55 protein-coding genes and 1 pseudogene (1 of these 56 only partly in view) are annotated in these 57,671 nt (G+C 36.7%); 18 read left to right on the plus strand and 38 right to left on the minus strand.

Features of this window, described 5'->3' with window-relative positions:
- Together LAU42_RS10815 and LAU42_RS12030 are read right to left on the minus strand one after the other, a co-directional pair.
- Positions 1 to 4,516, minus strand: the 5' portion of a protein-coding gene (locus LAU42_RS10815) for an SdrD B-like domain-containing protein (protein WP_224183558.1). 4,250 nt of this gene lie to the left of the window's left edge; only the first 4,516 of its 8,766 coding nucleotides appear in the window; its start codon is at positions 4,514 to 4,516; the stop codon falls past the left edge of the window.
- A gap of 235 nt (positions 4,517 to 4,751) precedes the next feature.
- Entirely contained in the window at positions 4,752 to 7,088 is a 2,337-nt protein-coding gene (locus LAU42_RS12030; RefSeq protein ID WP_224184804.1) for an SdrD B-like domain-containing protein, read from the minus strand.
- 199 nt (positions 7,089 to 7,287) lie between these two features.
- Between LAU42_RS12030 and LAU42_RS12035 the strand changes: the two genes are divergently transcribed.
- Complete coding sequence (locus tag LAU42_RS12035; RefSeq protein ID WP_478337327.1) at positions 7,288 to 8,409, plus strand: hypothetical protein; 1,122 nt, start codon at positions 7,288 to 7,290, stop codon at positions 8,407 to 8,409.
- On the opposite strand, the pseudogene LAU42_RS12040 reads toward LAU42_RS12035, so the two are convergent.
- From LAU42_RS12040 to LAU42_RS10845, 4 genes and pseudogenes are all read right to left on the minus strand, one after another.
- Positions 8,409 to 10,343, minus strand: a pseudogene (locus LAU42_RS12040) (fibrinogen-binding adhesin SdrG C-terminal domain-containing protein); the annotation flags it as partial. The gene LAU42_RS12035 and the pseudogene LAU42_RS12040 overlap by 1 nt on opposite strands.
- A gap of 46 nt (positions 10,344 to 10,389) precedes the next feature.
- Positions 10,390 to 10,950, minus strand: coding sequence for an NADPH-dependent FMN reductase (locus LAU42_RS10835; protein WP_224183559.1), 561 nt, complete (start codon positions 10,948 to 10,950; stop codon positions 10,390 to 10,392).
- 129 nt (positions 10,951 to 11,079) lie between these two features.
- Positions 11,080 to 12,510, minus strand: coding sequence for an EVE domain-containing protein (locus LAU42_RS10840; RefSeq protein ID WP_224183560.1), 1,431 nt, complete (start codon positions 12,508 to 12,510; stop codon positions 11,080 to 11,082).
- 111 nt (positions 12,511 to 12,621) lie between these two features.
- Positions 12,622 to 13,581 (minus strand): YeiH family protein, encoded by a 960-nt coding sequence (locus LAU42_RS10845; protein WP_224183561.1) that lies wholly within the window; start codon positions 13,579 to 13,581, stop codon positions 12,622 to 12,624.
- Between the two features lie 135 nt (positions 13,582 to 13,716).
- On the opposite strand from LAU42_RS10845, the gene LAU42_RS10850 reads away from it, so the two are divergent.
- Positions 13,717 to 14,334 (plus strand): thermonuclease family protein, encoded by a 618-nt coding sequence (locus tag LAU42_RS10850; RefSeq protein WP_224183562.1) that lies wholly within the window; start codon positions 13,717 to 13,719, stop codon positions 14,332 to 14,334.
- Between the two features lie 66 nt (positions 14,335 to 14,400).
- Here LAU42_RS10850 and LAU42_RS10855 read toward each other — a convergent pair whose 3' ends face one another.
- A complete protein-coding gene (locus LAU42_RS10855) occupies positions 14,401 to 15,435 on the minus strand; it encodes a LysM peptidoglycan-binding domain-containing protein (protein WP_224183563.1) in 1,035 nt (344 codons plus the stop codon).
- Positions 15,436 to 15,865: 430 nt separating this feature from the next.
- On the opposite strand from LAU42_RS10855, the gene trhA reads away from it, so the two are divergent.
- Entirely contained in the window at positions 15,866 to 16,534 is a 669-nt protein-coding gene (trhA, locus tag LAU42_RS10860) for a PAQR family membrane homeostasis protein TrhA (RefSeq protein ID WP_224183564.1), read from the plus strand.
- 35 nt (positions 16,535 to 16,569) lie between these two features.
- On the opposite strand, the gene LAU42_RS10865 is transcribed toward trhA, so the two are convergent.
- The 3 genes from LAU42_RS10865 to LAU42_RS10875 all read right to left on the minus strand — a co-directional run bounded on the left by LAU42_RS10865 (position 16,570) and on the right by LAU42_RS10875 (position 18,865).
- Positions 16,570 to 17,118 (minus strand): hypothetical protein, encoded by a 549-nt coding sequence (locus LAU42_RS10865; protein ID WP_224183565.1) that lies wholly within the window; start codon positions 17,116 to 17,118, stop codon positions 16,570 to 16,572.
- 463 nt (positions 17,119 to 17,581) lie between these two features.
- Positions 17,582 to 17,758, minus strand: a complete 177-nt coding sequence (locus LAU42_RS10870; protein WP_224183566.1) for a hypothetical protein — start codon at positions 17,756 to 17,758, stop codon at positions 17,582 to 17,584.
- 102 nt (positions 17,759 to 17,860) lie between these two features.
- Positions 17,861 to 18,865 carry a hypothetical protein gene (locus LAU42_RS10875; protein WP_224183567.1) on the minus strand — a complete coding sequence of 335 codons (1,005 nt, stop codon included), beginning with the start codon at positions 18,863 to 18,865 and terminating at the stop codon, positions 17,861 to 17,863.
- 226 nt (positions 18,866 to 19,091) lie between these two features.
- Between LAU42_RS10875 and nrdD the strand changes: the two genes are divergently transcribed.
- Complete coding sequence (gene nrdD, locus LAU42_RS10880) at positions 19,092 to 20,927, plus strand: anaerobic ribonucleoside-triphosphate reductase (RefSeq protein WP_224184806.1); 1,836 nt, start codon at positions 19,092 to 19,094, stop codon at positions 20,925 to 20,927.
- The gene (nrdG, locus tag LAU42_RS10885; RefSeq protein ID WP_224183568.1) at positions 20,924 to 21,406 is read left to right on the plus strand and encodes an anaerobic ribonucleoside-triphosphate reductase activating protein; all 483 of its coding nucleotides are present in this window, start codon (positions 20,924 to 20,926) and stop codon (positions 21,404 to 21,406) included. Before nrdD ends, nrdG begins: the two co-directional genes overlap by 4 nt.
- A 23-nt stretch (positions 21,407 to 21,429) precedes the next feature.
- Here nrdG and LAU42_RS10890 read toward each other — a convergent pair whose 3' ends face one another.
- Genes LAU42_RS10890 through LAU42_RS10900 form a run of 3 tightly spaced genes read right to left on the minus strand, consistent with a single transcriptional unit; the run spans position 21,430 to position 23,676 of the window.
- Positions 21,430 to 22,161 (minus strand): class I SAM-dependent methyltransferase, encoded by a 732-nt coding sequence (locus LAU42_RS10890; RefSeq protein ID WP_224183569.1) that lies wholly within the window; start codon positions 22,159 to 22,161, stop codon positions 21,430 to 21,432.
- A 13-nt stretch (positions 22,162 to 22,174) separates the two neighbouring features.
- The gene (locus LAU42_RS10895) at positions 22,175 to 22,951 is read right to left on the minus strand and encodes an alpha/beta fold hydrolase (RefSeq protein WP_224183570.1); all 777 of its coding nucleotides are present in this window, start codon (positions 22,949 to 22,951) and stop codon (positions 22,175 to 22,177) included.
- Positions 22,952 to 22,962: 11 nt separating this feature from the next.
- The gene (locus LAU42_RS10900; protein ID WP_224183571.1) at positions 22,963 to 23,676 is read right to left on the minus strand and encodes a hypothetical protein; all 714 of its coding nucleotides are present in this window, start codon (positions 23,674 to 23,676) and stop codon (positions 22,963 to 22,965) included.
- Positions 23,677 to 23,756: 80 nt separating this feature from the next.
- On the opposite strand from LAU42_RS10900, the gene LAU42_RS10905 reads away from it, so the two are divergent.
- The gene (locus tag LAU42_RS10905) at positions 23,757 to 24,302 is read left to right on the plus strand and encodes an NUDIX hydrolase (protein WP_224183572.1); all 546 of its coding nucleotides are present in this window, start codon (positions 23,757 to 23,759) and stop codon (positions 24,300 to 24,302) included.
- On the opposite strand, the gene LAU42_RS10910 is transcribed toward LAU42_RS10905, so the two are convergent.
- The 12 genes from LAU42_RS10910 to pta form a co-directional block, all read right to left on the minus strand.
- Positions 24,255 to 25,199: a FecCD family ABC transporter permease gene (locus tag LAU42_RS10910; protein ID WP_224183573.1), complete on the minus strand. Its 945-nt coding sequence runs from the start codon at positions 25,197 to 25,199 to the stop codon at positions 24,255 to 24,257. The two genes, LAU42_RS10905 and LAU42_RS10910, sit on opposite strands and share 48 nt — an antisense overlap.
- Positions 25,186 to 26,031 (minus strand): heme/hemin ABC transporter substrate-binding protein, encoded by an 846-nt coding sequence (locus LAU42_RS10915; RefSeq protein WP_224183574.1) that lies wholly within the window; start codon positions 26,029 to 26,031, stop codon positions 25,186 to 25,188. The genes LAU42_RS10910 and LAU42_RS10915 overlap by 14 nt, the downstream gene beginning before the upstream one ends.
- A 66-nt stretch (positions 26,032 to 26,097) precedes the next feature.
- Positions 26,098 to 27,753: an arginine--tRNA ligase gene (gene argS / locus LAU42_RS10920; RefSeq protein WP_224183575.1), complete on the minus strand. Its 1,656-nt coding sequence runs from the start codon at positions 27,751 to 27,753 to the stop codon at positions 26,098 to 26,100.
- A complete protein-coding gene (locus LAU42_RS10925; RefSeq protein ID WP_224183576.1) occupies positions 27,753 to 28,160 on the minus strand; it encodes a YwiB family protein in 408 nt (135 codons plus the stop codon). Before LAU42_RS10925 ends, argS begins: the two co-directional genes overlap by 1 nt.
- 181 nt (positions 28,161 to 28,341) lie before the next feature.
- On the minus strand, positions 28,342 to 28,842 hold the full coding sequence (locus LAU42_RS10930; protein ID WP_224183577.1) for a YwhD family protein: 501 nt from the start codon (positions 28,840 to 28,842) through the stop codon (positions 28,342 to 28,344).
- An 11-nt stretch (positions 28,843 to 28,853) separates the two neighbouring features.
- Positions 28,854 to 30,149, minus strand: coding sequence for an HD domain-containing protein (locus LAU42_RS10935; protein WP_224183578.1), 1,296 nt, complete (start codon positions 30,147 to 30,149; stop codon positions 28,854 to 28,856).
- A gap of 117 nt (positions 30,150 to 30,266) precedes the next feature.
- Positions 30,267 to 30,740, minus strand: coding sequence for a GNAT family N-acetyltransferase (locus LAU42_RS10940; protein ID WP_224183579.1), 474 nt, complete (start codon positions 30,738 to 30,740; stop codon positions 30,267 to 30,269).
- 76 nt (positions 30,741 to 30,816) lie between these two features.
- Positions 30,817 to 31,932 (minus strand): GNAT family N-acetyltransferase, encoded by a 1,116-nt coding sequence (locus LAU42_RS10945; protein ID WP_224183580.1) that lies wholly within the window; start codon positions 31,930 to 31,932, stop codon positions 30,817 to 30,819.
- A gap of 10 nt (positions 31,933 to 31,942) precedes the next feature.
- Complete coding sequence (locus LAU42_RS10950) at positions 31,943 to 33,055, minus strand: ATP-grasp domain-containing protein (RefSeq protein WP_224183581.1); 1,113 nt, start codon at positions 33,053 to 33,055, stop codon at positions 31,943 to 31,945.
- A gap of 161 nt (positions 33,056 to 33,216) precedes the next feature.
- A complete protein-coding gene (locus LAU42_RS10955) occupies positions 33,217 to 33,546 on the minus strand; it encodes a YuzB family protein (protein WP_086039284.1) in 330 nt (109 codons plus the stop codon).
- 5 nt (positions 33,547 to 33,551) lie between these two features.
- Positions 33,552 to 34,376: a lipoate--protein ligase family protein gene (locus tag LAU42_RS10960; RefSeq protein ID WP_224183582.1), complete on the minus strand. Its 825-nt coding sequence runs from the start codon at positions 34,374 to 34,376 to the stop codon at positions 33,552 to 33,554.
- Positions 34,376 to 35,365 (minus strand): phosphate acetyltransferase, encoded by a 990-nt coding sequence (pta, locus tag LAU42_RS10965; protein ID WP_224183583.1) that lies wholly within the window; start codon positions 35,363 to 35,365, stop codon positions 34,376 to 34,378. Before pta ends, LAU42_RS10960 begins: the two co-directional genes overlap by 1 nt.
- 151 nt (positions 35,366 to 35,516) lie before the next feature.
- Between pta and hemQ the strand changes: the two genes are divergently transcribed.
- A complete protein-coding gene (hemQ, locus tag LAU42_RS10970) occupies positions 35,517 to 36,266 on the plus strand; it encodes a hydrogen peroxide-dependent heme synthase (RefSeq protein WP_224183584.1) in 750 nt (249 codons plus the stop codon).
- A gap of 54 nt (positions 36,267 to 36,320) precedes the next feature.
- On the opposite strand, the gene LAU42_RS10975 is transcribed toward hemQ, so the two are convergent.
- The 4 genes from LAU42_RS10975 to LAU42_RS10990 form a co-directional block, all read right to left on the minus strand.
- On the minus strand, positions 36,321 to 37,361 hold the full coding sequence (locus tag LAU42_RS10975; protein ID WP_224183585.1) for a ferrated catecholamine ABC transporter substrate-binding lipoprotein SstD: 1,041 nt from the start codon (positions 37,359 to 37,361) through the stop codon (positions 36,321 to 36,323).
- Positions 37,362 to 37,453: 92 nt separating this feature from the next.
- A complete protein-coding gene (locus LAU42_RS10980) occupies positions 37,454 to 38,260 on the minus strand; it encodes an iron ABC transporter ATP-binding protein (RefSeq protein WP_120785946.1) in 807 nt (268 codons plus the stop codon).
- Positions 38,253 to 39,206, minus strand: a complete 954-nt coding sequence (locus LAU42_RS10985) for an iron chelate uptake ABC transporter family permease subunit (RefSeq protein ID WP_224183586.1) — start codon at positions 39,204 to 39,206, stop codon at positions 38,253 to 38,255. Before LAU42_RS10985 ends, LAU42_RS10980 begins: the two co-directional genes overlap by 8 nt.
- The gene (locus LAU42_RS10990; protein ID WP_224183587.1) at positions 39,199 to 40,152 is read right to left on the minus strand and encodes an ABC transporter permease; all 954 of its coding nucleotides are present in this window, start codon (positions 40,150 to 40,152) and stop codon (positions 39,199 to 39,201) included. Before LAU42_RS10990 ends, LAU42_RS10985 begins: the two co-directional genes overlap by 8 nt.
- Before the next feature lie 192 nt (positions 40,153 to 40,344).
- Here LAU42_RS10990 and LAU42_RS10995 point away from each other — a divergent pair, with 192 nt between their 5' ends.
- A complete protein-coding gene (locus LAU42_RS10995) occupies positions 40,345 to 41,694 on the plus strand; it encodes an APC family permease (RefSeq protein ID WP_224183588.1) in 1,350 nt (449 codons plus the stop codon).
- Between the two features lie 191 nt (positions 41,695 to 41,885).
- On the opposite strand, the gene LAU42_RS11000 is transcribed toward LAU42_RS10995, so the two are convergent.
- The 3 genes from LAU42_RS11000 to LAU42_RS11010 are packed head-to-tail and all read right to left on the minus strand — an operon-like array spanning position 41,886 to position 43,249.
- Positions 41,886 to 42,248 carry a DUF423 domain-containing protein gene (locus LAU42_RS11000; protein WP_224183589.1) on the minus strand — a complete coding sequence of 121 codons (363 nt, stop codon included), beginning with the start codon at positions 42,246 to 42,248 and terminating at the stop codon, positions 41,886 to 41,888.
- A 48-nt stretch (positions 42,249 to 42,296) separates the two neighbouring features.
- Positions 42,297 to 42,593 carry a DUF5327 family protein gene (locus LAU42_RS11005; protein ID WP_224183590.1) on the minus strand — a complete coding sequence of 99 codons (297 nt, stop codon included), beginning with the start codon at positions 42,591 to 42,593 and terminating at the stop codon, positions 42,297 to 42,299.
- Positions 42,590 to 43,249 (minus strand): uracil-DNA glycosylase, encoded by a 660-nt coding sequence (locus LAU42_RS11010; protein WP_224183591.1) that lies wholly within the window; start codon positions 43,247 to 43,249, stop codon positions 42,590 to 42,592. The genes LAU42_RS11005 and LAU42_RS11010 overlap by 4 nt, the downstream gene beginning before the upstream one ends.
- A 94-nt stretch (positions 43,250 to 43,343) precedes the next feature.
- On the opposite strand from LAU42_RS11010, the gene thiD reads away from it, so the two are divergent.
- The 5 genes from thiD (at position 43,344) to LAU42_RS11035 (ending at position 46,766) form a co-directional block, all read left to right on the plus strand.
- Entirely contained in the window at positions 43,344 to 44,174 is an 831-nt protein-coding gene (thiD, locus tag LAU42_RS11015) for a bifunctional hydroxymethylpyrimidine kinase/phosphomethylpyrimidine kinase (protein ID WP_224183592.1), read from the plus strand.
- Positions 44,175 to 44,286: 112 nt separating this feature from the next.
- Positions 44,287 to 44,643, plus strand: a complete 357-nt coding sequence (locus LAU42_RS11020) for a YojF family protein (protein ID WP_224183593.1) — start codon at positions 44,287 to 44,289, stop codon at positions 44,641 to 44,643.
- Between the two features lie 11 nt (positions 44,644 to 44,654).
- Positions 44,655 to 45,314: a bacillithiol biosynthesis deacetylase BshB2 gene (bshB2, locus tag LAU42_RS11025; protein WP_224183594.1), complete on the plus strand. Its 660-nt coding sequence runs from the start codon at positions 44,655 to 44,657 to the stop codon at positions 45,312 to 45,314.
- 16 nt (positions 45,315 to 45,330) lie between these two features.
- Entirely contained in the window at positions 45,331 to 46,209 is an 879-nt protein-coding gene (folE2, locus tag LAU42_RS11030) for a GTP cyclohydrolase FolE2 (protein WP_224183595.1), read from the plus strand.
- A complete protein-coding gene (locus LAU42_RS11035; protein ID WP_224183596.1) occupies positions 46,209 to 46,766 on the plus strand; it encodes a sugar O-acetyltransferase in 558 nt (185 codons plus the stop codon). The genes folE2 and LAU42_RS11035 overlap by 1 nt, the downstream gene beginning before the upstream one ends.
- Before the next feature lie 32 nt (positions 46,767 to 46,798).
- On the opposite strand, the gene LAU42_RS11040 is transcribed toward LAU42_RS11035, so the two are convergent.
- On the minus strand, positions 46,799 to 47,668 hold the full coding sequence (locus LAU42_RS11040) for an HAD family hydrolase (RefSeq protein WP_224183597.1): 870 nt from the start codon (positions 47,666 to 47,668) through the stop codon (positions 46,799 to 46,801).
- A 54-nt stretch (positions 47,669 to 47,722) separates the two neighbouring features.
- Positions 47,723 to 48,217, minus strand: a complete 495-nt coding sequence (gene tadA, locus LAU42_RS11045; protein ID WP_224183598.1) for a tRNA adenosine(34) deaminase TadA — start codon at positions 48,215 to 48,217, stop codon at positions 47,723 to 47,725.
- Between the two features lie 72 nt (positions 48,218 to 48,289).
- On the opposite strand from tadA, the gene LAU42_RS11050 reads away from it, so the two are divergent.
- Together LAU42_RS11050 and LAU42_RS11055 are read left to right on the plus strand one after the other, a co-directional pair.
- Positions 48,290 to 48,889: a deoxynucleoside kinase gene (locus tag LAU42_RS11050; RefSeq protein WP_224183599.1), complete on the plus strand. Its 600-nt coding sequence runs from the start codon at positions 48,290 to 48,292 to the stop codon at positions 48,887 to 48,889.
- The gene (locus LAU42_RS11055; protein WP_224184807.1) at positions 48,886 to 49,548 is read left to right on the plus strand and encodes a deoxynucleoside kinase; all 663 of its coding nucleotides are present in this window, start codon (positions 48,886 to 48,888) and stop codon (positions 49,546 to 49,548) included. Before LAU42_RS11050 ends, LAU42_RS11055 begins: the two co-directional genes overlap by 4 nt.
- Positions 49,549 to 49,577: 29 nt before the next feature.
- On the opposite strand, the gene LAU42_RS11060 is transcribed toward LAU42_RS11055, so the two are convergent.
- The 4 genes from LAU42_RS11060 to LAU42_RS11075 form a co-directional block, all read right to left on the minus strand.
- On the minus strand, positions 49,578 to 50,264 hold the full coding sequence (locus LAU42_RS11060) for an HAD family hydrolase (protein ID WP_224183600.1): 687 nt from the start codon (positions 50,262 to 50,264) through the stop codon (positions 49,578 to 49,580).
- A gap of 97 nt (positions 50,265 to 50,361) precedes the next feature.
- Positions 50,362 to 51,429: a branched-chain amino acid aminotransferase gene (locus tag LAU42_RS11065; RefSeq protein WP_224183601.1), complete on the minus strand. Its 1,068-nt coding sequence runs from the start codon at positions 51,427 to 51,429 to the stop codon at positions 50,362 to 50,364.
- Between the two features lie 189 nt (positions 51,430 to 51,618).
- Complete coding sequence (locus LAU42_RS11070; protein WP_224183602.1) at positions 51,619 to 52,572, minus strand: L-threonine 3-dehydrogenase; 954 nt, start codon at positions 52,570 to 52,572, stop codon at positions 51,619 to 51,621.
- A gap of 205 nt (positions 52,573 to 52,777) precedes the next feature.
- On the minus strand, positions 52,778 to 53,968 hold the full coding sequence (locus tag LAU42_RS11075; RefSeq protein WP_224183603.1) for a glycine C-acetyltransferase: 1,191 nt from the start codon (positions 53,966 to 53,968) through the stop codon (positions 52,778 to 52,780).
- Positions 53,969 to 54,127: 159 nt separating this feature from the next.
- Between LAU42_RS11075 and LAU42_RS11080 the strand changes: the two genes are divergently transcribed.
- From LAU42_RS11080 to LAU42_RS11090, 3 genes are read left to right on the plus strand one after another with little or no spacing between them, the layout of a single operon-like run.
- Positions 54,128 to 55,315: an amidohydrolase gene (locus LAU42_RS11080; RefSeq protein WP_224183604.1), complete on the plus strand. Its 1,188-nt coding sequence runs from the start codon at positions 54,128 to 54,130 to the stop codon at positions 55,313 to 55,315.
- Positions 55,281 to 56,459: an amidohydrolase gene (locus LAU42_RS11085; protein ID WP_224183605.1), complete on the plus strand. Its 1,179-nt coding sequence runs from the start codon at positions 55,281 to 55,283 to the stop codon at positions 56,457 to 56,459. The genes LAU42_RS11080 and LAU42_RS11085 overlap by 35 nt, the downstream gene beginning before the upstream one ends.
- Entirely contained in the window at positions 56,459 to 57,637 is a 1,179-nt protein-coding gene (locus LAU42_RS11090; RefSeq protein ID WP_224183606.1) for a M20 metallopeptidase family protein, read from the plus strand. The genes LAU42_RS11085 and LAU42_RS11090 overlap by 1 nt, the downstream gene beginning before the upstream one ends.
- The last annotated feature ends 34 nt before the right edge of the window (positions 57,638 to 57,671 follow it).

Raw genomic sequence — 57,671 nt, forward strand, 5'->3', positions numbered from 1 at the left:
CTGAATCACTGATCGAGTCTGAAATTGAATCATTTACTGAATCACTGATCGAGTCTGAAATTGAATCGTTGATTGAGTCGCTGATTGAATCCGAAATTGAGTCATTTACTGAGTCGCTGATTGAATCCGAAATTGAGTCATTAACTGAGTCGCTGATTGAATCCGAAATTGAATCATTTACTGAGTCACTGATCGAATCGGAAATTGAATCATTTACTGAGTCACTGATCGAATCTGAAATTGAATCATTTACTGAATCACTGATCGAGTCTGAAATTGAATCGTTAACTGAATCACTGATTGAATCAGAAATTGAGTCATTTACTGAGTCACTGATCGAATCCGAAATTGAATCGTTAACTGAATCACTGATTGAATCCGAAATTGAGTCATTTACTGAATCACTGATCGAGTCTGAAATTGAATCGTTAACTGAATCACTGATTGAATCGGAAATTGAGTCATTTACTGAGTCACTAATCGAGTCTGAAATTGAATCGTTAACTGAATCACTGATCGAGTCTGAAATTGAATCGTTGATTGAGTCGCTGATTGAATCTGAGATTGAGTCATTTACTGAATCACTGATCGAGTCTGAAATTGAATCGTTAACTGAATCACTGATCGAGTCTGAAATTGAATCATTTACTGAATCACTGATCGAGTCCGAAATTGAATCGTTGATTGAGTCGCTGATTGAATCCGAAATTGAGTCATTTACTGAGTCGCTGATTGAATCCGAAATTGAATCGTTAACTGAATCACTGATCGAGTCTGAAATTGAATCATTTACTGAATCACTGATCGAGTCTGAAATTGAATCATTTACTGAGTCACTGATCGAATCTGAAATTGAGTCATTTACTGAATCACTGATCGAGTCTGAAATTGAATCGTTGATTGAGTCGCTGATCGAGTCTGAAATTGAATCGTTAACTGAATCACTGATCGAGTCTGAAATTGAATCATTTACTGAATCACTGATCGAGTCTGAAATTGAATCGTTGATTGAGTCGCTGATTGAATCCGAAATTGAGTCATTTACTGAGTCGCTGATTGAATCCGAAATTGAATCATTTACTGAGTCACTGATCGAATCTGAAATTGAATCATTTACTGAGTCACTGATCGAATCTGAAATTGAGTCATTTACTGAATCACTGATCGAGTCTGAAATTGAATCGTTAACTGAATCACTGATTGAATCAGAAATTGAGTCATTTACTGAGTCACTGATCGAATCCGAAATTGAATCGTTAACTGAATCACTGATTGAATCCGAAATTGAGTCATTTACTGAATCACTGATCGAGTCTGAAATTGAATCGTTAACTGAATCACTGATTGAATCGGAAATTGAGTCATTTACTGAGTCACTAATCGAGTCTGAAATTGAATCGTTAACTGAATCACTGATCGAGTCTGAAATTGAATCGTTGATTGAGTCGCTGATTGAATCTGAGATTGAGTCATTTACTGAATCACTGATCGAGTCTGAAATTGAATCGTTAACTGAATCACTGATTGAATCTGAAATCGAGTCATTTACTGAATCACTGATCGAATCTGAAATTGAATCGTTAACTGAATCACTGATCGAGTCTGAAATTGAATCGTTAACTGAATCACTGATTGAATCAGAAATTGAGTCATTTACTGAGTCACTGATTGAATCAGAAATTGAATCGTTAACTGAATCACTGATTGAATCAGAAATTGAGTCATTTACTGAATCACTGATCGAGTCTGAAATTGAATCGTTAACTGAATCACTGATCGAGTCTGAAATTGAGTCGCTGATTGAATCTGAGATTGAGTCATTGATTGAGTCGCTGATTGAATCTGAAATTGAGTCATTTACTGAATCACTGATTGAATCAGAAATTGAGTCATTTACTGAATCACTGATCGAATCCGAAATTGAGTCATTTACTGAGTCACTGATTGAATCAGAAATTGAGTCATTTACTGAGTCACTGATCGAATCGGAAATTGAATCGTTGATTGAGTCGCTGATTGAATCTGAGATTGAATCGTTAACTGAATCACTGATCGAGTCTGAAATTGAATCGTTGATTGAGTCGCTGATCGAGTCAGAGATTGAGTCATTGATTGAGTCGCTGATTGAATCCGAAATTGAATCATTAACTGAATCACTGATCGAATCCGAAATTGAGTCATTTACTGAATCACTGATCGAGTCTGAAATTGAATCGTTGATTGAGTCGCTGATCGAGTCAGAGATTGAGTCATTGATTGAGTCGCTGATTGAATCCGAAATTGAATCATTAACTGAATCACTGATCGAATCCGAAATTGAATCGTTAACTGAATCACTAATCGAATCCGAAATTGAGTCATTTACTGAATCACTGATCGAGTCTGAAATTGAATCGTTGATTGAGTCGCTGATTACTGGATCCAAATAAAATCCTGTATCTATCGTCATATTGTCTGCACCATTTATTGTGACTGTGACTGTAGCTCCATCTGAGTCTAGTTTATCGTCTCCTATATTTTGTTTCGTAGGAATATAGCCTTCAGGTGTTTCAAATGTGATTTCGTATGTTTCTCCATCTAACAATCCATCAAATTCATAATATCCATTTACATCAGTATAAATCGATTTACTTGTACCATCCGAAAAAGTTATCGTTACTAATACATTTTCAAATGGACTTTCATCCGGGCTCGTCCCTTGTATCCCATCTTTATCTACATCTTTCCATACATAGTTTCCAACTTTATATGTAGGAACTATACCTCCACCTGTTGACGTCCCGCTCGTCGTTTTCAAACCATTTACTACAGTTGCTGTTGTTGTATACCCATATTGATCTGTACTAGTCATTACTCCACTTATTTTTATAGGATCAGTACTAGTTGAATCATATTTAGAAACCACTCTTATTAAATATGTATCTCCATATAGATGTCCAAAATTTATCGTCGCCGAATCGTTACCATATGTAATAGGCATCGACACTTTCGTAAACTTAGAATAATCTGTTATCCTCATACTTTGAGGTAGAGGCACATTAGATGGTACTTTATACACTTCGATTATTGATGAAGAATTAATATAATTGCTTCCCTCAATTCTAGTATTAACATCCCATCCATATAAAGTAACGCTAGAATAATAGGCATAATAGTCCATTGGATTTACATATATAATCTCTTCAATCGTATTATTTAATTTATCACGATAATTTAGCATCCCAGAAATGTTCGATGAACTATTAATTTTAGTTGTATTCGAATAATTAACACTTATCTGTTTAGAAATAGATTGACCTGCAAAGTTAACTTCCGCTAGCACATTAGCATTGTTAGGTACTGTTTCTCTATCTATTAGAGAAAGGATACTCATAGATGCATTCACATTTACAAATTTATCCACATAATCCGTGAATGTATAGGTAATTGTTTTAGTAGTTTTGTCATACTTGGCAGTCGCAATTACTTGACCTGTGGCATCAGTAAGGTTAGCAGGTACAAACGTTTTAATATTTAAATCATCAGGTGCGACATTTTTTCCATAAGTATATGTAAATGTGTCTCCCGCTTTAGCATCATCAGAAATATCAAACGTCACTTCATGAACTAATGGTTCCATAACAAAGGGATCAATTATACCGTCATTTTTTACAGCTTCATAATACTTATTCGAAGTGATAGAAATCAATCCATTTGAAGTTGTTGCAGCTAAATTTCTTAGTGATGTTGTATCAATTCCTGCCAATGTCAAACTTCTCATCATTGAAGTATTACTTGTTAATGATGCGGGTGTCGCTAAAGCCTGATTATTCTCCATTTCATTAGCTGCTACTTGTAACAATGCAGCTATTATTTGATCTTCTGTGATATCCCCACCACTCATATCGAGTTGTTGAACTGTAGCATTTACTAGCTTTGATTCTATACCTGCATCAGTTAGCGCAGTTGATATTACTTCTGTTTTTTCTTCTTCTGTTGATACCTTTTCTAATTGATTAATTGTAGAATCCATATTTAACTTAGAATTCTTTGTACTTTGCTCTTCATAGTTATTCGTTTCTGTTGTTGGTACCTCTGTTGTTGGTACCTCTGTTGTTGGCGCTTCTGTTGTTGGCGCTTCTGTTGTTGGCACTTCTGTTGTTGGTGCTTCTGTTGTTGGTGCTTCTGTTGTTGGCGCTTCTGTTGTTGGCACTTCTGTTGTTGGTGCTTCTGTTGTTGGCACTTCTGTTGTTGGTGCTTCTGTTGTTGGTACTTCTGTTGTTGGTACTTCTGTTGTTGGTACTTCTGTTGTTGGTACTTCTGTTGTTGGTACCTCTGTTGTCGGCGATGTGTCAGGCTTATCTGTTGTATTTAATGTCTGTCTTGTTTCTTCTGCCTGCACTTCTGCTGGATTTCCTAAAAACAATAAACTTCCTATCAATATTGAAGAAGTACCTACAGTAAATTTTCTTATTGAATATTTATTCAATTTGTTGGAAATGAAGTTGTATCTTTTATTATTTGTAGTTTTTCTCATATTCGCCCCCGAATTAATATAAATTTTATATTGCAAACAATTTAAGCATAATATAAATATAAATTATTTCATTTGTTTTAAAAAGCGACATTTTTCCAGTAAATGTCCACCTTTATTATATATCATATGTATTTACTTTGTTATTATTGAGTTTCATCCTATATTATACATTTATTTAACATAAAAAAATAGAGGAGCGAATATTAAATTCGTTCCTCTATTTTTAATGTTTTTATTATTTCATTTCATTCTCTTGATTTTCTTCACGACGTTTTCTGAATAGTAATAATCCTCCTAAGCCTGCAAACGCAGTAGCTAATAATCCATTATTATTACTTTCACCTGTATCAGGAAGTTGCTGTACTTCTTCTCCTGATGTTGCTTTACTTACTTTTTCAGGTTTAGAATTGTTAACTTCATTTTGTGACGTTAGAATTTCTTTCGAATGACTAGTAGTTGTTTCTTCTTGAATTTCTGGAGTAATTAATCCAGGAAGAGTTTCTTCATCTACTCCTGGTTCAGATGGAGTGTCAACAATATCATTTCTTACAAAACCTGAATCGATTGTGTAATCATTTTCAGTTAAGTGAACTTTTACGCTCGTTCCATCTGAATCTAATGTACTATCTCCAACATTAACTTTCGTTGGATCCATTCCTGCTGGTGTTTCGAATGTTACAACGTAATCTCCTGGCTCTAATCCTGTAAAGATGTAGTTACCATTTGCGTCTGTTGTTGTCGTTACTGTTGTGCCATCTGGTTTCGTTAATGTTACTTTAACACCTTCGATTCCTGATTCATACGCATCCTGGATACCGTCCTTATCTTCGTCGAACCATACTTTATCGCCTAATTCTAAGTTACCTTGTGGTTTTGGTGTTGGTACTACTTGTGTTTTAACGAATCCACTATCAATCGTCATGTTGTCCGCGTCTTTAATTGTTACTTTTACGCTTGTTCCATCTGAATCAAGTGCGTCGTCTCCAACGTTTACTTTCGTTGAATCCATTCCTGCTGGTGTTTCGAATGTTACAACGTAGTCGCCATTCGGTAAGTCTGTGAAGATGTAGTTACCGTTTGCGTCTGTTGTCGTCGTTACTGTTGTGCCGTCTGGTTTCGTTAATGTTACTGTAACACCTTCGATTCCTGATTCATTCGCATCCTGGATACCGTCTTTATCTTCGTCGAACCATACTTTGTCTCCTAGATCATATACAGGTGTTTCTTTGATGAAACCACTGTCGACTGTTGGATCATCCTTACCGTCAACGTTTACCGTTACTTTCGTTCCATCTGAATCCTTCGTATCATCGCCAACATTCTCTGTAGTTGGGATATAACCATCTGGTGTCTTAAATTCAATCGTGCTTTCTCCATTTGGTACGTTCGGGAATTCATAGTATCCGTTCTCATCTGTTACAACTGTTTCTGTTGTTCCATCTGGATACGTGATTATTACTTCCACACCTGGAATTCCTGGTTCACCTTCGTCTTGAACACCATCATGGTTTGTATCTTCCCATACTGTGTCGCCGACTTTAACTTTGATGAAGCCGCTGTCGATTGTCATGTCATCTGCGTCCTGAATTGTTACGTTCACGACTTGACCATCTGAATCTAACGCATCATCACCTGTATTTATAACTGTCGGGCCATTGTAACCGTCTGGTGTTTCGAACGTTACAACGTAATCACCATTTGGTAGGTCTTCAAAGATATAGTTACCGTTCGCGTCTGTTGTTGTCGTTACTGTTGTACCATCTGGTTTCGTTAATGTTACTGTAACACCTTCAATTCCTGATTCATTCGCATCCTGGATACCGTCTTTATCTTCGTCGAACCATACTTTGTCTCCTAGATCATATACAGGTGTTTCTTTGATGAAACCACTGTCGATTGTCGGATCATCCTTACCGTCAACGTTTACCGTTACCTTCGTTCCATCTGAATCCTTCGTATCATCGCCAACATTCTCTGTTGTTGGGATATAACCATCTGGTGTCTTGAATTCAATCGTGCTTTCTCCGTTTGGTACGTTCGGGAATTCATAGTATCCGTTTTCATCTGTTACAACTGTTTCTGTTGTTCCATCTGGATACGTGATTGTTACTTCCACACCTGGAATTCCTGGTTCACCTTCGTCTTGAACACCGTCTTTATTTGTATCTTCCCATACTGTGTCTCCAACCTTAACTTTGATGAAGCCGCTGTCGATTGTCATATCATCTGCGTCCTGAATTGTTACGTTTACAACTTGACCATCTGAATCTAATGCGTCATCACCTGTGTTGACTACTGTTGGACCGTTATAGCCGTCCGGTGTTTCGAACGTTACAACGTAATCACCATTTGGTAGGTCTTCAAAGATATAGTTACCGTTCGCGTCTGTTGTTGTCGTTACTGTTGTGCCGTCTGGTTTCGTTAATGTTACTGTAACACCTTCAATTCCTGATTCATTCGCATCCTGGATACCGTCTTTATCTGCATCATACCAGACTTTATCTCCTAGATCATATAATACTTCACTTGGTGTAGTTGAATCAGATAATGAATCACTGCTTGAGTCACTCATTGAATCTGAGATTGAGTCGCTGCTTGAGTCACTCACTGAATCTGAAATTGAATCGCTGCTTGAATCACTCACTGAATCTGAGATTGAATCGCTGCTTGAATCACTCACTGAATCTGAGATTGAATCGCTGCTTGAATCACTCACTGAATCTGAGATTGAATCGCTGCTTGAGTCACTCACTGAATCTGAGATTGAATCGCTGCTTGAATCACTCACTGAATCTGAGATTGAATCGCTGCTTGAATCACTCACTGAATCTGAGATTGAATCGCTGCTTGAATCACTCACTGAATCTGAAATTGAATCGCTGCTTGAATCACTCACTGAATCTGAAATTGAATCGCTACTTGAATCACTCACTGAATCTGAGATTGAATCGTTTACCGAATCACTTAATGAGTCTGAGATCGAGTCATTTACTGAGTCGCTTAATGAGTCTGAGATTGAGTCATTTACTGAGTCGCTTAATGAATCTGAAATCGAGTCATTTACTGAGTCGCTTAATGAGTCTGAGATTGAATCATTTGCTGAATCACTTAATGAATCTGAGATTGAATCATTTACTGAATCACTTAATGAATCTGAGATTGAATCATTTACTGAATCACTTAATGAATCTGAGATTGAGTCATTTACTGAGTCGCTTAATGAGTCTGAGATTGAGTCATTTACTGAATCGCTTAGTGAATCTGAAATCGAGTCATTTGCTGAATTACTTAATGAATCTGAGATTGAGTCATTTACTGAGTCACTTAGTGAGTCTGAGATTGAGTCATTTACTGAGTCGCTTAATGAGTCTGAGATTGAATCATTTACTGAATCACTTAATGAATCTGAGATTGAATCATTTACTGAATCACTTAATGAATCAGAGATTGAGTCATTTACTGAGTCGCTTAATGAGTCTGAAATTGAATCATTTACTGAGTCACTTAATGAGTCTGAAGTTGAGTCATTTACTGAGTCACTTAATGAATCTGAGATTGAATCATTTACTGAGTCACTTAATGAGTCTGAAATTGAGTCATTTACTGAGTCACTTAATGAATCTGAGATTGAATCATTTACTGAGTCACTTAATGAGTCTGAAATTGAGTCATTTACTGAGTCACTTAATGAATCTGAGATTGAATCGTTTACAGAATCACTTAATGAGTCTGAAGTTGAGTCATTTACTGAGTCACTTAATGAATCTGAGATTGAATCGTTTACAGATTCAGATAGTGAATTACTAATAGAATCACTTATTGACTCCGATAGTGATAAATCCCCTTCACCAATCGCTTGCCCTTCAGCTGTAATGAAGTTATTATCCCAATAGTATTCAGAAGGATTTGCGTTATAATAATCCGTATTTCGTTCAATTACACGCGTAAGTACTGGTTGATCTTCTGTTATATCATACTGACCATCAACTAATATTACAAACGATTTGTATTCTGTATCATTACCAAAGTTAACTGTTAGCGTTCCATCTGAATTCATGAATATTGATCCACTATTATAGTAGTTAGTTGTTACATCAACGAAGTTAGAACTTGTTGGATTAACATAATAACTATCATTTAATTGAGTGGCATCATTAACTGCTAATATTTTTAACTTAGTAACATCCATACCAATTAAAGTACTACTAAGTGCAGGATCTCCCCAATCACCTTGTAAAGTTACCGTAGTGTTGTATAAAGGTTTCTCTAATGGGTTAACATAAATCGTTTGCTGATATGTCCCTTTACCTGATTCATCTAACGTTGCATCTGTAATTATTGATGTAACATTTGCGCCACTTGTACCTGTCTGCCCTTGATATGGCGAAGCATAGTCAAAAGTAATGTTACTTGTAGTCGTCTCACCTGCAACATTCATCGTTACTGGTAACGTCGTAACATTCGGTACTTGGTCTCTATCTGTGAATAATGGTATAGACCAGTTTGCTGTTACGTTATTATGTGTATCGACATAGTCTGTGAATGTATATACTATTTTCTTCGTAACTAAGTCATAAGTACCGGTAGCAATAACCTCTCCTGTCGGACTTTTAATATCCGAAACAGGCATAACGTTGTTGTTCCATGCATAGTCAATGTCACCGTCTGCTGTTAACTGATTTGGAACTTGAATTGTAAATGTATTACCAGCAACAACTGCATCATCAATTTTTAAATCTGCCGAGAAATCTGTATAACCACTATTGTTAGGATCAAATGTTGTATTACCAAAAGTTAAATTAGATGCTGTAACTAAACTGTTTACTGTACCATCTGCATCTAAGTTCTTAAGTAACACACCATCAAGTAAATTTGAATTTGATGAAAAGCTTACGCTGTTCATCATCGTGTTGTTTGTTGTTGTATTAACAGGTGTTGCTACAACTGTATTTGCATTTTGTTCGTTCGCAACTGCTGCTAATAATGCTGCTAATACTTCTTGATCTGTTAAGTTTGCATAATCCAGATTTAATGAATCTAAGTTTGTTTTTGCAGCCTCAGCTGTTGTTCCAGTTGCTTCAGCAATATATGTCGTAAGTAGCGCTTCACGTTCCTGTATAGTTGTTGCTTGTTCAACATTCGTAACCGCTTCTTTAACTGTAAGTTCTAAAACCGGTGTTTCATTTTCTGTTGTTGGCGCTTCTGTTGTTGGTGCTTCCGTCGTCGGTGCTTCTGTTGTCGGCGCTTCTGTTGTCGGTGCTTCTGTTGTTGGCGCTTCTGTTGTTGGCGCTTCTGTTGTTGGTGCTTCTGTTGTTGGTGCTTCTGTTGTTGGTACTTCCGTCGTCGGCGCTTCTGTTGTTAGTGCTTCTGTTGTTGGTGCTTCTGTTGTTGGTGCTTCTGTTGTTGGTGCTTCTGTTGTTGGTGCTTCTGTTGTTGGCGCTTCTGTTGTTGGCGCTTCTGTTGTTGGTGCTTCTGTTGTCGGCGCTTCTGTTGTTGGTGGTGCTGTTGACTTTTCAGTAGTCGTTACTGATTGAGTCGTTTCTTCAGCTTGAGCATCTGCTGGATTACCTAAAAATAATAAAGATCCAATTAAGATAGAAGTAGTTCCTACCGTAAACTTTCTAATTGAGTATTTGTTTAATTTATTTGCGATAAAGTCATAGCGTTTGTTTTTATTACGTTTTTTCATTTGTTTCCTCCAATATTTCATTATTACGTGATGTAGTAGTGAAAATATAAAATTTGTATACCAACTATATACCGGATAGAAATTTATAAAAATCGACAAAAATAAATTAGTTTTCGACATTTTATTGTGCTTAAACATAAAAAAATACCGATGTAAAAATTTACATCGGTATCTTTTAATTCAATTATTCTTCTATATAACTTATGAATGATGCAATAAATTCATCGAAGTTCTGCTGCTGTTCACTATCCAGAACTAAATCACCTGTTCCCCATGCCTCTACAGGGATTCGAATTCCCAAACCTTCATGGTCCATCGGATTCATACGTGTATAAGCTAACAATTCATTTAAGTTTTTACGCACAAACTTACCATATGTCGAATTTGCAGCACTCGCTACGGTCGCTTTTTTGCCATTAATGACTGTCGGTTCCTGCGTTCCTTCTTGAGATTCCGGACGTGATAACCAGTCAATCAAGTTTTTCAGACGCGCTGGATAAGACCCATTATATTCAGGCGATACAAAAACAAATGCATCATATAATTTTACTGTATTTCTTAAATTAATAACCGCTTCTACTGTAGGGTACTCATTATTTTGACTTAATAATGGCACATCGTTATAGTCTAACAATGCACTTTCATAACCTTTCTCGCCAAATGATTTAACAAATAAGTTTGATAGTTGCGTGTTAAATGATCCTTGTCTATCCGATCCTGATATTACTAATATTTTCTTTGTCATTTTCTTCCTCCAACTTGTATCATTCACAAGGCGTAATACCCATATAATAAATATACCACCTTAGTCGATATAATTATTATATCAACTTATTTAATTAAATCAACAACGATGCTTATTATAATATTTAAATTAATATTTGTAAAACTTCGTACAATCTACAATATCATCCGAATATTTATTTTTATATTCTTCAATCGACAAATGCGTAATACCGATTATCATTATATTCTCCGAAACTTCAAAAGTAGCATCACTTCCAACAGGCCCTATCGTCGCTCTTTTTTGTTCTTCTAATACAGGTAGTGATATTGTATTTCCTTGTGCTGCATATACAAGAGGTTTTAATTGTTCTACTGTTAAATGTTCAAAATTCTCTATCATTAACGTATCTGATATATCACTCGCTAATATTTCAGTAATAATTCCTCTATGATAAATATAATTTTCCGATTCTTTAACATAGTCGCCGTACAAATTCATTATACGCCATGAATCATTCGCAACATAAGCCCTTACTGCATTTCTATCTAATTTCATAAATTTAATTGCCGTTTCCAGTCCATTGTATTGCTTCGGCAAACTAAATATGTGCAATAACTTCTGCTCTGATGCTTTACTTTGTACGTGCGGTATTTGATTAACCACCTGTGTCGGCTTTGTTGCATTTAACTTCTTCTCATATGCCACTTTCCTAGCACTATACTGTGCCGCTTCTATTACTTCATTAATTGAAGGTGCATTTTGTACAACGGGTGTATCTGTAGGTTCAAGCATTGCATTATATTGATTTTTAGTTATTTCAGTGACAGATTCATTCCACTTCTCATCCAGGAAGTATTGTGCGCGTAACATCAATTCGCGATCCAGCTCATATATTGTTCGCGGTTTGATATCTTCAATATATTTAATAATGACTGCTGTCGTATCTGTACGTCCTGGCATCGGCTTATTTGAATGTTTTTCTTTCACTACTTCTGCAATTCCATATATACCACGTTCCGGATTTGTTTTATATATAATCACTTTATCTTCCGGCTGCATTTCCGTGTAATGTTTATAGCCAAGGCGATGCATTCCGTTTACATTACTCACGTATATTGTATATTCTGTATCCGGTTCAAAATCAATTTCTTCTTTCATGAGGAAATAACGATTGATTTTCTCTTTATACTGACCAACGTTAATAATTTTTTCGTAATCTTCCTGTGATATCGGATTTAGGAGTTGTTCTTTCATCCCGTAAATTGTTTCTTTTAACTTCTCATCTCTTACTAAATAATCTTTCGTATAGGCAGCAAGCTTCGTATCATATTTGAAATGTATTTTAATTTGGCCACGCTTCGGTTCTTCAACTTTTAATACTTCTCCTGCACCGAGCAGTCCAATTTTATTCTGTACTTGATAGAAGAGTACACGATCTCCTGCCGTTGCACGTTTAAATGCCTGATATCCTTCATTAGGATTAAAGTGCACTGTCGAATCAAAAACAGACACTTGCCCCATCAAATCTTCAAAATGATTAAATCTATTATATCCACAATTCAACCAGAAATAACTCACACGATTTCCTCCCACAATTCATTTATATTATTTCGCTTCGCTTTTTTTAAATAACACTGCGATGAGTGCCAGTAATATTGAAAATGATAACTTTTTCTTCATTATTGTCACCTACCATATTTGTAAGACTTTTTGCATAATTAAACTTATCATAATAACAACCATCCAAGTTACAGCTCCGAGCGCGATAGGTTTGCTGCCTATCTTGAAAAATTTAGGCAAGTTTACACTGAGTCCAATTCCTGCAAGTGCTGTACACATAAGAAAGTTCGATAACACTTTAATCGCTTTAACCGCTTCTTGAGGAACCGGAACGATACTTGCAAACACACTCGCTAAAAAGAAGTACAGTATAAACCACGGAAAAACTTGTTTTATATTGAAGTCATCCTTACTTGACTGCAATGCGACTAAAATAAGGCAAATCGGCACGATCATTAATGCGCGGACGAGCTTTACAATTGTTGCAGTATCACCTGCTGATGTACTGTAGGCATAGCCTGCAGCAACGACACTGCTCGTATCATTAATTGCTGTACCTGCAAAGTATCCAAATCCCGTGTCACTGAAGTGCAGCAAATGTCCTAACGGCGGAAAGATAAATACTGCAATAATATTAAATAGGAATATCGTCGTTATTGAAAAAGCAATCTCTTCGTCTTTCGCTTTAATGATTGGACTTGCTGCAGCAATTGCTGATCCCCCGCATATTGCTGTACCGACCCCGATTAATGTTTTAATACGTGTATTGACACCGAGATAACTGCCTAGTGTGTAACTCACTAACAACGCGGCTACGATACTAGTAATGATAAGCGGGAATGAAGATATTCCTAATTGCACTGCAGATTTAAAACTTAATGTAAAACCCATCAGTATAATGGCATATTGCAATAGTTTCTTACCACTAAACTTAATTCCCGCATTATATAGTTCAGTATTCATAGTATTTCCAACAATTATTCCAATCAATACACTCACGACCATACTTCCGACAATCGGAGCAAAAATCCCAATACACGTTGCGGCAATTGCGATAGAAATACATAATACGATTCCTCTTAATTTCAAATTTCCGCCTCCAGACACTGATTGAGTCTATTATATCGAACAACTCGCCATATCTAAAGCAACATTTTAAATTTTAAATTGCATACGAACATACGTTTGTGTATAATGAAAGGATATTGTTATAAATGAGGGTTTATGTTGAAGATTTTATTATTATTTTTTACTTTAAATTTAGCTATACCATATAATGATATGCCTAAAATTCCCGTCACTTACAATCATGCAATTGACGGAGATACTATTTCGGTCAAAGTAAATAATCGTACTAAAACTGTTCGTTTATTACTGATTGATACGCCAGAATCAAAAAAGCCGAATACACCGGTGCAACCTTATGCAATTGAGGCCGCACGTTACACAGAATCGCTCGTTAAAACGTGTGACTTAAGCATCCAATATGATTCAAAAGGAAAAACCGATAAATATGGTCGTGACCTCGTCTATTTATATTGTGGTAATACTATGGTAAATGAACAGCTCGTTCGCCAAGGTTACGCACGTGTTGGGTATATATATCAGCAGAAAGACCATTTAGATCGATTATTGCAGGCAGAACGTATCGCAAAGTCTGAAAAGTTAAAAATATGGTCGATTGACGGCTTTGTAAATCGCGATGGTGAAGGATTTAACACAACAAAAGAAGCGCAGCAAAAAGAATCAGATATTATGGAGATGATTCGAGAATCTCTTCATCGTATATTAGATGCAGCAATTGATGGGTTAATTAAAGGCATTAAATCTGTCTTTTCATAAAATAAAACCGATGATTACACTAAGTAGTCATCGGTTTTATTACATGAAGTTTCATTATTACATTTATTAATGAATAAATACGTATCTTGATAATTGCCATTGATTTAAAGTACGATATCCAATTACACCAGGTGCAGTTGCGTAGTTCATCTCTGAAACAAGAACTGTTCCGTCTGCATTAACACGTTCAACAAATGCAACATGTCCATAGTAACCATCAGATGTTTGTGCAATCGCACCGTAAGCAGGTGTTCTGTTTACTGTATAACCGTCTTTAATCGCACCATTCGCCCAGTTACGTGCATGCCACCAATACGTTGAAATCCCTTTACCAATTGCAGCACGCTTGTTAAATACATGCCATGTACATTGGCCTAAATCATAAAGGTTCGAGTGATAAAAAACAGGAGAAACATTATTTGTTACTACTGTAGTAACTGGTGAACGTGAAACGTTTGTCTGTACTTGTGTAGTCGTTTGTGTTGTACCAGCTTTAACTGTTAATCTTTGGTTCGGATAAATAATATCAGATGTCAATCCATTCCAAGATTTTAGTTGAGCAACTGTAATACCATATCGATTTGCAATTAACGATAAATACTCGCCTGACTGAACGGTATGAACAGAAGTACTTCTATTGCCGCTATTTGGTACAGTCGTTACTCTTGATGGTGCACTTACAGTTGTACCAGATACTTTTAAACGCTGGCCAGGGAAAATTAAATAACCATTTAAGTTATTCAAACGCATAATTTCGTTTACGGACGTGTTATAACGATTTGCGATTAATGATAAACTATCCCCCGCTACTACCTTATATGTACTTCCTGATTGCGATGCCGGGCGATTATTTGATTGAACAACTACAGGTCTAGTATTGCTCGCTGAACCAGATATCTTTAATGATTGATTCGGGAAAATCAAGTTTGAAGATAAGTTATTTAACGACTTTAGTTGCGCAACTGAAATATTGTATTGATTTGCGATTGACCAAAGCGATTCTCCAGCGCTAACTTTATGTTCCGCTGCGTCTGCCTGATAAGAATATGCAGTAGCAGCTGCAGTAGCTGTCGTAGCTGCAAAGAGTAATTTCTTCTTCATACGCGTCCTCCATTGATATTAATGTTTATAAAATATGATAGTTACATTATTACATAAAAAACATGCTTGTTATATTACAATTTGCTATCAATTTTATTATTTTAAACTTTTTTATGCTTTTTCTGATATTCACGATTTATTTGATAAATCTATTGATACATCACCTTTTACCTATATCTAACTTAAATATCCCGCATATTCCTTTATAATTTCACTTTACAAAAAAACAACAATATTTACACATCATAAAAGCTTATACACATTGATATAAAAGCTTTCCAAACATTTTTTTACAAATTTCTTTTTAAAATTGTTTTTTTGTAATATTTCTGAAACATTTCAGCATGATTCATTAATATATCACTTCATATTAAGTAATAAAATTATAATCATGTTATAATTGTAACTACTAATTATTAAGGATGGTTATATGAAACCTACAGCACCTAAATACAATTTTAGTGATATTAAGCAACTTAAGTTTGGTGAAGAAATCGGTAATTCTGTTTCACACGGGGTTCCTGCTTTATTAATATTAATCTCACTGCCTTATTTCGCAGTTAAATCGTATATTCAGCATGATGCCATGTTCTCATTTGGTATCAGCGTATTTTTAATCAGCATATTTTTAATGTTTATTTCATCTGCAATTTATCATTTAATGCCACCTAAATCTATTCACAAATTTGTAATGCGCATTATAGACCACGCTATGATTTACATCGCTATTGCCGGTACATATACACCTGTAGCACTCAATTTAGTTGGTGGATCACTTGGCATTTCTATTATGATAATTCAATGGACAATTACAATTGCTGGAATTATTTACAAATCTACAGCGAAGCATGTAAATCCAAAAGTAAGCCTCGCACTCTATTTAATTATGGGATGGCTAGGTGTGATCCTCTTCCCTTCATTAATTACTAAAGCTAGCGTAACGTTTATACTATTAATAATTGCTGGTGGATTGATGTATACAATCGGTGCATGGTTTTATGCCCAGAAAAATAGACACTATTTCCATATGATTTGGCATTTTTTTATAATATTAGGTGCGCTCTGTCACTTTATCGCATTGTTATATTTCATTAAATAAAAGAAGCTGCGAATAATTACGCAGCTTCTTTTATTTTATTCACCGACAAGCATGCCTGTCTGTTTATAAACTTTGAATGTTTGAATTAAATATTTAGTGTTCTTGTCCATCGCCTTCACTTTAAAGTAAGGTCCACTAGCATCTTCCTCATCATTACCCGCAACAAGTATTACCTCATAATTTGGATTTTCTTTCGTGAGACGCTCCATATGATTGCTTCGTACCATTTCGATTGCAATATTAACATCATTCACTTGTTTTTTGTCTGTACTACCATCATGTCGTTCTGCTGGTTGCTCTGTTGTATTATCTTTAACTTCTTGTTTTACTTCTTCAGTTTTTGACTCAGTAGTACTCGGCTCTTGTACTGGCGCTTGATCAGACTCTTGGTTAACCGATTGAGATTCTGTAGAAGGTTCCTGTTTTGGTTGCTGAACGATTTCTTGTTTGCTTTCTTTTTTCTTATTTACGTTATCTTCTTGCTTATGCGTCTCCGTTGACGACTTTGAAGTTTCTTTAACTTCTTGACCACATGCTACTAATAGTAAAACGACACAAAGCGATATATACTTAATAAACTTCATAATATTCCTCCATAAAATTTAATCTATATTGACACAATTATTTAATGTGATAATTATCACTTCTATATATTGTGCAATATTATATTTTTATATTAACGTATTATTTTTGCATATTACATGCTATATTCATATTAATAGTATAGGAGGTGCCTACATATAGAAGCTTTAAAAGATTATGAAATATTCGATCGTTATAGTAATAAATGGACTTGTTCCATTTATAAGAACACACTTTATAAAGAATCGCCTTCATTCATGAGATTACGATGTAGTGCACTCAATTACAACCGAATCATGGAAACGAATAATGACACTTATACATTACTCAGACTGCTACGGTATATAACGGTTTACTTAGACAAACTTCAATATATTAGTCATGATACTAATAGCCTGGTCGAAGTATCTCCATTACCGAAAGACTAAGACGCTTTTCGATTATCAATCGTAAAGCGCTTTTTATTTAAGCACCAAAAAAAAGCGAGCCGAATAACACTAATAATATAAAGTCAAAAACATGCCTAAACATGTTTTCTTTAAATGCATTACGATCTAAACTATCTAATAATCCTAATATTAATAATGCAGCAAATGAAAGCACTATAAATAAATTAAGATTTACTTGCATTACCAACTGCATAATTATCATGAATATAACAGTAATATTTAATATATTATATACACGATTCCAAACAGTCACATTTGTTTTATTCAATAACTTCTCCTCCTGTTACTTTATAGACTACTTTTTCTTTTTTCTTTTTTTCTTTTTTTGTTTCAGTTGCACCACTTTTCGTACTCTTTTCACTTCTTTCTTATTACCATTCAGCGACCATAAACGTGAATCCATCAATGCCGCTTCAATAAGTTTTCTAAGTATCGAATGATCTTGTATTTCTAAAAATCCATTTTTCTCAATATGTTCTATATGTTGGATGATGTAATTAGGTGTATTATTGGCACGTAACCCAAAGATTATTGTATTAACAATTAATTCAGCAGTATAAGTACCTTTATATTGTTCTGTCACAGCCGATGTCAAGAATTTTTTGAGACTATCTATAGCACTCGATGGCTCAACATAGTATGGATCATTATACTTAAAAAACGCCTCTTTCGTTGCTGGTTCATAATAACGATGATTATGCGTTAATTTTTTTAAGTCTATATTAATATCTGTAAGGTCTTTATGTTTAACACTGTTGTCAATAATAAGGTCCGCATACTCTGGTAGTAATTTTGTGATATCATCAGCAACTTCAAGCTCACTCATCTGAAATTGTTCGTATTTAACACCTAACTTACTTAATTGTTTCAAGCTCACAAATCCATATAAATTTAATGCGCTATGATAAAATTCAATACGCTTCATTTCTTCTATCATTTCCTCATGGCGCTCTATATAATTTTTAAAATGCGCTTTAACATCTTTAGGGATTACAAGATGTTCATCTGATTCTGGATAGAATAGGAACAATGTATCCGGAATATCACGATTAAAAGTTGTAACGTTACTTTCACCATTTGCAAGCTCAAAAAATACTAGCTTATAATCACTCGTTAAACACTTTAGTAATTTATTAAGTAATGTATCATCTGCAAAATATTCATCTTGTATTAATGCAATAAGCGCTTCTTTGTTTTTAGACGAGTATCCTTTTATTTCATAATTTCTGCAAATAGTTTTAAGCGATTCTTTAGACAATGATTCTAAGTACCATTCAAGTTTCTGAACTGTATGTTCCATATATACCTCCATGTGTTGTGTTCTTTTCATCTATATATGCAAACTTAATTAATTGTACCAAAGATTACACAATATATAAAATTTATATTTTTATCTCACGTAAAATTTTTTAATTTTTGACGAATTGTTGTATATATTGTGAAACTCAAAAAAACACTATATATAGTGTTATTATAGTTTACGTACACAACATATAGAAAATAGGAGTGTTAATATGTATAAATCTATAGAAAGTTTACAAGATGATCTTACGCATTTAATCAATGCATCAAGTGACGTCATACACGAGAATGCTAATAAAGATCCGAAACGCTTCACTACGATGCGTGACTTGACTGCTGGTACTGTCGCACGTAACATCGGATTAAATATGCTACCTGAGCATGTACGACGCGCACATAGAAACGGAGAGATTCACTTTCATGATTTGGATTATCATCCTTATCATCCGATGACAAACTGCTGCTTAATTGATGTAGCACATATGTTAAAAAATGGCTTCATTATCGGAAACGCACATGTTAAACCACCACAATCAATTCAAACAGCGGCCGCACAAATTAGCCAGATTATTGCGAATGTAAGCAGCAGCCAGTATGGTGGCTGTTCAATTGATCGCATCGATGAAGTGCTGAGTCGCTATGCACATCTTAATGCTTTGAAACATACACGCGATGCAGAACAATTCGTTTTACCACAATTACAAGAAGATTATGTTATGAGAATGACAGAAAAAGATATATATGATGCAATGCAATCACTGGAGTACGAAATCAATACTTTATATACAAGTAATGGCCAGACACCTTTTGTAACATTCGGATTCGGACTTGGTACGGATATATATGCTAAGATGATTCAGCGCGCAATACTCAATATTCGTATAGAAGGACTCGGCAAAGAGAAAGTAACTGCAATATTTCCTAAACTTGTATTCAGCATTAAAGATGGCGTCAATTTAAAATCAGCAGATCCGAATTACGACATTAAACAACTTGCACTGCAATGTTCATCAAAAAGGATGTACCCGGACATATTGAATTATAAGGCGCTAACCCAATTAATTGGTGACTTTAAAGTACCGATGGGCTGCCGTAGTTTCTTAAATTTATATGAAGAAGAAGGAAAGGCTGTTAATAGTGGTCGCTGTAATTTAGGTGTTACGACGTTGAATCTTCCAAGAATTGCTTTAGAAGCAAAGCATACAGAACAGTTCATGTCCTTATTAAAAGAGCGTTTAGAAATTGTTAAAGATGCATGTTTATATCGTATTCATCGCCTGAAAGATGCTACTCCTGAAAATGCACCGATACTTTATCAGCACGGTGCATTCAGTAAATCACTCTGTCCAGATGATGATATTATGCAACTTTTCACACAAAGACGAGCAACGATAAGTATCGGATATATCGGACTATATGAAGTCGGTACGGTTTTATTCCATCCGAACTGGGAAGCAGATGAGGTGGCTTTATCCTTTATAGAAAACGTATTGATAACGATGAAACAGTATGCAGCACAATTAACAAAGCAGTATAACATACAGTTCAGTATATATGGTACGCCAAGCGAATCACTCACACATCGTTTCTGCACTTTAGATTACGAAAAGTTCGGAGAGATTGAACATGTAACGGATAAAGGATATTACACGAACTCCTTCCACTACGATACGAGAAAGAAAGTTACTCCTTTTGAAAAGCTGACATTCGAACAGCGCTTTGCAAAACATTCATTAGGCGGCTTCATTCATTATTGTGAATATCCTGACTTAAAACATAATTTAAAAGCACTTGAGACAGTATGGGATTATTCATACGATAAAGTCGGATACTTAGGAACGAACTTACCGATTGATAAATGTTTTGAGTGTGGATTTGAAGGAGAATTCAATGCTACTGAACATGGTTTTATGTGTCCACAATGCCATAATACGAATCCTGAGACGACAGATGTGATTAAACGTACATGCGGTTACTTAGGTCAACCATTGAAACGACCGATGATTAAAGGACGCCATAAAGAAATACAATCTCGCGTTAAACATATGGATGCATTATGAGCAACATCGCAAAGATAATGCCAGCCTCTATGGTTGATGGTGAAGGTGTGCGCGTCAGCGTATATATTTCAGGGTGCAGCTTTCACTGTCCCGGTTGTTACAATGCAAGTATATGGGATTTTAATAAAGGGACACCTTGCTCCGATGTGCTTATACAGGAAATTATGACGCTGCTCGATCACGACTATATACAGGGACTTTCCATACTTGGTGGAGAACCATTGCAGAATATTGAACTCACACGACAACTCGTACGCGCAGTACGTGAAAATTTTGGACACCGTAAAGATATATGGCTCTGGTCCGGCTATATGATTGAATGGATATTACACTCTCCATATGCACAGCTGTTAGACGAAATCGATGTCCTTATCGATGGTCCTTTTGTACAGTCACTATACAGACATCACTTGAAATTTAGAGGGTCATTAAATCAGAGAATACATTATTTAACGAAAAAAGGAGCCCCGTTTGAATGACATTCGAACGAGGCTTTGTTTTATTACTTTCTTCTAGCTGATATGATTAACATCATCGGTCGACGTAGTTCATGCTTCATCTCTGGATCCTCTTCAGTCATACGTTCAGATGGTTCCGGTTCCTCAATGCCTTTTATAACAAAGTTGTTATCAATGAGCACGCTTAAGTAATGCGATAACGTACGGTGGTATTTACGAACTTCCTCCCCTAAGAAATTCGTTTCACGTTCACCTTCCTTATAATAGTTATCGACCGGCCAGTGCAATTTATTCCCCGCTTCATCATACACCCATTCTTCTGAACCTTCCGCTGTGTATACAGGATGTTCAATACTGAATATAAATGTACCATTGATTGTCAGCACTTCTTTTACTTGTTCTACCACGTCTTTGAATGATGGCATATAGTGTATCGCAAGTGAACTCATTACAACTTCAAACTCATGTGGCTCAAAGTCAAGTTCATCCATAGACTGTTCAAGAAATGTAATCTTATGTGCATCTGGTTGTGTTGCTGCACGTGCTAACATTTTCTCTGATACATCAATTCCGACTACTTTAGATGCACCGGATTCTACTGCATACTGACAATGCCAGCCGTAACCACAGCCTAGATCCAGTACAGCACGGCCTTCTAAGTCCGGCATCATCGCTTTGAACGATTCCCATTCTCCGGCAGCTTCTAGGCCGTACTTCGAACGTTCCATCTCGCTATATTTTTGAAATAAGGTGTCGTCATCATATTGTTTATCCATATTGTTTTCCCCTTTATTGTTCACTGAAAAAATCTAATACTTCATTTTCAAAACGTTCTTTCTCTTCAAACAGCATCGCATGACCACTATTTAAAAACGTAATCAAACGACTATTACCGATTACTTGATGAATAAACTGTGCTTCATCTTGAGGTACTAACTCATCGTACTTTCCGTTTAATATTAGCGTCGGTGCGTTGATGCTTTTAAAGTCATCTACATTAAAATCTATCGTAGAAAGAATTACTGCATTCTCTTCTTTATCCGTTAAACCCGTTGCAGTATCCGTCATGCGTTTATAATACTTTTTCACGAGTTTAATGTCATGATACATGTAATCCATCAATACTTCATTACGCTGTTTACGTGATAATGTACGGAGTATACTCGCATACTTCTCGTGAAATTTCTGTTCAGCTTCATAGTAGCTATACTTACCGATACTCATTAAAACGAGACGATTTACATAGCTCGGATACTTCGCAGCGATTGTACCTGCTACCATTGCACCGAGGCCAAAACCGATAAAGTGTGCCTGTTTGATAAACAACTTATCAAGCACAGAAAGTACATCTTCTATATAGCCCTCCATATTAATTGCCGTCGGTTTATCAGATCTCCCGTGACCACGTAAGTCAATTTTAATGAGTTGATACTCCTTAAATGCATCGTTAAATGATTCAAACATTGATGTATTCATAAATTGACCATGCAGCATTACAACCGGGTATCCTTTACCTCTAATTGTAAAATGGATTGCTACATCATTATTTGTTAATGCTAATTCCATATGCCACCTCTTTATCTTTTTATTTTAGCAAATTCGTATACATCAGATGATTCATCGTATGTATAATCCTCTTCATACTCAACCGTCTTAATTGTACAGTTGTTATGAATTACAACACGTGTCCCGCGAACAATATCTGCAACTATGTTCTCAACAGTAACTTCAATCCCATCCAGCTCACGTACAGATAATTTAGACGCTGTATCTTTGAATAATAGTTTCTCACGTTCTGCTTTCACGGTTATATTGCTACCGTTTACATAACGAATATTACTTGATTCTGCAACGATAATTTCAATGTCCTGTGCCGTTAAATCATTATCCAGTTGTATTGATCCCGTTGATTTAAATTGTTCTGCATTCATAGGACCACGTGCAACAAGTACACCTTTCGAATGTAATTGTGCCGTATGCAGTCCTTCGTTTAACTTAAAATTCCCTTTATTTTCTACGTTTGCAGCAATAACGTTATTGCCTGCTGCAACTTCTGCTGTACTATCAATAGTCATTTCGTTTGTTTCAATCGTATCTTCAACTGTTAATTTACCTTCAACATGAATATACGGTGCATTTAATTTACCTTGTATCGTTAGCGATCCGTCACGTGTAATGATTAATTCATGTGCTTCTATACTCGATCTTACAGTAACTTCTGCTGTAACTTCTACTTTCTCATAGATGCCACCTTCAAACTGACCTGCTTCATTAAATTGCATTACTGTCATATCCTCATCTCCTTAGTACGATACTGTTAGCAGTATTATACCCTATCTGATACACTGAAATCATATGATATGAGGTGAAAATGATGTGGACGAAAGGAAAACGAATCAATCGACATGATTATAATGTGTTTCATGTCGTGACAACTGAGTTTCAGTATCATGATAATCGTGCTGCGTTTTACCAAATTGAAGCTCCGAACTGGGTAAATGTAATTGCGATATATAATCAGCACGTCATTATGATCAAACAATATCGTATTGGCAGCGAAGCATACAGTTTAGAATTGCCAGGGGGCATCATTGAAACACAGCATATTGACGTTGCCGGTGTGAAAGAACTTGAAGAAGAAACAGGATACACAGGTGAAGCCACGCTTATCGGAGATATGAATCCGAACCCTGCACTCTTCACAAATCAACTTTATACACTATTTGTCGCTCACGCAGTTCAGGCTAATAAAATGGCAACAGAGTTATTTGAAGATATAGAAGTCATACACGTTCCTATAGAAGAAATCCATAAAAAAATAGCGCATGGTGAAATTACCAATGCGCTGACGATTGCAAGTTTTATGCAGTTAAATACGAGATATCCGCATTTCTTTAACCGTTGTAAACACAAGTAACGGTAATCCGATGATACACATCATCACACTAACAGGAATTTGTACAGGTGGTGCAATTACTTTTCCCAGGAAATCTCCGAGCAGCACGACGATAATACCGAGTAATGCCGTCGTGCACATCTTATTTATAAAGTTGCCTTTCATAAAGAGTCGGACAAATGGTGGGACGACCATCCCTACAAATCCTATAATCCCGGTATAACTTATGAGTACCGCTGTCATTACACTTGCAATCGTTAATAATACATACATAAACCGTGTTTTTAATCCTAATACTAACGCATGCTCCTGCCCTAAAGATAACAGTTCCAGCGGACGATGATAATAAAACAGAAGCAGTATACCGGCGAAACTGACCGGCAATACGACAAACATTTCATTAATTGTCACGTTATCCAATGTACCATAGAGATAATTCATAATGTCACGCGTTTTATCCGGGACGAACAAAATGAGCATGTATAGTACACTCGAGCAGAATAAATTAATAAACAAACCAGAGAGCACTACCCATACAGATTGATGGCTCACTTTTATCATCATGCTGAGTAATATAACAATCAGCAACGTTAGTAAGCTCATTACAACACCACTTAACGCAATCATGACAAGTGACATGCCTGCGATTACACCTACTGCACTCCCAAGGCTCGCACCACTCGCTATCCCTAATGAGAAACTGTCGGCGAGGTTATTCTTAAGTATAACTTGGAATGCCAGGCCGCTAATGGATAACACTATCCCTGCAACTACTCCCATAATTACTCTCGGCAGTCGTACTTCCAGCAATATCGATTGATTAAGTGGATCCGATAAGCCAATCACGCCATTATCATAAAATAAGTGGCACAATATTAAACAGACAATCAGTGCAATAAGAATATTATTTCGCTTCATCTATCGTTTCAGCGAGCTCCTTCAGACCTTTAGCAATGCGTGGACTCGGCCTTGAAATATAGTCCGCTTCAATCGTATATATAGCACCTTGTTTCACCGCATTTACATTGCTGAATCCACCACGTTTTTCAACTGATTCACGATACGCTTTATCTGTCATATCACTTATCGCGATAATGACATCAGGATTGCGTTTAATAATCGCTTCTGAATTTACAGGTTGCCATCCTTTAATATCATGAAAAACATTCACGCTTCCAAGCTTGTGAATCATATCATCAAACATCGTATCTTTTCCGCCTGTATAAATTTCCGGGGCCGGTGACACTTCTATCAGTACTTTTTTACCTGATAACTTTTTGCTGTATGTATTCACTACGTCATCAATTTCTTTCTTTATCTTCGCTTCAAGCTTATCGGCTTCTTTTTCTTTCTTCACAGCTTGACCAATCTGGTCGATACTTGCATACATTTCATCAAAGTTTTGCGCACTCTTAACTGTTACAACTTTAATACCTTTATCACTTAACCGTTTTAATACTTTCTCCTGTGACTTCATCGATTCATGTGCAATTATCATCGTCGGTTTCGCCTTTAATAATGCTTCATAATTGAGTTTCATCGCGTCAAACTGCTCAAGCTTCTTCACCGATTTCGGATAATCATCAACCGTTGATACACCGATCATCTCATCTTCCATTCCTAGCGCATATAGAATTTCTGTATTACTTGGCATTAATGAAATAATGCGTCCCTGCTTCGTTTCATTCGTTTGTGCGTTACAGCCCGCCAAAACAAGTAACGCTATTAGTAGCGTGATGATTCTTTTCATATTGGCCTCCTCGAAATAAAAGAGTGGAACAAATGAATGTACCACTCTTAATAAATTTTAATATTACTACATCTGTTCTGGACTCGATACACCAACTAACGTCAATGCATTTTGGAGCGTAATGCGAACAGCTTCAATTAACGCAACATGCGCACGTGATTTTTCAAGATCATCCGTTAAAACTTTCTCAGCATTATAAAACTTATGGAAGTGTGCTGCTAAGTCCTGAATGTAATTCGTAATGCGGTGTGGCGCGCGATGTTCTGCAGCTTGTGCAATGACACTTTCAAAGTCAGCGACACGCTTTAATAATTCAAATGCTTTGTCATTTGTAATAAGCGCATAGTTTACATTTGTACTTGGCGTAATACTTTGTTCCTTTGCCTGACGTAACATTGAACAAATTCTGGCATGCGCATATTGCGCATAATATACAGGATTGTCACTTGATTCACTCTTAGCAAGTTCCATATCAAAGTCAAAGTGTGAGTCAGGGCTTCTCATCGTTAAGAAATAACGTGCTGCGTCAATTCCTACTTCATCCATTATGTCACGTAATGTAATCGCATTACCCGTACGTTTACTCATCTTCACTTCTTGTCCATCCTGTAATAAACGGACCATCTGCATCACTTGAATTTCAAGGCGGTTAGAATCAACGCCGAATGTTTCAAGCGATGCTTTTAAACGATTAATATAACCGTGGTGATCCGCACCGAATAAATTAATTAACGTATCATAACCACGTTCAATTTTGTCATAGTGATATGCAATGTCTGGTAAGAAGTACGTATATGACCCATCTTTTTTAATCAATACACGATCTTTGTCATCGCCAAATTCTGTCGTACGTAACCAAGTTGCACCGTCTTCTTCAAAGATGTAACCGTGCTGTCTCATCTGTTCTAATGCTTTATCGATTTCTTTATTCTCATAAAGTGATGTTTCGCTGAACCAGTTATCGAAATGTACATTAAATTCCGTTAAGTCTTTCTTTAATTTTTCCATCTCGTAATCTAAACCAAGCTTACGGAATGCCTTAATACGTTCAGCTTCCTCAGCATCTTTATATTCAGGATGTTTCTCTGCTAAATCCTTACCGATTTCGATAATATCTTTACCGTGATAACCGTCAGCCGGCAATGATTTGTCTTCACCTAATGCCTGTAAAAATCTTGCTTCAATCGAGTATGCTAAGTTTTCAATTTGTTTACCAGCGTCATTTATATAATATTCACGTAACACGTCATATCCTGCCGCAGATAATACGTTACATAATGTATCACCTACTGCTGCGTTACGCGCATGTCCGATATGTAAACTACCTGTTGGATTCGCAGATACATATTCCACTAATATACGTTCATCTTTAGGCTCACCTTTACCAAAATCTTTCTGTTTCGTTAATGCTTCTGTAATGATTGCTGTTAAATACGCATTATCCATATAAAAGTTAATAAACCCTGGACCTGCAATATCAATCTTTGAAATGTCTGCTTTCTTAATGTCTATGTTATCAACAATTGCTTGAGCAATTTCTCTCGGATTACGTTTTGCAAGTTTCGTTAATACCATTGCAATATTTGTTGCATAGTCACCATTTTTAGTATCTTTTGGCGTTTCAATTTTAATTTCAGGTACTTCCGTTACAAGTTCCGCTTTCAGAATCGCTTGTTTAATTTCTTCGATTAATGTTTCTTTCTGTTTTTGTACGATATTCATTAAGTTCGCTCCTTATATGTCAGCTCATAGGAATAAGTTCCCAGCACTGTATTGTTTGTTGAAATTGAATATTGTATGTATATATGACCATGAGTGGCCACATGCTCCATAACCAGCTCGTTTGTCGTAATATCCATGACCGCTTTCTGATTCGCCATATGATACATATTCTGCGTCGTTTCTGTTGGTACAAATAAGAAATCCATTGATAATTCTCCAGTACGTCTAATCCGAATCCGATTATCCTCTAGCTTCACACGCACATTCGTTGTAATATCATCAATAACCTCATCATATGTAATATACGTATGATGCTTATCAATTAACTGACCTGACGTTTTCACTTCAAATGATTCTGTACCTTCTTCTGTTGTAATGTTCTGCAATACATGAATATCTATTTCCAAACTGTTCACCACTCTTTTAGTATAGCTTATATTATATAAAAAATTAAAGAAAGCAGGTATAAAAATACCTGCTTTCTTTAGTGTCCTAGCTATTTTTATAGCTACTCATATCTTACTTCTCTTGAGCAAAAAATACAACCGTTAAATGGGAAGTTCATAATTGTCACAATATTGACAAAATTTATCGTTCAAGCATCGTCTTAAGTGCCTCATCTGACAGCTCCCACATACGTGCATCGTGCTGCATTAAGAAGTCTTTCAGTACGCGACGATTGTCTGTACCGATATGGTCCAGAATAAAATGATGTTTCATCGATTTATCCATCATATTCACGTGTTCTGCCATCACTTTGTAACCACGTTTACGCACTTTATTTACCGACATGTAGCAAGCCGTTACACCCGCATAATACGGTCCATGTTCGCCGCGCTCTGTCGTTACCCAAACAAGCCAGTATTCCTGCTCATCAGGACCACTCGTTTCGGACTTATCCGTAACCCATTTCACGCGCTTTTCTACTTCGCTTCGCGCATGCATTGCACCAATATCAATAAATGCATGCTGTGCTTTAATATCAATAAACACAGGTGCTACGTTATCAAGACTGATGGAACCGATATTTGTTCCTTTATGACCATCAAGCGGGTCATTTTTTATAATATTAAACTGAAAATCTGCCATTTATTTCACCTCTAATTTAATTCATTCAGTAAATTAATAATCGATCCTTTAAGTTCAGGATCTTCAATATTTAATATGCGCTCTTTCGGGTAGTAGAGTTTATAATCCTTTCTATCTAGCCCGGTAATACTGTTTATAATAACAGATTGCGTACTAATTTCCTTAATTTTATGATTACGCGTTAATAAATGTATCGGCCTACGCTTATTAATACCCGGACGATTATAATCATATGGCAAGTCGCTAAAGGCATCAAATACTAAGTAATACTCTGAATTAATACCCGCCTGCTCAAACAGTTCCGTAAGCTCTGCGATCGTCAGCTGATTACCATCAAACGGCAAATATTTGAACAGATCACGATTCACAAATCGACGGGTTAAGTCGCTTAAAATGTCGTCAGATTCGTAAATCCATTCCTGTAAGTAATAGTTGATGACCATCTCATCAAGCTTTAAGTACTGATGAACATCTACATCATTCGACTTGAAAAACGGCACTAAATATTTCGGAGGTGCTTTAAATTCATACCCTTCGTTATACAACAGCTTTGCACGTTTAAAGACGCGGTTCAACAACACTTCTCCGCCACGACTTACAGGGTGGAAGTATACTTGCCAGTACATCTGATAACGACTCATCAAATAGTCTTCAACCGCATGCATACCACTCTCTTTAATAACGACTTCATCTTCAGTTGGACGCATCAATCTGAGGACACGCTCCATATCAAAACTACCGTAACTTACGCCTGTATAATACGCATCACGCTGAAGGTAATCCATTCTATCTGCATCAATCTGAGAAGAAATCATTGATATCACAAGTTTGTTCTTATGTGTCTTGTTGATGACATCCGCGACTTCTTTCGGAAAATCTGAGTGTACACGAGATAATACCGCATTCACTTCAGTCGGTCCTAATATTATCTTTTGTGTATAAGCTTCATGATCCGTATCGAATATCTTCTCGAAACAGTGAGAAAATGGACCATGTCCCAGGTCATGAAGCAATGCAGCACATAATGCTAACGGACGATCCTCATCATTCCATGCAGGCCGACCTTTAAAGATTTCGTCAATCATACGGCGTACGATTTCGTATACACCGAGCGAGTGATTGAAGCGGGAATGCTCAGCTGAATGAAATGCAAGGTAGAGCGTTCCAAGCTGTTTAATACGTCGCAACCTCTGGAATTCTTTCGTCTTGATCAAATCCCATATTATTTGATCACGCACATGAACATATCGGTGTACAGGGTCTTTAAACACTTTCTCTTCAGGCATTTTCTTAAACTGATAGCTCATATGGTCCTCCTATATACTTTAATACTTTAATATTATCATAGAAAGCCTTTATTCCAACATATCTATACTCCAAGACTGAATAACAAAAAATGAAGACGGATTTTCCGCCTCCATCGTTTAGAGTTCTTTTTTCAATAGACCTGTTAATACTTTCTCACCGAGTATATCTTCTTCGTATTCACGAACAAGCTCAAAATCTTCTCTATAATAGAACTTTGTTGCACGTTCGTTATCTAGTGCGACTTCAACAAACACTGCATCATAATCCGTAAAGTTAGATAATCCATTATGAAGTAAAGCAGTTCCGATTTGATGACGTTGATGTTCCGGTAATACGTAAATCGCTGATAAGTTTAATGCTTTTCCGTATATAAAGTTCGCAAATCCAACAATCTTCCCATCTACTTCAGCAACTAAAAAGAGTGTCTCCTGAATCTTTTTCTCGAGTCGTGATGTGCTGAATGATGCTTCCAGAAACTGCACACTCGTACTTGCAGCCATTATATTTTTATATGTGTCGTGCCACGCTTTTGTCACGACATCTTTAATCTGTGTAATATCATCTTGTGTTGCTTTACGAATACTTACCATGATTCTTCTCTCCCACTTCTACTTCAAAATTAATATCCTTATATTATAACACTTAATTATCAGAATTGCACAACAATTAACTGAACTGTGTCTGTTTTAATGCACGTTCACCAATACGCGTTGCGCAGTTCATAAATGATAAAAAGTGCAGCTGCTTCAGCGGAGAGAGGTGCTTCACATATACAAAGTGATATTCTAAGTACGGTCTTGATCCACGTGCAAGCTTATAATCTTTAGCGCCTGCACTATTATTAATGCAGTATCCGTTACGCCTTGCAAACCTATATAGTAATCCACTCGTTATAAAGTATAAGTGTTTCATCGACTGATCCATACCGAAATAAGCCGGAAACAGTACATTCCCCGCTTCCTGAACAGCCATAAATGATACGATACGTGCTTCATCCTTTAAGACAAACCATTGTAAATTCGTAGACGCATACATAAATTTAAAGAATTCAGCTGTATAGTGCGGATTAAAGTTCGAATACTTATCTAAATATACTTGTTCATATAACGGAACTAATTGCTCAAAGTCTTCATCATTAAGCGTCATCGTAAATGTCAGTCCGCTCTTATTAAATTTCTTAATATCTTTTTTTAAGTCTTTACGTTCGTTTTTATTATGCTGCTCATAACTATCGTATATATACACTGCTCGAGATATAAGACGCTCATATCCGGCCTCATGAAGCAATTCCATTTCATAAATATGGAACTTATCATTTAATGTACGAAAACATATTGCATGTTCCGGAAAACGTTCGCATAAAGTCTTCGTTATTAATTCAATTTGCTCAAACTCATAACCTTCATACATTGTTGTCGACATAAATGAAGGGAATACAGTTATCGTCTGTTCGCATGACGGATCCAGTACAAAACGCCCAACTGTAAGTATTGCATTCGTTACAGGTTTTAAATATGCTGGCAGATTCATACGACTTGTTTCGTTTACCATTTCATCAATATACTGACCCGTAAACGAATGAATCCAGGATTGATCCTTGCCACCATCTTTAATGCTGAATGGGATAAGTTGTCCATTTAAAACCATCACTTCTACGCGTGCTTCAACATTTTCAATACCACGCGTGATGCCTTCCATCATATAGCGTAAGTATTCATGCTCTTTTACTCCGATATTAATACGGTCAAATGGTATTTCATCATAAGTGCTATAAAATGTCATAAACTACCCTCTATTTCTTTGTCATAAGGTCTTCGTTCCATTCAATATCATACGTCGTAATCGTATTCACAGTCGTCTTGAGTGATTTCGCTGTCAACCACCACTGTGCACCGCTAATTAATTGTTCAAAGAATATCCCTTTTTCACTCGGATGCCAGAATATATCCTTACCGTACTTTAAACGTTCTAAATTATGTTTCTTCGGTCGCATTATAAAGTTATATAACGATACGAATATTAGCTGACGCGCTTCATATTTCGGTGTGCATGGTTTTAACTCCCATATTTCAGGTTGCATGAACAAAGCTCCATTTGTCGCACGAGGATTACATTCAATAAAATAATACTCCCCTGTTGTATCACACTGTATCACATCAAATGCGATTTGATATGACCAGTTTAAATTGTGGATAACACTTTCAATAATTTCCTGCAATGCTTCGTTTTTCTGAGAATGAAAGTACGTTGAACAATTGTAACTATCATGTGTGTTCGATAAATATAACGATGTACTTAATGTACGCCCTTCATGTGCAAAACTATAAGAACACCATTCTGTCCCTTTAATCAATGTCTGAATCATAAATGGAAATTCAATTAATCGCTGATTCTCCAGTTCCATACGAGATAATTTACGTACAGATTGTCCGAAGCGCCCATAAGGTTGCTTAACGATATATTCATTTCCCGGGTAATCATTTATAAACTGTGTTAAATCGTGCTGATTCATAATATATTCTGTATCCGGTACTTTAAATCCCATCGCATCGATTAATTTTGTAAAGTTATATTTATTGTGTACTGAAAGCATCTTCTGAATTTCTTCAACGTAAACGGGGGCGTTAATTTGTGATTTCATATAAGAAAGATAGAACGACTCTTCGTTCAGTGGTATAACAAGATCAATGTGATACGTGTCGATAATATCATTAATATCCTGAATATAGAGTTCTGTAGAAAATCGTGGAGAAGTGGTTAATATAAACTGCTCAATAAACTTTGACTTCTTAATGCTCACTTTCTTCGTAGAGTCCGTTAAGTAAACCTTTCTACCAAGCGCGACCTGCTGCTGCACTACTTCATACGAAATTGGTGCACGTGCACCCGTAATCAATATATTCACGAAATTTTCCACCTTTCATGTACGACACTTTATGTTAATCGTAACAGAGAGATGTTAAACTCGTGTTAATTTACATTAAAGAAATATGTGGAATGTTAAGCTGCTCATTATAATACAAAAAAGCACAGAAAATATCCTTCATTTTCTGTGCTTTAATGCATCTAACCTTTATTCAGTTTCGCTTTCAGCTTCGCATTCTGTTCATCCAGTCTGCGTTTACGTTCGGCGTTACGCTTCGCTAAACGTGCCTCTTCTTCTGGATCACGTTTTTGAGAAAGGCGTTTCTTCACTTTCTCCATCAGCTCATCTTCAGTAAGTGCTGCAAGCGGGCGATTGTTCACAAATGCGAAAGTTTTCTTACGGCCTGGTCCGCAGTAAGACTGGCATGCAATTTCCACTTCAGCATCTGGATCTAACTTTTCTAATTTTGGTAACAACGTTCTTAAACACACACCTTGGCAGTCATCACATACCTGAAACTTATTACGCATTTATGTCACCCTTCCTGATTTATCTTCAATTTACTATTACGTTCAATCATGCGCTCGAAATATATATTATACAATGTCCACATGTCGTTTGTCATCTCATTATTTGAAAGTGTCGCACCTAGCGCTTTCATCGCGAACAATAATTTAAACAGCACTTCTTCAACAGATAGTTCTGTCTCAAGCAATTCTTCAAGACTTGCCATGCACGATGGATCAATATCCGGGTAATGAAACTTCGTCTCCTCTCCACGAAGTGCGATATTATAAAATTCGCGCATCAGTTCCGCACGACCGGCGCCACTGCCTTCAATGCATAAATAAATCTGAACCGCAATCCCACCTTTAACACGACGTTGCGATATACCTGCAAACTTCTTGCCATCAATGCTTAAGTCATAGCTCCCCGGACAATACGAGCGCGTAATTTCTTTCGCTTCAATACGTTTACCGTACGACGCAAACATCTCCTGCACAAGTTCATACATATATTCATAACCTGCATCGATTGAGAAGCTGATATCCCCTTCAAATATAAGAGAAATGTTCAGCACACCTGCATCAAGCACAACACCTAATCCACCGGAATTACGCACAATGGCGCCATATCCCTTATTGTTTAAGTATTCTATCCCTTCTGCTAAATAAGGTAACCTCGCATCATGAATACCTAGTATAACGACATGATTATGTACCCATGTTCTCAATACAGAATCATTACCTTGACCAACTAAATGACAGTACATATCATCAAAACTAAAGGACTGCATCGGCTGCAGTCCTGTCGTATGATCAACATATTGCCATTTTCCTTCGAAAATGGAACCTGTCATTATAGTGATTGTGCTGCAGTAATGATTGATAATGATACTACATCTTCAGTAGAACATCCGCGTGATAAATCATTTACTGGTGCATTTAATCCTTGTAAGATTGGTCCAACTGCATCGAATCCACCTAAACGTTGTGCAATTTTGTAACCGATATTACCCGCTTCTAAAGAAGGGAATACGAACACATTTGCATCACCTTGAATTGGAGACTCAGGTGCTTTTTTCGCTGCAACTGAAGGAACAAACGCTGCATCAAACTGGAATTCACCATCAATTACGACACCTTGTAAATCGCTTTCTGAAGCTAATTTCTCCTGTGCTAATTTCGTTGCTTCTGTTACTTTCTCAGTTTCAGGTGTTTTTGCTGAACCTTTCGTTGAGAAGCTTAACATTGCAACTTTTGGTTCCATACCGAATTGTTTCGCAGTTTTCGCTGACTCAATCGCAATCTCAGCTAATGCCTGTGAATCTAATTGAGGGTTAATTGCACAGTCACCCATAACGTACTGTTCTTCTCCACGCATCATGAAGAATACACCTGATGTACGAGATACGCCTGGCTTCGTCTTAATAATTTGTAATGCAGGACGAACAGTATCCGCTGTAGAATGCGCTGCACCTGATACTAATCCCGCAGCATGACCAGCATATACTAACATCGTACCGAAATAGTTTGAATCCTTTAACATTTCAGTTGCTTGTTCTTCTGTCGCTTTACCTTTACGGCGCTCTACAAACTTCGCAATTAAGTCTTCACGTAATTCGCTCGTAGCCGGGTCCATTATTTCTATACCATCAATCGCAACACCTAACTTAGCCGCAAGCGCTTCGATTTCAGCTTTATCACCTAGAACGATCGGTGCAACTTTATCACCTTTATGTAACTCAACTGCAGCTTGTAATACTCTCTCATCGTTACCTTCAGGTAGTACAATCTTCACATTCTTTCCTGAAAGTTTCTCGTTTAATACTTCTAATAAATTAGCCATAATAGCCTCCCGAATGAATTAAATTATTTCCGTACCTATTATAAACCTAATTGCATTATTTTTCACGTCATCAATTTGTAGATTATAAAAAATTACTTATACCATTATATATGTTAGAATAAACATGATTAAATTTAAGGAGAGATGGATAATGAATGAAGCAGCAAAGACGTTAGATGGATGGTATAGCTTACATCTATTCTATGCAATTGATTTTACCAGTCTTAAAATTTTAGAACAAAGCGAAAGAACTGCAATGGTTGAAGAATTTAAAGCGTTTATCAACACTTTAGAAGATAACCACGTTGCAAAAGAAGGTTCATACGCGTTATACAACATTACAGGACAAAAAGCTGACTTAATGCTTTGGTTATTACGCCCTGAAATGAAAGACTTAACAGCACTAGAAAACAAATTCAATAAACTTGCAATCAGAGATTTCTTAATCCCTACATATTCATACGTTTCAGTAATCGAGTTAAGCAACTACTTAGCAGGTGACTCTGACGAAGATCCATATGAGAACCCACATATTAAAGCAAGGCTATATCCAGAATTACCACGTTCTGAATATGTATGTTTCTATCCAATGGATAAACGCCGTCAAGGTGAAGACAACTGGTACATGTTAGATATGGATCACCGTAAAGGACTTATGCGCTCACACGGTATGATCGGCCGTGGATACGCAGGTATCGTTAAACAATTCATCACTGGATCAGTAGGATTCGATGACTTTGAATGGGGCGTTACACTATTCTCAGACGACGTATTACAATTTAAGAAACTTGTATACGAAATGAGATTTGACGAAGTATCAGCACGTTACGGTGAATTCGGTGGATTCTACGTAGGAAACATCCTTACAGTGAATGACCTTCAAGATTTATTTGCATTATAAGAAAACAGCGTCCGCAGAGGAATAATCTGCAGACGCTGTTTTTTATTTATTAATTTATTTATAAGCTTTTTCTACTTCTTCAATTTGTTTTACAGTCGTTACAGCGCCACCGCTTGAGAAGTACCATAAGTATGGATCTACTTCTACAATTTTATTATCTTTAATTGCATTAACGTTTTTAATAACATCATTTGATAACGCTTGTTCAGCTGAAGACTTACCACCTACAGCTACACCACGGTCCATCGCAAAGATTATATCCGGATTTTTCTTATTGATATATTCGAAGTTAATCACTTGTCCGTGACCTTTCGTTGTAATGTTTTCATCCGTTTCTTTCACACCTAATACATCATGCATAAATCCGAAACGTCCACCTTTACCAAATACAGAAAGTTCACCTTCATTCGCTAACACGAATAATCCTTTTTTATCTGATTTCTCAGTCATCACTTTAACTTCTTCGATTTTTTTATCTAAGTCAGCAACAAGCTTTTCAGTTTCTTTCTCTTTACCAAAGATTTTTCCGATATTTTCAGTATTCACTTTAATGCTGTCGATATAGTTTTTATCATCCGCACCAACGTATACAATTTGTGCTTTCGGTGCTGCTTTTTTCATTTCATCCATTACTTTCTGATTTGCCTGACGTGCTGAGATTAAAATTAAGTCCGGTTGCATTTCAGCTAATTTTTCAAAGTTTGGTTCTTTTAAGCTACCTAAGTTTACATATTTGTCATCTTTATAGTCTTTTAAGAATTCAGGTAAGCTACGGTTTCCTTCACCTTTTGGCATACCTTTAACATTTTCATCCGCACCAATTTCTTTTAATGTTGTAAGTGTTCCGTAATCAAATACTGCAACGTTTTTCGGGTTTTTCGTTACTTCAACAGTTTCAGATACATCTTTCGCGTCACTACCGTCTTCTTTTTCACCCATTAACTTATATTTATTATCGATTTTTACTGTTTCGGCTTTATCGTCTGAACCACCTGATTTGTTGTCGTCTGTTTTAGAAGAATCTTTCGTTCCTCCACATGCTGCTAATACTAAAATTAATGATAATGTGATAATTAATCCAATAATACGTTTCATTTTCCAGTCTCCTTAGTGTTAAGTATTTTCCCCGTTTTATCGCTGCCCAATAGTATTAATGACCCGGCAACACTCCTTTCAATGGCTAAAGTTTATACTGCCTGAACTTCTTCTATAAACTCATCTACTGTCATACTTTCATCGTCAAAGTACACACAAATTTGCTGTCCGAATATGCATTCGATATTAATATCCATATCATATACAGTCTTTAAGTTTTCTGTTGTAATACATTCATTTTTCGTGCCGTCCAGTAATACTTCTCCATCTTTGAGTGCGATGATATAGTCTGCATAGCAAGATGCAAAGTTGATATCATGAATGACGATGACAATTGTTTTTCCTTTTTCGCGTACTAAACGTCGTAATAGCTGCATCATTTGTACAGAGTGCTTCATATCAAGATTATTTAGTGGCTCATCAAGGAAGATATAATCTGTATCTTGCGCAAGTGTCATTGCGATATATGCGCGTTGTCTTTGTCCACCTGATAGTTCATCAAGAAATCTTGTTTCAAATGCTTTCAGTTCTAAATAGTCGATTGCTTCATTAACGATGCGTTCGTCTTCTTTCGTAAGACGTCCTTTTGAATACGGGAATCTTCCGAAGTTCACAAGGTCACGTACTGTTATCTTTAAATTCGTATGGTTGCTTTGTTTCAATACTGCAAGCTGCATTGCAATATCGTCGCTTTTCATTTTGCTGATTTCTGTGTCGTTTAACTGTACCGTCCCTTTATCAAAATCTGACAGTCTCGTAATAGCGGATAACAATGTACTCTTACCTGCTCCATTCGGTCCGATAATCGCTGTAATTGCGCCTTTTTTTATTTCGGTTGAGACGTCTTTTAAGATTGTCTTATTGCCGATGTTCTTATAAAGATTGTTAACTTTAATCATGAGCGCCCTCCTTGAATAATAAGTATATGAAGTAAATTCCTCCGATAAAGTTGATAAGTATCGTAATCTCTGTCGTGCCATCGAAGAAATATTGATTGATCATCTGGCCAAGTAACAATGTAATTGCGGATACTGCAATTACAGAAATGATTAAATATTGGTGTTTGAACGTCTGCATGAGCTGATATGTTACGTTACATACGATAATACCTAAAAACGTAATCGGTCCAACCAGCGCTGTTGAGATGCTAACCAGTATTGCAATGACAAGCAGCATATTACGTGTAAGCTTGTCGACGTTGACACCAAGATTGATTGCATGGGTCTTCCCGAGACTTAACACATCTAACTCATATGATTTCTTATAAATATATATCAGTAATATGATGATAAGTGCACAACTGATAATTAATAGCTTCTCATTTACCGTATTAAAGCTCGCAAATAATTTATCTTGTAACAACAGGAAGTCATCCGGATTCATCACCATATGCATAAAGCTGGATAAACTTGAGAAACATGTCCCCATCACGATACCGAACAGCAGTACAAAGTATACGGACGTATTCTTCTTGAACACAAGATTAAATAATCCTAACGTAAACGCAATCATTAGTATTACTGATACGAAGAAGTTTGTGTAAACATTAAACACGACTTCTCCCATCTTTCCGAACATGAAGATAATGATTGTCTGGATAAATAAGTACACTGCATCTAAGCCGATAACTGAAGGTGTCAATAAATGATTCTCAGTAATAGACTGGAATACGAGTGATGATACACCGATTGCTGCACCGACGAGTAGAATTCCCGCAAGTTTACGTAATCTGGACGGTAATACATAATCCAGAATCGCAAAGTTCAGCTGAATCATAACAAAACCTGTCATAAGCAGTAGCATGACGATAATAAGTGCTGTTGTTTTTTTCATTTGATTAGACATATGACTTCCTCCTTTTCAGGAGAATCGCCATAAAGATGATGCTTCCAACGATACCAAGTGTAAGGCCGATCGGGATTTCATATGGGAATATGATTAAACGGCTGAATATATCTGCTACCATTACGAGTATTGCACCAAACAATGCCGTATATGGCAGTGCTTTATTCATATGATCACCGACAAACAGACCTACGATATTCGGAATGATTAACCCAAGAAACGGTAATACTCCGACTGTTACAACGACTGTCGCTGAAACGATTGCTGATATGATGACACCTAAATTCATCATCTTTGCATAAGATATACCGAGGTTTTTACTGAACGACTCGCCCATTCCGACGATTGTAAAGTGATGTGCAAACAAATAGATTAATATTACCATCGGGATAATAACGAATAATACTTCATATCGTCCTTTTGTAATCATAGAGAAATCTCCGACAAAGAAGTTTGAAATATTCTGCACTGCGTTAAATCTTAACGCCATAAATGTCGCTAAACTTGAAACGATATTCCCCAGCATAAGACCTACGAGTGGTATAAATATGGCATCTTTAAACTTAATGCGGTTAACGATCCACATAAACATCATCGTACCGATAATTGCTGAAACGATACTGAATGATAATTTAAGCAATAGCGGTGCCTGCGCAAAGAAAATCATTGCAATAAGTACACCGAACTTCGCAAAGTCCATCGTTCCGGCAGTGGTCGGAGAAACGAACTTATTACGTGTAAGTTGTTGCATTAGTAATCCCGCCACACTTAATGCGACACCGGCCAATATAATGGCGAACGTTCTCGGTAATCGACTGTTCAGTAATATATTCTTTTGATTCTCATCTAAGTTCAGTAAGTTAGAAGGCGTTAAATCAACAACGCCAATAAACATTGAACATAATGATAACACTAGCAGTAATAACGCAGTGTACAGTATTTTCATGATACAAAAGCTCCCGTCTCTCAGTGAAAATGATTATCAATGAGAAATATTCTCAATTACAATATTAACAAATCTTTGAAATAAATCAACATGTATTTTAAAATAATACTTTTTTTATTTGTATTCTCTAAATCCTATTCTTTATATGGTGATTTCATGATATATTGAAAAAAAGAATATAGAGGTGGTACTATGAATCATCAAGGCGAACAAGCACTACAAAAGACAATCGGTTTCTGGACTGCGATAACAATCGTTATCGGAACAATTATCGGTTCAGGCGTATTCGTAAAACCTTCTGTCGTACTGAATCATGCTGGTACAAGCGACCTTGCAATCTGGGCTTGGATTGTTGGTGGTATATTAACACTGGCAGCAGGTCTTACAATTGCTGAAGTCGGCGCGCAAATTCCTAAAACAGGTGGATTGTATGCATATATTCGTGATATATACGGTCCTTTCTGGGGATTTTTGACGGGATGGATGCAAACTGTTATTTATGGTCCGGCAATTATTGCGTCATTATCATTATTCTTCGGTATTCTCGTAACGAACTTCTTCGGAATTAATGCTGGCTTAGGTATATGGATCGGTATCGCTGCATTTACTTTCCTTGTTGTACTTAACATATTAGGTACGAATGCCGGTGGTGCAATGCAGACATTCACAACAATTTGTAAACTTATTCCTGTATTCGCAATTATTATATTCGGGTTACTATGGGGAAAAGAAGGCGTATTCGGACACAATGTAACAAACTTAATCGTGAACAAAGAGGAAATTAATTTCGGGCGTGCAGTATTAGCGACGCTATTCGCCTATGACGGATGGATTCTCCTCACAAATTTAACCGGTGAAATGAAAAACGCAAAGCGTAACTTACCGCTTGCGATGTTAGTAGGACTGAGCGTTGTTACACTTGCGTATGTATTAATTAACGTTGCAGTATTTAAAGTGATTCCTGCTGAAACTTTAGTCGGCCTTGGTAACACGTCTTCAGCTGAGGCTGCGAAGATTTTATTCGGTGACATCGGCTCTAAAATCGTTAATATCGGTGTCATTATTTCAATATTCGGTTGTTTAAACGGTAAGATTATGACATTCCCACGTATTCCATTTGCGATGGCTGACGATAGCTTACTACCGTTTGCAAAGTTTATCAGTCACGTTAGCCCTAGATTTAAAACACCGATTGGTGCGATGATCGCAGTATATGTAATCAGTATGATCTTATTATTACTTACAATCGTCATTCCAGATATCGTAAACGCTGATTACTTATCAGAAGTATGTATATTTGTCATTTATATATTCTATATCGCAAGCTTCATCGGTTTATTCATTTTACGTAAACAGAACAAAGGACAAAAGCGTGATTATTCAGTTCCGTTATATCCAATCGTTCCTATCGTTGCGATGGGTGGCGGGTTATTTATCATTATCAGCACATTAATGAGTGACTTTGTAGGCTCAATGCTTGGCGTACTATTTGTCGTTATCGGTATACCTTTTTACTTTATGCTGCATAAAAAACATGTTTAAACCTTTCTATAATGGTTATATAACTAATAATACATTACAGAAATGAGGCTAAATAATGAAACGATTTATTCAATTATTAGTTAGATTAAGTCCAATTTTAATTCCAATCATCAAGCGTCAGTTAGAGAAACGCTCACAACAACAAAATATTAAAAAATAAGCCTTTGTCTTTATCGACAAAGGCTTATTTTTTAATATTTAATTGCTGCAATCATTAACATTACCCATGCTGCAATAAATAACACGCCACCAATTGGTGTAATCGCACCTAGCACTTTAATTTGTGTTAAAGCTAATACGTAAAGGGAACCACTGAAAAACACAATTCCAAACGTCATTAACCATCCAGCTGTATTTAAATTCATCTTCGTCGTACCGCTTAATATTGCAATTGCAATAATCCCTAACGCGTGATACATCTGATACGTCGTCGCTTTATCCCATATATCCATGTACTTCTCAGATAACTTACCTTCCAGACCATGTGCGCCAAATGCTCCAAGTGCTACTGCTAACATTGCGTTAATTGCACCTATAATTAAAAATAATTTCAATGTCGTTTCCTCCTGATTATTTATTTTTTATCCCTTTATATTGTAACCTTAAAAATCAAAGATTGAATCACCATTTCCGAATCCATCATCAGTTTTAATCTTCTGCTCGCTGGACACAACTTTTGCCCCCATCATCTTAAGTTCTTCTGTCGTTATACCCGCATGCGGACCTGTAGGTGATTCTTCTGCCTGCGAATAAGATGGTGCAGTATGAACAACTTTACTCTGACCGATATTTGCCATCATCTCAATCGCATAGAGATGTTTGTTATATTCTGCGTGTGTCGTCGCACGCTTTAACGCTTCAATTTCCTGTGTTAACTTCTGGATGAGTCTATCGTTCACTGTTTATCCTCCCTTCCCCAGTCAATAGGTGCTTTATTATGTTCTACTAAATACGCATTCGTTTCACTATATGGTTTTGAACCAAAGAAACCTCGATATGCACTGAGCGGACTCGGGTGCACACTTTTTATCACTTTATGTTTAGAAGTATCGATTAACGGCATAAGTTTCTGTGCTGGTTTCCCCCACAGTATAAAGACTACATTTTCTTTGTATTGCGCAATCGCTTTAACAATCTCCGTCGTAAACTGCTCCCACCCGATACCTTTATGCGAATGTGCTTCATGTGCACGCACAGTTAATACATTATTTAATAATAACACACCTTCATATGCCCAACCTGTTAATTCTCCTGTTTGTCGCTTTATCCCCAGGTCACTTTCTAATTCCTGATACATATTTCGAAGGGATGGCGGCAATTTCTCCCCATCCAATACAGAAAATGCTAACCCATGCGCCTGGTTCGGTCCATGATATGGATCTTGTCCGATGATAACGACTTTCACCGCTTCAAACGGTGTAAATTTAAAGGCATTGTAAATGTTTTCGCGCGCTGGATATATCGTCTTCGTTGCATATTCATTCTCAAGGAATTCATCCATTGTACTATAATTATATTTTTGTTTAATTTCATGAAAGATTTGTTCCCAATTCATATATTTCACCCTTATATATTATAAACATATTATTTTGAATTAAACACATTCATGATATGATATTAACAAACAAAAAAGAATAGGGGAAATGAAAATGAGCTTAAAGAAAATATTAACAATTGCCGGATCAGATACAAGTGCAGGAGCTGGTATGCAGGCAGACTTAAAAACATTCCAGGAATATAACACATATGGTATGGTCGCACTAACTGCTGTCGTTGCGATGGACCCTGAAACTTGGGGTCACGATGTTACTCCGCTACCAATCGAATTATTAGATAAACAAATTAAAACTGCATTATCAATCGGACCTGATGCGATTAAAACAGGTATGTTAGGAACGGAAGAGATTATTGAACGCGCTGCAAAAGCATTTCAGGATTCTAACGCTCAATATTTCGTTGTAGACCCTGTAATGGTATGTAAAGGTGAAGATGAAGTACTTAACCCGGGAAATACTGATGCAATGATCAAACATTTGTTACCACTTGCAACAGTTGTAACACCAAATTTATTTGAAGCAGGTCAGTTATCAGGTCTTGGTAAATTAACTTCTATTGAAGATATGAAGCGCGCAGCTGAAACAATTCATAATCGTGGTGCGAAACACGTTGTGATTAAAGGTGGTAAAGCTTTAGAATCAGATAAAGCTTTAGACTTATATTATGATGGTGAGACATTTACGTTACTGACAACTGATAAATTCCAATCATCATATAACCATGGTGCCGGCTGTACATTTGCAGCTGCTACAACTGCAAACTTAGCACTTGGTAAATCTCCACGTGAAGCAGTTATCGCTGCAAAAGGATTCGTTGCTTCAGCAATTAAACATGGCTGGAAGATGAATGACTTTGTAGGTCCTGTACAACACGGTGCATATAACCATGTAGAGAAGATTGACGTCGCAACTGAAGAAGTTTAATTACATCCCATGCCGACAACGATGTCGGCATTTTTTTATTTAAGCGTAAAGGTATAATTTTTCATCTATTTCTAGTAAAATAATGTAGTATAAACTTTGAGGAGCAATGTGTATGGAATTAATCGAACAACAACAAGTACAAAACTTGTTAAATCAATATCAGAACAAACCTGTCTATTTACACGTTGAAACGACAAATGGTGCTTATGCCAGTCATTTTGACGAGAAAGTATTCAATGCCGGTACGTTTTTAAGAAATATTCAAGTCAGTTACATACAAGGCATCATTACAGGTGGAAACAAAGAACCATACCGTGTTGGCCTTAAGCTGAATAACGGATGGATATATGTACAAGGTTTGACACATTTCGAAATCGATGCACAAGGTCGTTTCTTAATGGCAGGATTAAATTATCAGGGGCAACTCGCTGCAGCATTACAAATTAGCGAAAAGCCGTTTGAAGTATAGGGGTGTATAATATGGAACAAGAAAGACAAGTATTGATGATTTTCCCTCACCCTGACGATGAAGCATTTGGTGTATCAGGTACAATTATGAAACATATCGATAATGGAACACCTGTTACTTATGCTTGTCTGACATTAGGTCAGATGGGACGAAACTTAGGTAATCCTCCATTTGCAACACGTGAGTCATTACCAAAAATCCGAGAGAAAGAATTGGAAGCCGCATGTGCTGCAATGGGTATTACTGACTTACGCAAGATGGGTTACCGAGACAAGACGTTAGAATTTGAATTACAGGAAGATTTAGTGAAGATGGTGACGGAGTTGATTGATGAATTAAATCCTTCACTTATTATTTCATTCTACCCTGGTTACTCTGTTCATCCAGATCATGAAGCTACAGCAAGTGCGGTCATTGAAGCGGTGAGACAGTTAGATAACAAACCGAAACTTCACCTTGTTGCATTCAGTCATGACAGTTTAGAAGACTTAGGTGAACCAAATGTCGTAAACGATATTACTGGTTACGAGGCACGTAAACTTAAAGTACTGGAAGCTCATGCTTCACAAACAGGGCCAATGCTGGAAAGTTTAGCTGCAGATACACAGCAGGCAGAAGCTGCAAAAGATATGTGGCTGAAGTCTGAACGATTCTATCAATACGAAGTATAATTTTAGGAGTATGCATATGGAACAATATAATTTAAATACACGTGAAGGTCGATGGAAACACTTTGGTTCTGTTGACCCAATTAAAGGTACGAAACCTACAGTTAAAGAACAAATGACTGATTTACAAAGTTCAAAGAAAAACTTCTTGTTCGAAATCGATCATGTAGGTATTAAAAATTTAACATATCCAGTTCGTTTAGATGGTTATCAGACAGCTGGTACCTTCAGTCTTTCAACACATTTATCAAAAGACGAAAAAGGTATTAACATGAGTCGTATATTAGAGTCTGTGGAGCGTCATTATGATAACGGGCTACCGCTTGACTTCAAAACTTTAAGAGACGTGCTCATCACATTACAAACAGTAATGCACCAGAAAAATGCAACAGTTGATGTTGAAGCAAAGTGGTTCTTTGACCGCTTCAGTCCTGTAACAAACTTACGTGCTGTCGGCCATGCCGATACAATGTTCAGCTTAACTGTTGAAGGTGATAAAGCAATCCAGAAGTCATTAACATTGACGGCAATGGTAACAACGCTTTGCCCTTGTTCTAAAGAAATCAGCGAATATTCAGCGCATAACCAGCGCGGTATTGTTACGGTTAAAGCAGACTTTGAACCAGAGATGATGCTACCGGAAAACTTCAAGGAACTAATGTTAGAAGCGATGGAAGTAAATGCGAGCAGTATGCTATACCCTATTTTAAAACGTACAGATGAAAAAGCTGTTACAGAACGCGCATATGAAAATCCGCGATTTGTTGAAGACTTACTGCGTTTAATCGCAGCAGACTTAGTTGAACTGGATTTCATTAAAGGGTTTACAATTGAGTGCCGCAATGAAGAGTCTATTCACCAGCATGATGCATTTGCACGATTAACATATCAAAAGTAATGAAAACTGAAAAAGAAAAAATGTTACAAGGAGATTTATACGATCCTTCAGATGCAACATTAGTACAGGATCGTATAAATGCTAGACTATTATTCAGAAAATATAACAATACACCTGAAAGTGAAATTGAGGTTCGTACTGCACTTATTAAACAAATATTTGGCACGACAGGTAACACGATTCATGTAGAATCAGATTTGAAAGTTGATTATGGTTATAACATTCATGTAGGTGAGAATTTTTACTCGAATTATGATTTAACGATATTGGATGTTGCACGTGTCACAATTGGTGATAATTGTATGATCGCACCTGGCGTTCACATTTATACCGCGACCCATCCTACAAACCCCGTAGCACGTAATAGCAGTAAGGAATTTGCATTTCCTGTTACGATTGGACATAATTGCTGGATCGGTGGTCGGGCAATCATTAACCCAGGTATAACGATCGGTAATAACGTCGTCATTGCAAGTGGCGCAGTCGTAACGAAAGACGTACCGGACAATGTCGTCGTTGCAGGTGTTCCAGCAAAAATAATACAAACGATAAAATAAAGCAGGATGCAATTGCATCCTGCTTTATTCTATTATTCAATTTCTCCGTTCATCACTTGCATAATTGCGCGTCCCACACCACTTTCTTCGTTATCACCTGCAATGAATTTTGCAACTTGTTTTACTTCTTCTGCTCCATTAGACATCGCAAACGAATACTTCACACGCTCAAGCATCGATACATCGTTTAAGTTATCTCCTATCGCCATTACTTCATCCATCGTAATATTAAGCTGCTCACAAATTGCCTGAAGCGCTATACCCTTTTGAGCATCATTATGTGTAATTTCGATATTTCCACGTGATGATGATGATACTGCCAGACTGTTGTATGATGCAAGCGCCTCTTTCGCTGCATCGATTTTATCCAGATCACTAGAGAACGCTAAAAACTTCAGCACAATCTCACCGTCACGCTCATAAATTTCATCGTAATTTTGTACTTCTTTCAACGAACCATTATCAATACGTTTCTGAATTGATCTGCGAATCTTCTCAACGTCTGGTGTATGCCCCATCTTCTCTGCAATGTCGATATAGATCTGCAGATCCTTCTCTTTATCTTCTGTATAAATTCTCGCACTCGTATACACTTGATAATATAGATCATGCTGCTTTAATATATTTGTAATGCGTTTAATCTGTTCATTATTAAGCTTCGAAGTATAAATAATATTAAAATCCTCATCACGTACTTCAGCACCGTTTAAACATATGAATGGCACCTTTAATCCTGTTGGTTTCACAGGTGTATTCGCTTCATAGAATGCACGTCCTGTCGCTATTGCAACTGTAACACCCTTTGACTGCGCATACTGAATTGCTTTAATATTTTCCTCAGAAACTTCATGCGCACTGTTTAGTAATGTACCATCCATATCTGTCGCGATTAATTTAACCATCGTTTCATCTCCTACTCTTAATACTTACAGTGTAACAAATCCATTACAATTATTCTAAGAAAGACTATCATTAAGTTTATTAATCTTTTCGAGTGATTTCTTTTTTCTAAGTGCTTTAAAAAAGTCTTTCAGCAACTGACTGCATTCATCATGCAGAACACCATTTATTATCGTTGCCTGATGGTTGAATCTCGATTCCTGTAGTAAATTCATTAAAGAACCGCTACAACCTCCTTTAGAATCATGCGCACCATAAACTACAGTAGGAATGCGACTCATCACAATCGCGCCGCTGCACATCACACATGGTTCAAGTGTGACATATAATATACAGTCTTCTAATCGCCATGATCCGATTGTCTTACTCGCTTCATTAATCGCTACAACTTCTGCGTGCATTAATGGATTCTGGTCAGATTCTCTTAAGTTATGTCCTCTTCCGATAACTGCGCCATGTCTTACAACGACTGCACCAATCGGCACTTCATCAACAGCATATGCTTTTTTCGCTTCTTCAATGGCCATCCGCATATAGGTTTCATGGTTCATTTCTTCATCAGCCCCACTCTTTTTATGGTACAATACAAATACTATTTTATTTTAACATTTGAGGAGAGAATTATGACACCTTTATTTATAGCGATTGAAGGACCGATTGGTGTCGGTAAAAGTTCATTAACAAAGAAACTCGCTGATACATTAAACTTAGCACCCATCTATGAAATTGTAGAAGAGAATCCTTTTCTGTCAGATTTCTATGAAGATATTTCTAAATGGAGCTTCCAGACGGAGATGTTCTTTCTATGTAATAGGTATAAAGTATTGACGGATTTATCAGAAGAAGCTTCCGTCATTAGTGATTATCATATATTAAAGAATAAAGTATTTGCGAACAATACTCTAAATCAAAAAGAATACAAAATGTTTGAAGAGATTTACGATATATTAACACGTGAAGTTCGTACACCAGACATCACCGTATTTCTGACTGCAGATTTAGAAGTATTAAAACATCGTATTCAATTACGTAACAGAGACTTCGAATCTTATATTGAAGACGATTACTTAATTAAACTTACAGAAGATTATCATCGTGTATATGAATCAATGAAAGATGATCATAATACGATACTTATCAATACGAGCGATATTGATTTCGTTCAAAACGAAGAAGACTATACAAAAATCGTGAAGCAAATTAAGGAAATGATAGGAGCATAAATATGTATACAATACCAAACGATGCAATAATAACAATTGCAGGAACAGTCGGCGTCGGCAAAAGTTCCTTAACGAAAGCACTAGCTGAGAAGCTTAACTTTAGAACATCATTTGAAAAAGTAGATAACAATCCATATTTAGAAAAGTTTTATAATGACTTTGATCGCTGGAGTTTCCACCTTCAAATTTATTTCTTAGCAGAACGTTTCAAAGAACAAAAACGTATATTTGAGTATGGTGGTGGATTCATACAAGACCGTTCGATATACGAAGACGTTGATATATTCGCTAAGATGCATGAAGAAGGCGGTACGATGACGAAAGAAGATTTCGAAACGTACTACCAATTATATGAAGCGATGGTGATGACACCGTATTTTCCACAACCCGACTGCTTAATCTTCCTTGAAAGTGATTATGAAGATGTCATTAAACGTATTGCAGAACGTGGTCGCCAGATGGAGATTGAAACAGATGAAACTTACTGGCGTGCACTATATGCAAGATATGTCGAATGGATTGAAAACTTTAATGCATGTCCTGTAATACGTATTAATATTAATGAATATGATGTGTATGATAACATCGATTCATTAGACCCTGTAATCGAGAAAATTGCAAAAGTCATCCATACACACCGTTCAATGCATAAACGATAACAAAAAGTCACCAGAGATGGTGACTTTTTTTATATAATATCCTGTAAATCCGCTACGCTATTTAATATTACATCTGCATTTTGTAAATCCTGACTATCACCTGACCCACTTAACACACTGATAACTTTATGTACACCAGCATTGCGTCCGAGCATGACATCAATTTCAGTATCTCCAACCATTATCGTTTCTTCTGGCGCACAATTTAATGCCTGCATCACTTCTTCCAGTAGTTCTTTTTGTGGCTTATGATACTTAGAATTGTCACTTGTAACAACTTTATCGAAAACTTCTTTTATATTAAACTTATTTAAGAATAAGTCCATTGACTCTGTGTCATCTGCTGACACGATTGCAAGATGATATCCTTCTGACTTTAATTGTTCCAGCGTTTCTTTAACACCATGAATGATTTCAATTTTAGACGCTTCATTTTCAGTATGCATACTTTCTAATTTTTTTGAGACAAACTGACTAATATTATCACCATTCGGAAGAAGCGATAACTTCTCAACAATCTTTCTCGCACTACTGGATGCTGTAAACATATCAATCTTCTCGTCTATTATATTAAATGCATCTTTAATTTCCGACTTCGGTACGTGAATATTCGTTCTTGAGGAAAATTCATTAATTACATCATCCGCCAGTTTCACAAATATACTACCCAGTTCCATTAACGTCCCATCTTTATCAAATACAATCAGTTTCGTCATCATAATCTCCTTTAATCGTTTAATATTCTATACCCCAATAATAAAGCATCTCACAAATTTTGTGAGATGTTTTTACTTTTTGATATGAAATTACATATTATACTGACAAGCACCATCCAAACGGATCTTCAGAAGTACCATTCTGAATACTTGTGTAAGCATCATATAGTTTTTGAGTTACTTCACCTGTGTTTCCTGACCCAATTGTTACTACTTCATCTTTATATTTAATTTCACCTACCGGAGAAATTACTACTGCTGTTCCTGCGCCGAACACTTCAGTTAAACTACCACCTTTTGCAGCAGATACAACTTCATCGATTTGAATTCTACGCTCTTCCACTTCGTATCCTAAATGTGCCGCAAGTTGCAGAATCGACTTACGCGTAATACCTGGAAGTATACTGCCATTTAATTGTGGTGTAACAAGCTTATTACCAAATACAAAGAAAATATTCATACTTCCCACTTCTTCAATATATGACTGTTCTACACCATCCAGCCACAGCACTTGATTATAACCAAGCTTCTCGGCTCTCGACTGAGCAATCAAACTCGCTGCATAATTTCCGGCAGCCTTTGCAAAACCTACACCTCCACGTACAGCACGCACATATTCATCTTCAACAAATATTTTAATTGGTGTTAAGTGACCTTTACCGTAATAAGCACCAACAGGCGTCAGAATAATTAAGAATTTATAGCTTGTTGCAGGTCGTACACCTAAATATGGTTCATTTGCATACATAATCGGTCGAATATATAGCGATTGTCCCTCACCTGTTGGAATCCAGTCTTGTTCGATAGAAATCAATTGCTTAAGTGCCTGAACTGCTTCTTCAACATCCAGTTGTGGCATCTCCAGTCGCTCACATGACTTATTCATACGTTTAAAATTTTCATCCGGACGAAATAACTGGGCGCCTGCAGCCGTTTTATATGCTTTTAACCCTTCAAATACTGCCTGACCATAATGCAGTACTTGCGATGCCGGACTCATGGGAATATCTTCATAAGGTACAATTTTCTTATTATGCCATCCAAATTCTTCAGAATAGTCCATAGCAAACATGTAATCCGTAAAGTGAATACCGAAACTTAAATTATCCTGATCCGGTTTTTGTTTTAGCTCATTTCGTTCTACCACTTCAAACTTTGCAACCATTTCCTTCATCCTTTCAAATAATTTTTAATGTCCATTAGTATAACAACTCTCTTTTTAATTTTCAATAAGTTTTTAGAAAATTCTAATTTTTTGTGAATTAAAACACCTTCACTTACTATTACTTTTAAATTTTATAGTATAAAATAAATAAAACCTTGATGTACAGTCAGTACATCAAGGTCGAAATATTTACTTATTCTCTTTTAATTTAATTGCTTCTAACATTTCTTTTGTCATCGTATCTAAATCAAACTTAGGATTAAAGCCCCACTGCTTCTTAGCTTCAGAAGCATCAATAGAGTTCGGCCAGCTTTGTGCGATACCTTCACGTACAGGGTCTACATCGTAATCAAGCTCAAATTCAGGCATTACTTTACGAATACTTGCTGCAATCATTTCAGGATCTACACTCATTGCAGTAACGTTAAATGCATTGCGGTCAATTAAGTTTTCTGCCGGAGCTTCCATTAACTTGATGATCGCATCAATTGCATCGTCCATGAACATCATATCCATGAATGTACCTTTATTAATGTATGAAGTATACTTTCCTTCGCGAATCGCTTTGAAGTAAATTTCTACCGCATAGTCAGTTGTACCGCCACCTGGTTCTTTAACGTGTGAAATAAGTCCAGGGAAACGTACACCACGCGTATCTACTCCGAAACGGTGGAAGTAGTAATCACATAATAATTCACCAGATACTTTGTTAACACCGTACATTGTCGTAGGACGCTGAATTGTTACTTGTGGTGTATTATCTGCTGGTGTGTTAGGTCCGAATGCTCCGATTGATGAAGGTGTAAAGAATTGCATGTTATATTTACGTGCAACTTCTAATGCATTCAGTAAGCCTCCCATATTTAAGTTCCATGCAAATACAGGATTTTTCTCAGCAGTTGCTGACAGTAAAGCTGCCATATGCATAATTGTATCCGCTTTGAATTCTCCAGCTAATTGATCCATACGCTCTGCATCTGTTACATCTAATTCTTCGAATGGTCCTTCTAATACTTTTGCGCCTTCTTCCGGACGACGTAAATCCGTCGCTAATACATTTTCAACACCGTAAATTTCTCTTAATTTTAATGTTAATTCTGTACCGATTTGGCCTAAAGCACCTGTGATCATAATTCTTTTCATTATTATTATCTCCTTTGCACATTTGTACATATCGAATGGACATTTGTTTAATATTTATTTAATTTACATATCCATTCTATATTAAAATCGCTTACATGTCCACCAGTAGTAAACAGTTCAAAATTTCAAAAAACTTAACAAATGAAATAACACCTGATAAGTATATATAACATCACTTATCAGGTGTTCAACAACACATCATGCATTATTTAATAATATTTAATTCTTTTCCTACACGCTCATAAATTGCTAATGCTTCATCAAGCATTTCTTTCGTATGCGCTGCAGTCGGCATATTGCGTACACGTCCTGTTCCACGTGGTACAGTTGGGAACACGATAGATTTCGCATAAACGCCTTCTTCCATTAAACGTTTAGAGAATTCCTGAGTTGTCTTTTCATCACCAATAATACATGGCGTGATTGGTGTTTCTGAATGTCCGATATCAAAACCTAATTTCTCTAAACCAGCTTTTAAGTAATCGCCATTCTCCCATAATTTATCATGTAGTTCTGTAGATTCCATAAGCAATGTTACCGCTTCAGTAATTGCACGCGTATCAGCAGGTGCTAATGATGTTGAGAATAAGAATGGACGTGATGCAACTTTTAACCAGTCGATTAAATCTTTAGATCCAGCTACATATCCACCAACGACACCGATTGCTTTAGATAAAGTTCCAATCTGGAAGTCAATTTTATCTTGTAAACCGAAGTGCTTCACTGTTCCTGCACCTTTACCCATTACACCTGATCCATGTGCGTCATCTACGTATGTGATTAAGCCAAACTCTTCAGCAATTTCAACGATTTCAGGTAGTTTTGCAACGTCTCCATCCATTGAGAATACACCGTCAGTAATATACATTACTTTATTGTAAAGACCTGATTCAACAGCTTCTTTCGCTTTCGCGCGTAAATCTTCCATATCAGAGTGTTTTACACGAATAATTTTAGCTTTAGATAAACGGCATCCATCGATAATTGATGCATGGTTTAATTCATCTGAAAGAATTGCATCATTTTTATCCATTACTGCACTAATTGCTGCCATATTACAGTTAAAACCTGATTGATATGCAATTGCAGCTTCAGTTCCTTTAAATTCTGCTAATTTTTCTTCTAATTGTACGTGTAAGTCTAAAGTACCGTTAATTGTACGTACTGCTCCTGCACCAACACCATGAGAATCTACTGCTTCTTTCGCAACTTTCTTTAAGCGTTCATGCGTTGCTAAACCAAGATAGTTATTTGATGATAAGTTAATAAGCTCTTTACCATCGATTTTAATTTTCGCACCGTTCGGTCCTTCAACAACGTTAATTTCATTGTATAAACCATTGTTCTTTAATTCATCTAAACGTTCTGTTAAAAATGATTGTAAAACTTTAGTCATAAAATGACACCCCTTTTTCATTATTTCAATTTTATCATAACACATGCATAAAATTTGTTCTATTGAACAATATGTATATTCGTATATTGTAACGAAGTTTAAATTTTCTAATATTTTTGATAAGATAGTAATATTATAATTTTATAGAGGAGTGGTGCCATGAACATCGAACAACTAGTAACAGATGATTTTAATGAAATGATAAATGTCCGAAGATATCTTCATCAGCATCCTGAAGTAAGCTTTCATGAGGAAAAGACATATGCTTATATATTAGAAGCTTTATGTAAATTATCTCATTTTACTATTCGCGAACATGTCGGTGGAAAAGGTATCGTTGCGAAAATTTCTAATGGGAATGGACCATCCATTGCATTTCGTGCTGACTTCGATGCACTACCGATTCAAGATCAAAAAGATGTGCCGTATAAATCTCAGAATGATGGTGTTATGCATGCTTGTGGACATGACGGTCATACTTCAATACTACTTTCGGTTGCGAGATTATTAAACAAAACTTATCAATCGATTAATGGGACTGTTACATTAATTTTTCAGTTCGCTGAAGAAGTAGCTCCTGGTGGTGCACGTGATATGGTAAGTGATGGTGCACTCACTGGCGTAGATAAAGTATATGGTAACCACTTATGGTCTCCATATGAACAAGGTGCAGTATATTCCAGAAAAGGTGCTTTAATGGCATGTCCGGATACTTTTCATATTACTGTTCAAGGAAAAGGTGGTCACGGTGCCAGTCCGGAATCAACGATTGATGCAATCGTTGTTATGGCTGAACTGATTATTAATTTACAGACCATTATTTCACGTAATGTCGCACCTACTGAGCAGGCAGTACTAACAGTTGGGAAAGTTGTTGCTGGTGATACATTTAACATTATAAGTGATAGTGCTTACTGTACCGGAACTGTCCGTACATTTAATCCTGAAGTGAAGCAAATGATTAAAGATGCTATGGATAGAGAAGTTAAAGGTATTACTGCCGCTAAAGGTGCAACATGTATATTTGATTATATCGACGGGTATCCTGCAGTTATTAACGAATCAGAGGCAGTAGATGTAATCGATCGAGCTGCTGAACAAGCAGGTATTCCATTTAAAGAAACAGAGCAATTGATGATTGGAGAAGATTTCTCATATTACATCCAGCATAAACCAGGTGCATTTTTCTTAACTGCTGCCGGGAAAACATCTAAAGGCATTACTGCACCACACCATCATCCATTGTTTGACTTTGACGAACAGGCAATGATAGATGCTGTAAAAATGTTTCTATATATATTAAAGGAGGAGCATGTGTATGATTACCCAGGTCAACCAATATTATGATGAACTCGTTGCCATTAGAAGGCACTTACACATGTATCCGGAACTCTCATTCCAGGAAGAAAAAACACCTGAATATATCGCTGCATATCTGGAATCACTCGGAATAGAAGTTGAACGCAACGTCGGTGGTAGAGGTGTTGTCGGACGCCTCATTAAAGATAGCGCACTTCCTACACTCGCAATTCGTGCTGATTTTGATGCGCTTCCGATACAGGATGAAAAGGACGCCCCTTATAAATCACAAATTCCCGGTGTTATGCATGCTTGTGGTCACGATGCACATACAGCAGTATTAATAATTACAGCGAAAATACTCGCCAATAATTTCGATAAATTGAACGGAAATTTAGTTTTTATTCATCAACATGCCGAAGAAGTAGATCCAGGTGGTGCGATACAGATGATAGCAGACAATTGTCTGCGCGGTGTTGATGCAATCATCGGGCAACATGTATCAAGTGATCTTGATGTCGGAAAAGTAGGATATAAATACGGGACAGCTACTGGCATTCCTGATGATTTCTGGATTACGATTAAAGGAAAAGGCGGACATGCTGCACATCCAGATACAACGATAGACCCTGTTGCGGCAACAATTCGACTATGCAATGATTTACAATACATTGTTTCACGTAAAACGAGTGCAACGACGCCTGCCGTACTCTCTGTAACACAACTTGAAGCCGGAGATCAGAATAATGTCATCCCTGATAGTGCTAAAATCGCTGGTACGATTCGTACATTCGATGCCGAAACACAAAACTTAATGATTAAAGAACTAAAAAAATGTTTAGAAGGTCTCGTAACTACTATGGGCATTTCATACGATTTAAAATATAGTAAAGGCTATCCTCCTGTTGTTAACAGTACGAATGAAACAGACTTAATCGTAAATGCCGCAAGAAAAATTGAAGATATAACTGAGCTCGTTGAATTAAAACCATCACTCGGTGGAGAAGATTTTTCATATTATTTACAACGTGTTCCTGGTTCATTCTTTTATACCGGTACGCGTAATGCACATTTTAAAGCAGACTTCCCACACCATCATCCGAAGTTTGATATTGATGAGAAAGGTATGCTGAATGCTGTTAAAGTATTTCTGCAAGCTACTGAAGACTTTTTTAATAAGGGGGTAAAGTAATGCAGTGGGCAGATGAAGTTATTCAATACAAAGAAGAACTGATTGATATTAGAAGATACTTGCATATGAATCCAGAACTATCATTTCATGAATCAAATACAGCTGCATTTATTGCAGATTATTTAACAAAGCTCGATATTCCAGTCACTACAAATGTAGGTGGACATGGTTTGTTTGGGAAAATCTCAGGCAATGCTGAAGGACCGACAGTACTACTACGTGCGGATATTGATGCATTATCAATACAAGACCAAAAAGATGTTCCTTACCGCTCGAGTGTTCCAGGTGTAATGCATGCATGTGGGCATGACGGTCACACTGCGATGCTGCTTATTACTTCTAAAATATTAAAAAAGCATGAATCAGAAATTAAAGGTAATGTCATCGTATGTTTTCAGCATGCTGAAGAGGTATTACCTGGAGGCGCAATATCGATGATTGAAGCCGGCGTATTAACTGATGTTGATTACGTATTCGGTGCACATACTTCAAGTGCTATGGATACCGGAAATGTAGGATTTATAACAGGTCCAGCGTATGGTATTGCAGATGATATTAATATTACCGTCCAGGGGAAAGGTGGCCATGGTGCTACACCGCATGTAACACACGATGCGATCATCGCAACAAGTCACCTTATCTCACAATTTCAAACCATCGTTTCACGTAATGTCGATCCTATTGAAACAGGTGTAGTCACGATAGGAGAATTCAAAGGTGGTGATGCCTTTAATGTCATCGCAGATAGCGTAAAGCTGACTGGAACGGTGAGAAGCTACAAAGAAGATATTAAAGCAATCATCATTGAAAGACTCAATGAAATTTCAAAAGGGATAGAGCAAAGTTTCAATGTCCACGTAGACTTTAAGTATACGCATGGATACCCTGCACTTATTAATAGCGAAAGAGAAACTCTATGGCTGCAATCTGTTGCAGAGGAAACGAACGGCATAAAGAACGTCGTGAAAATGAATCGCACACTCGGCGGAGAAGATTTTGCATACTTTTTACAGAATAGGCCTGGCACTTACTTTAATGTCGGTGTCAAAAATAGTGCAATACAAGCGGACTTTCCGCATCATCATCCAAAGTTTGATATGGACGAACACGGCTTACTGAATGGCCCGAGAGTATTTTTATCACTTGTAGAGCGAATGGATGAACTTAAAAATGCATAATAAAAAGCTATGAGGCGTCCCTCATAGCTTTTTT

Source organism: Macrococcus armenti, assembly GCF_020097135.1.
Taxonomy (GTDB): domain Bacteria; phylum Bacillota; class Bacilli; order Staphylococcales; family Staphylococcaceae; genus Macrococcoides; species Macrococcoides armenti.

Coding starts and splice junctions, on each gene's coding strand:
- LAU42_RS11070 (WP_224183602.1), bottom strand. CDS start 52,572: ATGAAAAGAATTATGATCACAGGTGCTTTAGGCCAAATCGGTACAGAA.
- tadA (WP_224183598.1), bottom strand. CDS start 48,217: ATGAACCATGAAACCTATATGCGGATGGCCATTGAAGAAGCGAAAAAA.
- LAU42_RS10935 (WP_224183578.1), bottom strand. CDS start 30,149: ATGAGCTATCAGTTTAAGAAAATGCCTGAAGAGAAAGTGTTTAAAGAC.
- LAU42_RS10940 (WP_224183579.1), bottom strand. CDS start 30,740: ATGGTAAGTATTCGTAAAGCAACACAAGATGATATTACACAGATTAAA.
- LAU42_RS10995 (WP_224183588.1), top strand. CDS start 40,345: ATGAATCATCAAGGCGAACAAGCACTACAAAAGACAATCGGTTTCTGG.
- LAU42_RS11040 (WP_224183597.1), bottom strand. CDS start 47,668: ATGGTTAAATTAATCGCGACAGATATGGATGGTACATTACTAAACAGT.
- LAU42_RS10890 (WP_224183569.1), bottom strand. CDS start 22,161: ATGGATAAACAATATGATGACGACACCTTATTTCAAAAATATAGCGAG.
- LAU42_RS11085 (WP_224183605.1), top strand. CDS start 55,281: ATGTGTATGATTACCCAGGTCAACCAATATTATGATGAACTCGTTGCC.
- LAU42_RS10870 (WP_224183566.1), bottom strand. CDS start 17,758: ATGCAGTTGGTAATGCAAGTAAATCTTAATTTATTTATAGTGCTTTCA.
- LAU42_RS10990 (WP_224183587.1), bottom strand. CDS start 40,152: ATGAAAATACTGTACACTGCGTTATTACTGCTAGTGTTATCATTATGT.
- nrdG (WP_224183568.1), top strand. CDS start 20,924: ATGAGCAACATCGCAAAGATAATGCCAGCCTCTATGGTTGATGGTGAA.
- LAU42_RS10855 (WP_224183563.1), bottom strand. CDS start 15,435: ATGAAGAAGAAATTACTCTTTGCAGCTACGACAGCTACTGCAGCTGCT.
- hemQ (WP_224183584.1), top strand. CDS start 35,517: ATGAATGAAGCAGCAAAGACGTTAGATGGATGGTATAGCTTACATCTA.
- LAU42_RS11020 (WP_224183593.1), top strand. CDS start 44,287: ATGGAATTAATCGAACAACAACAAGTACAAAACTTGTTAAATCAATAT.
- LAU42_RS10960 (WP_224183582.1), bottom strand. CDS start 34,376: ATGACAGGTTCCATTTTCGAAGGAAAATGGCAATATGTTGATCATACG.
- LAU42_RS10895 (WP_224183570.1), bottom strand. CDS start 22,951: ATGGAATTAGCATTAACAAATAATGATGTAGCAATCCATTTTACAATT.
- LAU42_RS10875 (WP_224183567.1), bottom strand. CDS start 18,865: ATGGAACATACAGTTCAGAAACTTGAATGGTACTTAGAATCATTGTCT.
- pta (WP_224183583.1), bottom strand. CDS start 35,365: ATGGCTAATTTATTAGAAGTATTAAACGAGAAACTTTCAGGAAAGAAT.
- LAU42_RS10850 (WP_224183562.1), top strand. CDS start 13,717: ATGTTGAAGATTTTATTATTATTTTTTACTTTAAATTTAGCTATACCA.
- LAU42_RS10930 (WP_224183577.1), bottom strand. CDS start 28,842: ATGGCAGATTTTCAGTTTAATATTATAAAAAATGACCCGCTTGATGGT.
- LAU42_RS11010 (WP_224183591.1), bottom strand. CDS start 43,249: ATGAATTGGGAACAAATCTTTCATGAAATTAAACAAAAATATAATTAT.
- LAU42_RS10955 (WP_086039284.1), bottom strand. CDS start 33,546: ATGCGTAATAAGTTTCAGGTATGTGATGACTGCCAAGGTGTGTGTTTA.
- LAU42_RS11075 (WP_224183603.1), bottom strand. CDS start 53,968: ATGACTAAAGTTTTACAATCATTTTTAACAGAACGTTTAGATGAATTA.
- LAU42_RS10910 (WP_224183573.1), bottom strand. CDS start 25,199: ATGAAGCGAAATAATATTCTTATTGCACTGATTGTCTGTTTAATATTG.
- LAU42_RS10980 (WP_120785946.1), bottom strand. CDS start 38,260: ATGATTAAAGTTAACAATCTTTATAAGAACATCGGCAATAAGACAATC.
- LAU42_RS11035 (WP_224183596.1), top strand. CDS start 46,209: ATGAAAACTGAAAAAGAAAAAATGTTACAAGGAGATTTATACGATCCT.
- bshB2 (WP_224183594.1), top strand. CDS start 44,655: ATGGAACAAGAAAGACAAGTATTGATGATTTTCCCTCACCCTGACGAT.
- LAU42_RS10900 (WP_224183571.1), bottom strand. CDS start 23,676: ATGACAGTAATGCAATTTAATGAAGCAGGTCAGTTTGAAGGTGGCATC.
- trhA (WP_224183564.1), top strand. CDS start 15,866: ATGAAACCTACAGCACCTAAATACAATTTTAGTGATATTAAGCAACTT.
- argS (WP_224183575.1), bottom strand. CDS start 27,753: ATGAATATCGTACAAAAACAGAAAGAAACATTAATCGAAGAAATTAAA.
- thiD (WP_224183592.1), top strand. CDS start 43,344: ATGAGCTTAAAGAAAATATTAACAATTGCCGGATCAGATACAAGTGCA.
- LAU42_RS10975 (WP_224183585.1), bottom strand. CDS start 37,361: ATGAAACGTATTATTGGATTAATTATCACATTATCATTAATTTTAGTA.
- LAU42_RS11080 (WP_224183604.1), top strand. CDS start 54,128: ATGAACATCGAACAACTAGTAACAGATGATTTTAATGAAATGATAAAT.
- folE2 (WP_224183595.1), top strand. CDS start 45,331: ATGGAACAATATAATTTAAATACACGTGAAGGTCGATGGAAACACTTT.
- LAU42_RS11065 (WP_224183601.1), bottom strand. CDS start 51,429: ATGGTTGCAAAGTTTGAAGTGGTAGAACGAAATGAGCTAAAACAAAAA.
- LAU42_RS10945 (WP_224183580.1), bottom strand. CDS start 31,932: ATGACATTTTATAGCACTTATGATGAAATACCATTTGACCGTATTAAT.
- LAU42_RS12030 (WP_224184804.1), bottom strand. CDS start 7,088: ATGAGTGACTCAAGCAGTGATTCATTATCTGATTCAACTACACCAAGT.
- LAU42_RS10865 (WP_224183565.1), bottom strand. CDS start 17,118: ATGAAGTTTATTAAGTATATATCGCTTTGTGTCGTTTTACTATTAGTA.
- LAU42_RS10985 (WP_224183586.1), bottom strand. CDS start 39,206: ATGTCTAATCAAATGAAAAAAACAACAGCACTTATTATCGTCATGCTA.
- LAU42_RS11090 (WP_224183606.1), top strand. CDS start 56,459: ATGCAGTGGGCAGATGAAGTTATTCAATACAAAGAAGAACTGATTGAT.
- LAU42_RS11050 (WP_224183599.1), top strand. CDS start 48,290: ATGACACCTTTATTTATAGCGATTGAAGGACCGATTGGTGTCGGTAAA.
- LAU42_RS10835 (WP_224183559.1), bottom strand. CDS start 10,950: ATGACAAAGAAAATATTAGTAATATCAGGATCGGATAGACAAGGATCA.
- LAU42_RS10905 (WP_224183572.1), top strand. CDS start 23,757: ATGATGTGGACGAAAGGAAAACGAATCAATCGACATGATTATAATGTG.
- LAU42_RS11060 (WP_224183600.1), bottom strand. CDS start 50,264: ATGACGAAACTGATTGTATTTGATAAAGATGGGACGTTAATGGAACTG.
- LAU42_RS10915 (WP_224183574.1), bottom strand. CDS start 26,031: ATGAAAAGAATCATCACGCTACTAATAGCGTTACTTGTTTTGGCGGGC.